This is a genomic window from Pseudomonas sp. GM79 (assembly GCF_000282495.1).
Classification (GTDB): Bacteria; Pseudomonadota; Gammaproteobacteria; order Pseudomonadales; family Pseudomonadaceae; genus Aquipseudomonas.
Genome location: NZ_AKJE01000010.1, coordinates 1 through 54,822 on the forward strand (window position 1 = coordinate 1; position 54,822 = coordinate 54,822).

The following is a 54,822-nucleotide window of genomic DNA, read 5'->3' on the forward strand; positions in this document are numbered from 1 at the left end:
GCCGGAGCCATTGGCGGGTGTTCGGCCAGTTCATGGCCTTCGCCGATTCCATGCTCGACAAACTCGATGTGTGGAATGGCAAGCTGAGCATCGATCAAATCGAAATCATCGACCCGGCGCTGCTGCGCAATAAACTGCGCGGCACACGCGGGCAAATGCTGGTAGGCGCGCACTTGGGCAATCTCGAAGTCTGCCGGGCGCTGGCCGAGATCGGTGAGAAAGTCACCATGAACGTGCTGGTGCACACCAAGCACGCCGAACAATTCAACCGTCTGCTGGGCGAAGCCGGGGCGACCAATCTGCGGCTGATCCAGGTCAGCGAGCTGGACCCGGTGATCATGCTGCAACTGCATGAACGCCTGGAGCGCGGAGAATGGCTGGCGATTGCTGGCGACCGCGTGCCGCTGCATGGCGGACGTAGCGTGAGCGTGGATTTCCTCGGTCATCAAGCCGCGTTTCCTCAGGGCCCATGGTTGCTGGCCGGCCTGCTGAAATGCCCGATCAACCTGATGCTGTGCCTGAAGAAACCCACTGGCGACTATCGACTGACCCTCGAACCGTTCGCCGACGCCATCGTGTGGAAACGCAGCGACCGCGAACAGGTCATTCATCAGTGGGCCTCCCGCTATGCCGAACGCCTGGGTCACTATTGCCTCGAAGCACCCCAACAATGGTTCAACTTTTACCCTTTCTGGAAGACCGATGACGACGCCAACGCTTGAGCCGGTAACCTTCGGCGAACTCCCTTTGCGCATCGAAGACGTGCTGGCCCTGGCCAACCGTCAGGTGCCGACGCAGTTGCAGGGCGACCCCGAGTTTCGCCAGCGCATCGCCAAGGGCCCGCAATTCCTTGATTCCCTGTTGGACAAGGAAGGCGTGATCTATGGCGTGACCACCGGTTATGGCGATTCCTGTGTGGTGGCGGTGCCGCTGCACCACGTCGAAGCCCTGCCCCGTCATCTGTATACCTTCCACGGTTGCGGCCTGGGCAAACTGCTCGACGCCCAAGCCACCCGCGCGGTGCTGGCGGCGCGTTTGCAATCGCTTTGCCAAGGCGTTTCCGGAGTACGCGTGGAACTGCTGGAGCGCCTGCAAGCCTTCCTCGAATACGACATTCTGCCGCTGATTCCGGAAGAAGGTTCGGTGGGCGCCAGCGGTGATCTGACGCCGCTGTCCTACGTTGCCGCGACCTTGTCCGGCGAGCGCGAAGTGATGTTCCGCGGTGAGCGTCGACAAGCCGCCGATGTGCACAGCGAACTCGGCTGGGAACCGCTGGTATTGCGCCCCAAAGAAGCGCTGGCGCTGATGAACGGAACCGCCGTGATGACCGGCCTCGCCTGCCTGGCTTATGCGCGCGCGGATTACCTGCTGCAACTGGCCACGCGCATCACCGCGCTGAACGTAGTCGCGTTGCAGGGCAACCCGGAGCACTTCGACGAGCGTCTGTTCGCCGCCAAACCCCATCCCGGGCAGATGCAAGTTGCCGCGTGGCTGCGCAAGGATCTGGCGATCGATGCGCCGACCGCGCCGCTGCATCGCCTGCAAGACCGCTATTCCCTGCGTTGTGCGCCGCACGTGCTCGGTGTGCTGGCCGACAGCCTGAACTGGCTGCGCTCGTTCATCGAGATCGAACTCAACAGCGCCAACGACAACCCGATCATCGACGCCGAAGCCGAACGCGTGCTGCACGGCGGGCACTTCTACGGCGGCCATATCGCGTTCGCCATGGACAGTCTGAAAACCCTGGTGGCGAACGTCGCCGACTTGCTCGACCGCCAGCTCGCGCTGCTGGTGGACGAGCGTTACAACCATGGCTTGCCGAGCAACCTGTCTGGCGCCACCGCCGATCGCGCGATGCTCAATCACGGCTTCAAGGCGGTGCAGATCGGCACCAGCGCCTGGACCGCCGAAGCCCTGAAAAATACCATGCCGGCCAGCGTCTTCTCGCGCTCCACCGAGTGCCACAACCAGGACAAAGTCAGCATGGGCACCATCTCTGCCCGCGACGCCATCCGCGTGCTGGAACTGACCGAACAGGTCGCCGCCGCCACGCTGCTGGCCGCCAACCAAGGCGTCTGGCTGCGCGGCCAGGCTGAAGACGCGCGGCCACTGCCACCAGCACTGGCCGCGATGCACGAAGAATTGGCCAAGGACTTCCCGCCGGTCATCGAAGACCGTGCGTTGGAAGGCGAATTGCGCCTGTGCCTGCAACGTATCGCCGAACAACACTGGAGGCTGCATGCGTAGCAAGGGAGTGCTGCACACCGACACGGAAATCCTCGTACCGTTCTTTGACGTCGACACCATGAACGTGGTCTGGCACGGCCACTACGTCAAATACCTGGAGGTCGCCCGCTGCGCGCTGCTGGACAGGATCGGCCACAACTACGACGCCATGGTGGCGTCGGGTTACGCGTGGCCAGTGATCGACCTGCAGCTGCGCTATGTACGCGGCGCGGTGTTCGGCCAGAAGCTGAATGTGCGCGCCAGCCTGGTGGAGTGGGAAAACCGCCTGAAGATCAATTACCTGATCAGCGATCTGGCCACCGGCGAACGCCTGACCCGCGCCTGTTCCGTGCAGGTCGCCGTCGACATGAGCAGCCGCGAAATGCAGCTGGCGTCACCGAAGGTGTTCACCGATGCGGTTGAAAGGATGCTGCCATGAACTTGCGATCCCTTTGTAGCAGCTGGCGAAGCCTGCGTTCGACTGCGCAGCAGTCGCCCTGCGATTTCCCTGAAGCACCGCATGCGCAGGTTTTACGACGGCTTCGCCGCCGGACGCAGCCTCGCGGGCTCGGCAGCTGCTACGGCATTGTGTTGGGCATATTGATGGTGAGTTTTTCTTCGCTGGCGCAGGCCTTCGATCTGCAACAGCTCAGCGATCAACTGGCCAAACCCGATGTGATCCACGGCAGCTTCATCCAGGAAAAACACCTGCGCGCCCTGCCACAGCCGCTGACCAGCAAGGGCACCTTCGTACTGGCAAAGAACCATGGTCTGCTCTGGCTGCTGAAAACCCCGCTGCAACAGGACTACCGCATCAGCGACAAAGGCATTGCCCGGCGTGATGCCAGCGGCTGGCAAATGCTGCCGAACAAGAGTGCCGGCGCCGAACAGAACCGTTTGTTCCTCGCGGTGCTACAAGGCGACAGCAGCGGCCTGCAACGGGATTTCGAGCTTTCGCTGAGCGGCGATGCACAGCGCTGGAAGCTGACCCTGACCCCGCGCTCGATGCTGCTCAAGCAGGTGTTCAATCAGATCAACATTGACGGCGGCGAACTGGTGCACAGCATCGAGCTGCTCGAAACCCAGGGTGACCGAACCCTGTTGCGCATGCAGGACAGCACCAGCGCACAACCATTGAGCGATGCGGAGCAACATGACTTTGCCGAGTGAACGGATGCTCCCGCGGCTGTTTCTGGTCCTGCTGCTGGCGGTGCTCGCGCTCGCCGGCTGGCAATGGCGTGACGGTGCACCGCTGTCGGCCAACCTGATGGAACTGGTGCCGGGCACCGCGCCGGACGCGCTGGAACTGCGCGCCGAACAACGCATGCAAGAACCGCTGAACCGGGAAATGCTGGTACTGGTTGGCCATAAGGACCGCCAGCAAGCCATCGCCATGGCGCAAAAACTTGGCGAGCAATGGCAGGCCAGCGGCGTCTTCGAAAAGGTCCAGTGGACCCTGCAAGCCGACTTGCCGGCGCTGCGCACGCAATTGCTGCAAGGCCGCCTGGCGATGCTGTCCGCGGCTGATCGGCAGCAACTCATCGAGCACCCTGACGCCTTTATCCAGCAACGGGTACAAGCCCTGTTCGACCCGTTCACCGGCTTCAGCCTGGTACCGAGTCAGGACGACTGGCTCGGCCTGACCGGGCGCATCCAGAACAGCCAGCCACAACACGGCTCGGTGCAACTGGACATCGGCAGCGGTACGCTGGTTGCCAATGCCGACGGTCAGAGTTGGGTGATGCTGCGGGCGCGAACCGCCGGCAACGCGTTCGACATGAACCTGCCGCTGCAAGTGGCTGACCTGCTGCAACACAGTCGCGAAGAAGCCGCCCAGGCCAATGTGCAACTGCTCGCCGCCAGTGGCTTGCTGTATGCCGCCAGCGGTCAACGGCAAGCCGCGCGCGAAATGACCTGGGTCGGCGGCGGCGCCACGGTCGGGATTCTGTTGCTGCTGTTGCTGGCCTTCCGGCGTTGGCGGGTGTTGTTGGCGTTCGTCCCGGTGCTGGTGGGCATGTTGTTTGGTGCGGTGGCCTGCGTGGCGCTGTTCGGCCACATGCATGTGATGACGCTGGTGCTGGGCTCAAGCCTGATCGGCGTGGCGGTGGATTACCCGCTGCATTACCTGTCCAAAAGCTGGAGCCTGAAACCCTGGCACAGCTGGCCGGCGTTACGCCTGACCCTGCCGGGGCTGACCCTGAGCCTGATCACCAGTTGCATCGGCTACCTGGCCCTGGCCTGGACACCGTTCCCGGCCCTGACCCAAATTGCCGTGTTCTCCGCCGCCGGCCTGCTTGGCGCCTACCTGTCGGCAGTGTGCCTGCTGCCGGCGCTGCTCAAGGGTGTGGTTCTGCGCCCGGCGCAGTGGCCGATGCGCATCGCCGAGAAGTTGCTGGAGCTGCGAGAATCGCTGCTGAAATACTTGCGCACGCCAGTGCTGCTGGCACTGCTGATCGCCTTCTGTGTCGGCGGTCTGTTGCAGTTGCAGAGCAAAAACGACATTCGCCAATGGGTCGGCACACCGCAGCAACTGACCGACGAAGCCCAGACCATCGCACGTATCACCGGCTATCAACCTACCAGCCAGTTTTTCCTGGTGCGCGCGGCCAATCAGCAGGCGTTGCTCGAACGCCTGACGGCACTGAGCGAGCGCCTGGATCAACTGGTCAATCTGGAAAAACTCCAGGGTTATCTGTCGCTCAATCAACTGGTCAGCCAACCGAGCGAACAGCGCAAAGTGCGAGAAGCACTGAGCAAGCTGCCGCAGTTCTGGCAACCGTTGCTCGACCTCGGCGTACCGGCCGCCGCGTTGCAGGCCGAGTTGGCAACGTTGCAGGCGCTGCCCACCGAAGACATAGACACGGCGCTGGCCGGTCCATTGGCCGAGCCCTATCGCACCCTGTGGCTGGGGCCGACTGAGGACGGCGTGGCCGCGATGGTCAGCCTGCAAGGCTTGAACAATCCCACGCTGTTGCGGGTTCAGGCGCTGGACTTGCCGGGTGTGGAACTGGTGGATCGCCTCGGCGAACTGAACCAGGTTTTCGCCGCCACTCAAATCAGCGCCGCTGAATTGAAACTCGCCTCCTGCGTGTTGATCGTGCTGGTGCTGATCCTGCCATTCGGTTTCGGTGGCGCGTTGCGAATCGTCTCTTTGCCGCTGCTGGCGGCCCTGTGCAGTCTGGCAAGCCTCGGTTGGCTCGGTCAGCCGCTGACATTGTTCAGCCTGTTCGGCCTGCTGCTGGTGACGGCCATCAGCGTCGATTACGCGATCCTCATGCGCGAACAGATCGGCGGCGCCGCGGCGAGTCTGCTGGGCACCTTGCTGGCAGCGGTGACCACTTGGCTGTCGTTCGGCCTGCTGGCGGTGTCCAGCACGCCGGCGGTGAGCAATTTCGGCCTGTCGGTGAGCCTTGGCCTGGCGTTCAGTTTCATCCTGGCACCGTGGGCCGGACGCCAAGTCCATGCCGCCCCAGTTACGGAGCCGGCAGCATGATGGTCGCAGTGTTCTGGATGATGGCCCTGGTGTTGTTCGCCGTGGCCACTCGTGTCGGTCGTCATTTCGGTCTGATTCCGATCGTCAGTCAGTTGCTGCTGGCGACCTTCGGCCTGCCGCTGCTGATGTACTTCTGGATCGAACCGGGCTGGCAACTGAGCGGTGCCGACCTGATCTCGCCGGGCTGGCTGAAAAACCTCTACAGCCTGAGCTTTGCCTTGCTGCTGGGGCACATTCTCAGCGACGTGATCGACCTGCGGCTGGAACGCCAGAGCCTGAAAATCGCCCTGCCGAGTTTCTGTATTCCGTTCGCCTGCGGGCTGGCGACAGCGTTCTGGCTGTTGCCGCCACAGCCGTGGATCAGCTCGCTGGCGGTCGGTCTGCTGTTCGCCATCACCGCAATTCCGGTGTTGTATCTGTACCTGCGACACATCAACTACCCGCCCGCCGCCACCCGGCGTCTGGTGCAAACCGCGATCCTGATCGACCTGACCTGCTGGACCTTGTTCGCGTTCGCCCAGGGCAGCCTGCACCTGAGCAGCCTCTTGCTGCCGCTGGCCGGCGCCTGTCTGCCGTTGTTGCTGCGCCTGCTCGGGTTGCGCCAACCGTTGCTGCACAGCGGCTGCTTCTTCGCGCTGCTGGTGGTCGCCGAACACTTCAAACTCAATGCACTGATTTTCGGCATCGGCTATCTGCTGTGCATGGCCGCGCTCAAGGTGCCATTGGTGCTGCCATTGTCGGCGGCGTGGATGAGCCGTTTGCAGACCTGGATCGCCATCCCGCTGATCCTCACGTTCGGTATCGTGCAGATCAACGTGCACAGCGCGATGGCCAGCCTCGGCTGGGTGCAACTGGCCGCGCTCTTGCTGCTGCCAATCGCCAGCAAACTGTTGGGCAACTGGCTGGGCCTCGGCTGGGCCGGCGCCTCGTTTGAAGGTGCCAGCCGCTGGCGGGAAAGCCTTTTACTGAATATTCGCGGCTTGAGCGAGATCGTCTTTCTCAACCTGCTGCTGCAACAACAGCTCATCAGCCCGGCGCTGTATTTCGCGCTGATGTTGATGGGCCTGATCGCAACCCTGCTGCCGGCACTCGCCGGCATGCACCGAATCCCTTTGAACATCGCCGCCCCGGCAAGGAGCACCCGTGCCAACAGTTGAAATGGAACGTCGTCAGGTACTGGTCATCGGCGCCGGCCCCTCGGGCGCCATCGCCGCCGCGCTGCTCAAGCGTAAAGGTCATGATGTGCTGATGATCGAGCGCCAGCATTTCCCACGGTTTTCCATCGGTGAAAGCCTGCTGTCCCACTGCCTGGATTTCGTCGAAGAAGCCGGCATGCTCGAGGCGGTCAATGCGGCTGGTTTCCAGCGCAAAAACGGCGCAGCGTTCGCTTGGGGCGATCAGTACAGCACCTTCGATTTCGGCGACACGTTCACCAACGGCAAGCCGACGACGTTCCAGGTCCAGCGCGCCGACTTCGACAAGCTGCTGGCCGATCAGGCTGAGCTGCAAGGTGTCGATGTCCGTTACGGCGAAGCCATCGTCAGCGCCGATTTCAGCCTGGAGAAACCGCAGCTCGATGTGCTGCGCGAAGACGGTAGCCAGTACCGCGTCGAGGCCGACTTCGTGCTCGATGCCAGCGGCTACGGTCGCGTGCTGCCGCGCTTGCTGGACCTTGAAGCACCGTCGAATTTCCCGGTGCGCCAGGCCGTGTTCACCCACGTCGAAGACTGTATCGACAGCCCGGCTTTCGACCGGGAGAAAATCCTCATCACCACCCATCCGACCCAGCGCGATATCTGGTTCTGGACCATCCCGTTCAGCAACGGCCGTTGCTCGGTGGGCGTTGTGGCGGCCGCCGAACACTTCGCAGGCCGCACCGAGAATCTGGACGACTGCCTGCGCGGCTTCATCGCCGAAACCCCAAGCCTGGCCGCTGTACTGAACAACGCCGTGTGGGATACGCCCGCGCGGACCATCGGTGGCTACTCGGCCAACGTCAAAACCCTGCATGGCCCAGGTTTCGCGCTGCTGGGCAATGCGGCGGAATTTCTCGACCCGGTGTTCTCTTCCGGCGTGACCATCGCCATGCGTTCGGCGAGCATGGCCGCCGGGGTGCTGCACCGCCAACTGCAAGGTGAAAGCGTCAACTGGCAGACCGAATTCGCCGAACCGCTCAAGCGCGGCGTCGACACCTTCCGTTGCTACGTCGAAGGCTGGTACGCCGGGACCTTTCAGGATGTGATTTTCTATCAGGGCGGCGCAGCGGAAATCCGCCGCATGATCAGCTCGATCCTCGCGGGTTACGCCTGGGATGAACGCAACCCGTTCGTCAGCGAACCCAAACGTCGACTGCGGATGATCTCGGACCTTTGCGCAAAGGACGCGACATGAGTTACTTGAGCGACAACTACGTCGAAGAAACCCGTTTCGGTTTCTGGTTCCTGCGCAGTCACACCTGGCAGCACCATGTATTGCGCGTGGCGATCAATGATTTGCGCGACCTGTTCAGCGCGCCATTGCCCGACAACCCGGTATTGCTGGATGCCGGTTGCGGCCAGGGCAAATCGTTCCAGTACCTGCGCCAGACCTTCGCGCCTCAACGCCTGATCGGGCTGGATGCCGACCCTCACAGCCTGAACCTGAGCGGCGCAGAAGCGGCCCGCCAGGGCATGGATGTAGAGCTGGTCGGCAGCGACTGCGCGAGCATCAATGTGCCGGACGCCAGCGTCGATCTGCTGTTCTGTCACCAGACCTTCCATCACCTTGTCGAGCAGGGTCAGGCCCTGGCCGAGTTCTATCGGGTGCTCAAGCCGGGCGGTTATTTGCTGTTCGCCGAGTCCACCGAGGCTTACATTGATACGTGGGTGATTCGCTGGCTGTTCCGCCACCCGATGCACGTGCAAAAGAGCGCCGCCGGCTACCTGGACATGATTCGTCGGCAGGGTTTTGAATTCGGCCCGCAGAACGTGTCTTACCCTTACTTGTGGTGGAGCCGCGCCAAGGATTTCGGCCTGCTCGAACGCTTCGGCTTGCGCCAGCCAAAACCCTTTGGCCAACGGGAAGAAACCCTGGTCAATGTAGTCGCGCGCAAGCCTCTTGAAGGGTATGCCTGATGATCCGTTTCCTGCTTCTGGGTTGTGTCCTGTTGCTGAGCGCTTGCGCCAGCCAGGCACCGTTGCCCGAGCGAACCCCGAACCTGGCGTTGCCGCTGCAACTGCACATCGAACGGCAGATGGCCGAACAGCGTCAGGACTGGCTGCTGGTGATCCAGCGTGAAGGCCCAGGCATTCGCTGGTCGATGATGGACCCTTTGGGGATCCCCGTGGCACGGCAGAAACTGATCGATGGCCAGTGGCAGGCCGACGGTCTGCTGCCGCCCAATCCGGAAGCCCGGGAGCTGTTCGCTGCCTTGTTGTTTGCGTTGACCCCTGCGGGCGAGTTGCATCGCAACTATCCCGTCGCCCGGCAGGACGGCGGGCAACGGTCTTTGTCACCACGCTGGAACATCCGCTATTCACAACCACTGAGCTTTGAATTGAACGTATCCCAAGGCCCGCACTATCGCGTCACTCCGTTAGGCGAGCACACGCCATGACGGCCTATCTGAACGCCCTCGGGGTGATCTGCGCCCTGGGCCGCGACAAGCAGGAAGTTGCCCGCAACCTGTTTGCCGGCGATTGCTCGGGCATGCGCAGCGAGGCCGGCTGGGTGGCGGAACGCTCGCTGCCGGTCGCGGCGGTGCGCGGCGAACTGGCGCCGATTCCGCCTGAGCTGGCGCATCAAAGCAGTCGCAACAATCAATTGCTGCTGGAGGCCGCGCTGCAAATTCGCGAAGACATCGAGCAGGCGATCCAGACCTACGGTCGCGATCGTATCGGCGTCATCCTGGGCACCAGCACCTCGGGCATTCACGAGGCCAGCAGCGGTCTGGCCCATTACATCCGCGAGCATCAGTTCCCTGCCGACTATGACTATCAGCAACAGGAACTCGGCGCACCGGCGACGTTTCTCGCCGACTGGCTGCAATTGAGCGGCCCGGCCTATGTGATTTCCACCGCCTGCACCTCCAGCGCCCGCGCGCTGATGAGCGCCCAACGACTGCTCGACCTGGGCATGTGCGACGCCGTGTTGTGTGGCGGTGTCGACAGTTTGTGCAAGCTGACCCTCAACGGTTTCTCGGCCCTGGAAGCGGTGTCCGAGCAGCGCTGCAATCCGTTTTCAGCCAACCGCAACGGCATCAATATCGGCGAAGCGGCGGTGCTGTTTTTGATGAGCAAAAGCGCCGGCAACAGCCAACCGATTGCCCTGCTGGGCAGTGGCGCCAGCTCCGATGCACATCATATTTCCGCGCCGGAACCGACCGGCCGTGGCGCCCTGCAAGCGATGCGCAAAGCCTTGAGCCGCGCAGGCCTGCAACCGCAGCAGATCGGTTATCTGAACCTGCACGGCACCGCCACCCAACACAACGACGCCATGGAAAGCCTGGCCGTGACGACGCTATTCCCGCAAGGCGTGCCCTGCTCGTCGACCAAACCGATGACCGGCCATACCCTCGGCGCCGCCGGTGCCCTGGAAGCGGCATTCTGCTGGTTGAGCCTGAGTACTGATAACCGCGAGCACGCTCTGCCGCCCCACGTCTGGGACGGCCAGCCCGACCCCGACTTGCCGGCCCTGCATTGGGTGACCCCGACTGACCACCTGACGTCCATTGCACCTCGCTGCCTGATGAGCAATTCCTTTGCCTTCGGTGGCAATAACGTCAGCCTGATTATCGGAGACGCTCCATGATTACCTGGCCGCTCGCCGAACTGCTGCCGCATGCTGGCGACATGATCCTGATCGAGCAGATCCTGTCGTTCGATGACGAACAGATTCACACCCGACTCACCGTCAAACCCGGCGGCCTGTTCAATCGCCCCGACGGCAGCCTGCCGGCCTGGGTCGGCATCGAGCTGATGGCTCAGAGCGTTGCCGCATACGCCGGCTGCCATGCGCGCCAGAAAGGCAATGCGGTGGAGTTGGGTTTCCTGCTCGGCACCCGTAAATTCGAATGCAACGTGGAACACTTCCCCGCCGGTACCGAGTTGACCATCCATGGAATACGCTCGCTGGAAGACGACAACGGCATGGGTGTGTTCGAATGCCACCTCACCGCCCCCGGCATCCACGCCACAGCCCGGCTGAACGTGTTTCGCCCTCCCCAGGCCGCGCAATATCTTCATGAACCCCAAGGAGTCGAGTGATGACTGAATCCGTACTGGTCACCGGCTCCAGCCGTGGTATTGGCCGCGCCATTGCGTTGCGTCTGGCCCGGGCCGGGCATGACATCGTGCTGCACTGCCGCAGCGGTCTGGCAGATGCCGAAGCCGTCAAGGCCGAAGTCGAGGCCCTGGGCCGCAACGCGCGCATCCTGCAATTCGACGTGTCCGACCGTGCCCATTGCAAAGCTGTTCTCGAAGCCGACGTCGAAGCCCATGGCGCCTATTACGGCGTGGTGCTCAACGCCGGCCTGACCCGCGACGGGGCTTTCCCGGCCCTGAGCGAGGAGGATTGGGATCTGGTGATGCGCACCAATCTCGACGGTTTCTACAACGTGCTGCACCCGGTGATGATGCCGATGATCCGTCGTCGCGCCACCGGGCGGATTGTCTGCATCACTTCGGTTTCCGGGTTGATCGGCAATCGCGGGCAGGTCAATTACAGCGCATCCAAGGCCGGGTTGATCGGCGCAGCCAAGGCGCTGGCGATCGAACTGGGCAAGCGCAAAATCACCGTCAACTGTGTCGCACCCGGCCTGATCGACACGGCGATGCTCGATGAAAACGTGCCGGTGGAAGAACTGATGAAAATGATCCCCGCACAACGCATGGGCACCCCGGAAGAGGTGGCTGGTGCAGTGAATTTCCTGATGTCGGCGGAAGCGTCGTACATCACCCGGCAGGTTCTGGCCGTCAATGGAGGCCTGTGCTGATGAAGCGCGTCGTCGTCACCGGCATGGCCGGCATCACCTCACTGGGCAGCGACTGGGACACCATCGCCGCCAACTTCGCGGCCAACCGCAGCGGCATCCGCCGCATGGACGAGTGGGATCGTTTTACCGAACTCAGCACACGCCTGGCCGGGCCGATCGATGACTTCAAAGTGCCGGGCCACTGGACGCGCAAACAACTGCGCAGCATGGGCCGCGTCTCGCGGCTCGCTGTTGGTGCTGCTGAGCAAGCGTTGGCGGACGCCGGGCTGCTGGGTGACGAGTCGATCAAGGACGGGCGCATGGGCGTTTCCTGCGGCTCGTCCACCGGCAGCACCGACGAGATCAAGGCGTTCGGCAATATGCTGCTCAACTCGGTGGCGGAAGGCTTGAACGCCAACTCCTACGTGCGGATGATGCCGCACACCACAGCGGCGAATATCAGCATCTTCTTCGGCCTCACCGGCCGGCTGATCCCGACCTCCAGCGCCTGCACTAGCGGCAGCCAAGGCATCGGTTATGCCTATGAATCGATCAAGTTCGGTCGCCTGCCGCTGATGCTCGCCGGCGGCGCCGAAGAGCTGTGCCCGACCGAAGCCATGGTGTTTGATGCGCTCTACGCCACCAGCCTGAAAAACGACGCCCCGCAAACCAGCCCTCGCCCCTACGACACCGGCCGCGATGGCCTGGTGATCGGTGAAGGCGGCGGCATGCTGGTGCTCGAAGAGCTCGAACACGCCCTGGCGCGCGGCGCCCGCATCCACGCCGAGATCGTCGGTTTCGGCAGCAACGCCGACGGTCAGCACGCCACTCGTCCGGAGCAGCTCACCATGCGCCGGGCCATGGAACTCGCCCTGGAAGACGCCAGGCTGCAGCCTTCGGACATCGGCTATGTGAACGGTCATGGCACCGCTACAGAACAGGGCGACATTGCCGAAACACTGGCCACCAGCGCGTTGTTCGGCGAACACATGCCGATCAGTTCACAGAAGAGTTTCCTCGGCCACACCCTGGGAGCCTGCGGCGCGCTGGAGTCCTGGTTCAGCATCGAAATGATGAACCGCGACCAGTACGTACACACCTTCAACCTCGACGAGGTCGATCCGCAGTGCGGCACGCTCGATTACCTGCGCGGTGAATTCCGGCAGATGAACAACCAGTACGTGATGAACAACAATTTCGCTTTTGGTGGGGTCAACACCTCGTTGATTTTCCGCCGCTGGTCGTAATCGAATAACTCAGGGTCAAGGAGACCTTCATGCACTTCAAGAAACTCGCTGCCGCCGCCACCCTGCTGATCTGCGCATTGCCGAGCATCAGCCAGGCCCGTGACACTGCGGTGTATCTGCCTTTTGACAAAGCCGTCGCCGAAGCAACCCGCGCCGGCAAAATCGATGGCAGCGTGAAGTTCTACCTGGCAGGCAATACACCGACTGGCAACGTCACCGTGCTCAGCACCGGCGCCGTAACCAACAAGAAAACCAACGCCTTCAACAAGTCTGACGAAGTGGCCTGCGAATGGGTCGCGCAATCGGCAATCATCAGCCTGCACCAGGCGGCGAAGAACGCCGGCGCCAACGCTGTGACCAACATCGTCAGCTTCTACAAGAAAAATGAGCGCAAGGATGCCAAGACCTATGAGTGCCACGCCGGGGCGCTCATGGCGGGCGTTGCGCTGAAAGGGGATTTGGCGAAGGTTCAGTAACTCAAGACACGTACCTGTGTGCTGGTGAAGCCTGGTTCAGTCTGGTTCTACCTGAGGTGCACGGGTCTCCCCTTCCAACGCCGTTGCGCCCTCGAACTCTGTCTGCAGTAGCGCCAAGAACGCCTCCCGAGCGGGATGTCGACCTGAGTTTTCATGCCAGTAAAACAGGTTGTCGATACTCGTCAGTTCCGGAAATTCGTATCCTTGCCACCCTGCACTGTGACGGTATTGCTCATAGATCCCGCGAGGTACCAGCGAAACGCCAGCACCCGCACTGACACAGCCAACTATGGCGCCATAGCTTGCGATGCTGACGATCGGCAGCACCTGTCCATGGCGCAATAGCCACTGCTCTAGCGCGAAGCGGTACGGACAGCCCGGTGGCCACATGAATATTTCCTTACCTTGCAGATCTGCCGCCTTGCGTAAAGGCCCATGGGACGCGGACGCGATGAGGATTAAATCTTCACGATAGATCACTGCACGCTTGAGGCCGGGGTGTTCAATGTTCACTGCCACGATCACCCCATCAAGTCGGTGATGCTGAGTATCGTCCAGCAGTTGAGCCCAAGTGCCGGTGCTCAACTCCAGCGATACCTGCGGGTACAGCTCATGGTACTTGGCCAATAACCGGGGCAGCCGTCCCGTAGCACTAGATTCAATGGCGCCAATGCGCAGAGGACCGCCAGGCGTATTGGTGGGCGCTACCGCGCGCCGAGCTTCATCGGCCAAACCCAGGATTTTCGTCGCGTAATCAAGAAATACCTCTCCAGCAGGCGTGATTCGCAACCCTCGGCCGTCGCGGAAAAACAGCGGCGTGCCGAGCTCCCGCTCCAGGGACTTGAGCCGTGCGGTGATATTGGACGGTACACAGTGCAGCAACTCGGCGGCGCGCGCGATGCTGCCAAGATCGTAAACCGTCTTGAACATGCGCAGTTGGGACAATTCCATGGCTCACCCAGAGTGAATGGATGGATCAGTTTAAGTCACTTGTAGTGAGGCCATGTGCTTTTGATACTTCAATCAGCGCGCGTTGCACTGACGCCGTAGCCTTCATATCCCTTGATGAGCAGGAGTTTCTATGGAGTTAGTTGAACGAAAAATCCAGTCCCTCGCCGAAAGCGCGCTCACCCATGAAGCTTTGAATAACGCGTTTTACCAACGATGGATGGGAGGCTCACTCTCCCTCGGCGACGTTGAGGTGTTTGCTCGAAACTACCTGACCCGTATCAGGCAGACCTCACACATGGACGCCCTGTCATTTCTGGGTACTTTCGTCCTGCATGCTCAGGTTGATGTTGTCAAAAATCTGTACACCAAGATGCGCGACGACAACCCGGAAAAAACCTTCGCCCTGCTGGAAAGTTATCTGATCGACCTTCTCAGCCGTCTCGCTGATCGGCCTTACAGCATGGACGAACTCATGGCCCTGCCTGTGCTGGACAGCACCTGCACGTTTAGTCGCGAACAATTGAGTCTTTATACCGACGGTGGCCACAACAACAATCCGCGCCATGTGCTCGGCACGTTGTTGGCTCAGGAGTGGCTGGCCTATTCGATGCTCACCCGTTTATACGAAGGAGCGCGTAACTATCAGCATCTGTATGCCAATAACGACGACTTTCATGAGCACTGCGAGTATTTCTACATCCACATCGGGGATGCGGAAAAAGAACACAAGATCCAGGCCGTGAAAGCCGCGACCCAGGAATGCACCACCGACCAGCACATAGAGGAAGTCAGCGCGTCGTTCAACCGTTTCCTGGTCATCACCGAGCAGTACTGGAACGGTATAGCCCATGCCATGCCCAGCGTGCAAAATCGTGTTGCGTCCAGGATGACGTCTTGATGAATACAAGGCCTGGCGTAAAAATCGCTTTAGCGGCGTTTTTTGTCATCGTTTGCTGGGCCTATTCCCCCATTGGAATCCACATCGGGCTAAAGGCTTACGAGCCCGGTCATCTCGCGCTGGTGCGATTTCTCATCGCCTCAACGTTCATGGCCGGGGTTGCATTGGTGATGCGTATTTCCCTGCCTCGCCTTAAGGACCTGCCACTGCTGGCTGTGCTGGGATTCTTTGCCGTCAGCCTGCATCACATAGCCCTCAACTACGGCCAACAAGGCGTTAGCGCCGGGGCCGCCAGCGTACTGGCACAATCCACGCCGCTGTTCAGCACGTTATTGGCGCATTTCGTGTTCAAGGATCGGGTCAACGGCTGGCAATGGATCTGTGTGCTGTGCGGCCTACTCGGTGCCGCTGTGGTAGTCACCGGTGACCGTGGCTTTGGTGAACTGGACGCGCACGGGCTGCTGATCCTGCTGGCGGCGTTGTCCTGGAGTCTGTATTTCGCCTTGCAAAAACACCACTCCCATCGTTATGACGGGCTGACGATGGTGTGTTACACCATTTGGTCGGGCACGGTACTGCTCCTTGTGTATGTCCCGGGCCTGTGGAGCGAAGCGCAAAACGCCTCAACTTCAGTCAACTTGGCGGTGCTCATTCTGGGCATCTTCCCCAGCGCCCTTGCGTACCTCGCCTGGGCATATGTACTGGCGCACAGCAACGTGAGCCGCGCATCCATTTCGCTTTACCTGATACCGCCCACAGCCATGTTGATGGCCTCGTTGGTTCTGAGTGAACGCCCTTCAACCATGGTCATCGTCGGAACGGTCACGGTGCTGACGAGCGTACTCGCCCTCAATCTGGAACCATCGAAAGTTGCGGTTCCCGCCGACAAAGTTTGAATAGAGGTCGTGACCATCTATGAATGACACAGAAAATCCGACTCTAGCCTATGAACACCATGTGCTGATCTGCACCAACTTGCGCCCCGATGGTCGTCGTAGTTGCTCGGGCTCCGGCGCACATGAACTACTCAGCGCAGCAAAACGCAAGCTCGCCAAAATGGGTGAGCCAGGAACATCGCGCGCCAACGCATCGGGCTGCCTGGGCCGCTGCGACCACGGCCCGATCATGGTGATTTACCCAGCTAATCTGTGGTTCTCGTGCAAGACGCCGCAAGAGGTTGAACGCATTCTCAATCAACACCTCTTCCGTCCCGATAAGCAATTGTGTCCCAAGGGGCTTAAGCGGGAATCCACATCATGACTTGGACAGATGAAGAGATGCGCATCGCCCAATGGATGTTGGCCGAATACCGTAAACAAGACTATCTATCGCAAGCCTTTGCCGCGCGGGAGATCCGTCTGATGTTCGGCGAAGTTCACGTGTACCAAAATCGCCACGGCAACTGGGCCGTGAACAAGCCGATCCTCGAAGCCTTCAAAGCACTGACTGCTGAGTACGTGGTATGGAGCCGAAGTTTTCAACTATGGAGGCAAAGAACCGCACAAGATCCAGCAGGCATACGCGTGAGCCGCTGACAAGAAATCCCGATGGATACCATGCTGCGGGATTCATGACCCTGCCACCACCGCCCCCTGCAGGAGTTGCCGAAGGCTGCGATCTTTTGATCTTGATTGCCAGCCATTCCGACGCAACCATGGCCGGGGTTGCGTCGAAAGGGAATCTGGCGAAGGTTCAGTAAGACCTTGAGTTCAATGCCAACCTATTGAGGAGGACGAGCCGAAGCGCTCGTCCTGTGGCGAGCGAGCTTGCTCGCGCCGGGCTGCGCAGCAGCAGCCCCAAATCCTGACGTCACTGAAGATTTTGTGAGCGCTACGCACTCAAGCGGGAGCAAGCTCCCTCGCCACAATGACGAAGGGCGCCTTTCGAGGCGCCCTTTTTTCAAATATAAATCCACGAAAACGGCCTCTCCACACCTCCACTCCAGCAAAGAAATGAAACAAAGGAAAGCGGAGCACCTCATTTCGGAAACGTCCCACAGCGAGACCATAAGTTTCGCGATAGGGTCGATACCCCAGCGACATGTCAGGGTATTCCAAGGATGAACAACATGAATAGAAAAGCGGTGATCGTTTTTAGTGGTGGCCAAGATTCAGATGGTTGCGATTTGATGGACGTCATTGGTCGACGATTGCAGGTGCAGGTCTCGGTCTAGTGCCTGGTAAAGAAAAACGGGTGACCTCACTGGGGTCGCCCGTTATTACGGCTTCAGAGGTTCAACCTTACGCGTCAGCAACTCCACAAACGCCTTGGCCATCGGTGATTTCTGATCCTTGCGCTGCACCAGCCACACTGCCGACACAGCTTCCGGATCCAGCAACGGACGGTAGACCACGCCATCAATACGCATCCGCTGATACGACGCCGGCAACACCGATACTCCCAAACCTGCCGCCACCAACCCGATAATCGTCATCGCCTCGCCAGCCTCTTGCGCGAAGTGCGGGCTGAAACCGGCATCCCGCGCCAGGCTGAGCAGCTGTGCGTACAAACCACTGCCATAGCTGCGCGGGAAAAATACGAATGGTTCGAGGGCTAGCGCCGAGAGGAATAAACCTTCTTCGCTGCCATTCACCAGCGGATGCTTGGAGCTGAGCACCGCCACCAGTGGCTCACGCATCAATTCCACTACGCTGAGCGAGTCCGGCAGCCCAAGCGGCCGCATGATGCCAACTTCGATTGATTCGTCCACCAATGCATCGGCCACTTGGGTACTGCTCATTTCCCGCAGGTTCAGGTGCACCGCCGGGAAGCGCTGGCGAAACGAGAAAATCGCTTGGGGAATGGTCGAGTTGAACGGCGCCGACGAGGTGAAGCCGATCTTCAGTTCACCCAACTCGCCGAGTTGTGCCCGCCGTGCAACATCGGCCGCTTTGTCGACCTGAGCCAGCACCAGCCGCGCCTCTTCCAGGAACAACCGCCCCGCCTCACTGAGTTCGACCCGACGATTGGTACGCTCGAAAAGCCGCGCGCCGACCTCCTGCTCCAACGCCTGAATCTGCTGGCTCAGCGGTGGTTGCGAGATGCCCAACAGCTGAGCGGCGCGGCCGAAATGCAGTTCTTCGGCGACGGCAATGAAGTAGCGCAGGTGGCGTAATTCCATGTGAACTCCATTAGGTCGTTAAACCTATCAAACAGGTCGAACAATATATTGGATAGAAACATTAGCCAGCTATATGATTTTTCCATTGCCTGACCGGGCTGCGCCCTCCGAGGTTCGAAGTGAAAACTGCTGTCGCCCCACTCGCCCATGAAATTCCGCCCACTGCGCTGGATGATGTCGTCGCCGAGCGAAGCGAGATCTACATCGAAAAAGGCACGCCGATGTTCATGCGCACGGTGCTGGCGCTGTTCTCGGGCGGTTTTGCGACCTTCGCCCTGCTGTATTGCGTGCAGCCGATGATGCCGCTGCTATCCCACGAGTTTTCCATCAACGCAGCCCAGAGCAGCCTGATCCTGTCGGTCGCCACCGGCATGCTCGCCATCGGCTTGCTGATCACCGGCCCCATCTCTGATCGCATCGGGCGTAAACCGGTGATGGTCGCCGCGCTGTTCGCCGCCGCTCTCTGCACCATGGCCAGCGCGATGATCCCGAGCTGGCAAGGCGTGCTGGTGATGCGGGCGCTGGTGGGGTTGTCGTTGAGCGGTCTGGCGGCGGTGGCGATGACTTACCTGAGCGAAGAGATCCACCCGCAGCACCTTGGCCTGGCCATGGGTTTGTACATCGGTGGCAACGCTATTGGCGGCATGTGTGGGCGGTTGATCGTCGGGGTATTGATCGACTTCGTCAGCTGGCACACGGCGATGCTGGTCATCGGTGGCCTGGCGCTGATTGCCGCAGCGGTGTTCTGGAAGATTCTTCCCGAGTCGCGCAACTTCCGCGCCCGCTCGTTGCATCCGCGCAGCCTGCTCGACGGCTTCACCATGCACTTTCGCGATGCAGGTCTACCACTGCTGTTCCTTGAGGCGTTTGTGCTGATGGGTGCGTTCGTCACGCTGTTCAATTACATCGGTTATCGCCTGCTGGCCGAGCCGTACTACATGGACCAGGCCTTCGTCGGGTTGCTCTCGGTGGTGTACCTGTCGGGCATCTACAGCTCGGCGAAAATCGGTGCCCTGGCCGACCAGCTCGGCCGGCGCAAAGTGCTCTGGGCAACCATCGTGCTGATGATCGCTGGCCTCGCCATGACCATGCTCACGCCGTTGCCGGTGGTGATCATCGGCATGCTGATCTTCACCTTTGGATTCTTCGGCGCGCATTCAGTGGCCAGTAGCTGGATCGGCCGTCGTGCGATCAAGGCCAGAGGACAGGCGTCGTCGCTGTACCTGTTCAGCTATTACGCCGGGTCGAGTATCGCGGGTACGGCGGGCGGTGTGGCCTGGCATTTGGGTGGATGGAATGGGATCGGGCTGTTTATTGGCGGATTGTTGGTGATTGCGTTGTTGGTGGCGTTGAAGCTGGCGAAGTTGCCGCCGTTGGGCGATGTGAAGGCTTGACGCAAAACCATGTGGGAGCGGGCTTGCTCGCGAAAGCGGTGGATCAGTCGACATCGATGTTGAATGTTCAACCGCTTTCGCGAGCAAGCCCGCTCCCACATTGACCGAGTACTACCTGATGTCTCAAACAAAAACGCCCGGCATAAGCCGGGCGTTTTTTATTGGGCGACGATCACTCGTGATACTGCGCCGACAACTCATGCACCGCTCGCAGGAACGCACCGGCATGTTCTGGATCAACTTCCGGGGTGATGCCATGACCGAGGTTAAACACGTGGCCGCTGCCCTTGCCGTAGCTGGCGAGAATGCGACCAACTTCGGCGCGGATGGCTTCTGGCTTGGCGTAAAGGACGGTCGGGTCCATGTTGCCTTGCAGGGCGACTTTGTTGCCGACGCGCTGGCGGGCTTCGCCGATGTCGCAGGTCCAGTCCAGACCCAGCGCATCCGCGCCAGCGTCAGCGATGCTTTCCAGCCACAGGCCGCCGTTCTTGGTGAACAGGATGACCGGCACTTTGCGGCCTTCGTGCTCGCGGATCAGGCCGCTGACGATTTTGCGCATGTAGGCCAGGGAGAATTCCTGGTAGGCCGCTGCGGAGAGGTTGCCGCCCCAAGTGTCGAAGATCTGCACCGCTTGCGCGCCGGCCATGATCTGGCCGTTGAGGTACGAAGTGACCGACTGTGCGAGCTTGTCCAGCAGCAGGTGCATGGCTTGCGGGTTGTCGTAGAGCATGGCTTTGGTCTTGCGGAAGTCTTTCGACGAGCCGCCTTCGACCATGTAGGTCGCCAACGTCCATGGGCTACCGGAGAAGCCGATCAGCGGCACGCGGCCGTTCAGTTCGCGACGGATGGTGCTGACCGCATCCATGACGTAGCCGAGATCTTTGTGCGGATCAGGAATCGGCAGGGCTTCGATGTCGGCCAGGGTGCTGATGACTTTCTTGAAGCGCGGACCTTCACCGGTTTCGAAGTACAGGCCTTGGCCCATGGCATCGGGGATGGTCAGGATGTCGGAGAACAGGATCGCCGCGTCCAGTTGCGGATAGCGGTCGAGCGGCTGCATCGTGACTTCGCAAGCGAACGCCGGGTTCATGCACAAGCTCATGAAATCACCTGCCTTGGCACGGCTGGCGCGGTATTCAGGCAGGTAGCGACCGGCCTGACGCATCATCCACACAGGGGTGACGTCTACGGGTTGCTTGAGCAGGGCGCGAAGGAAACGGTCGTTCTTCAGGGCAGTCATGTCGGCATCCGGAAAAAAAGTGCGGGCATTTTCTCAGAGCCGGGCGCAAAAGGCACGGCAAGAGCCGTTCCTTTTGTCTATCGGGTCAATTGGTCGCAGGGGAGCAGCTGCAAGTTTCAAGCTACAAGCCGCAAGCGCCGTGGCTTGTAGCTTGCAACTTGTAGCTTGAAGCTGGGGTCTTCAGACCCCCAGGTAATCCAGGATCCCTTCAGCCGCATTGCGGCCTTCGAAGATCGCCGTTACCACCAGGTCGGAACCGCGCACCATGTCGCCACCGGCGAAGATTTTCGGGTTGCTGGTCTGGTGTTTGTACTGGCCTTGTTCCGGTGCCACGACGCGGCCTTGGCTGTCGGTCTGGATGCTGAACTGCTCGAACCACGGCGCCGGGCTTGGACGGAAGCCGAAGGCGATGACCACGGCGTCGGCCGGGATGATCTCTTCGGAACCCGGAATCGGCTCGGGGCTGCGACGGCCACGGGCGTCCGGCTCGCCGAGACGGGTCTCGACCACTTTCACACCTTCGACGCGGTCTTCACCGACGATCGCAATCGGCTGGCGGTTGTAGAGGAATTTCACGCCTTCTTCCTTGGCGTTCTTCACCTCTTTACGCGAGCCCGGCATGTTCGCTTCGTCGCGACGATAGGCACAGGTCACCGCTTTGGCGCCCTGGCGGATCGAAGTACGGTTGCAGTCCATCGCCGTGTCGCCGCCACCCAGTACCACGACCTTCTTGCCTTTCATGTCGACGAAATCTTCCGGCGACTTTTCAAAGCCCAGGTTGCGGTTGACGTTGGCGATCAGGAAATCCAGCGCGTCATGCACACCCGGCAGATCCTCACCGGCAAAGCCGCCCTTCATGTAGGTGTAGGTGCCCATGCCCATGAACACGGCATCGTATTCTTCGAGCAGTTGCTCGATGGTCACGTCCTTGCCCACTTCGGTATTCAGGCGGAACTCGATGCCCATGCCGGTGAAGACTTCGCGGCGATTGCTCAGCACGGTCTTTTCCAGCTTGAACTCGGGGATGCCGAAGGTCAGCAGACCGCCGATTTCCGGGTTCTTGTCGAACACCACCGGGGTCACGCCGCCACGTACCAGCACGTCGGCACAGCCCAGGCCCGCAGGGCCCGCGCCGATCACCGCAACACGCTTGCCGGTCGGTTTGACCTTGGACATGTCCGGGCGCCAGCCCATGGCGAACGCGGTATCGGTGATGTACTTCTCGACCGAGCCGATGGTCACCGCACCAAAACCGTCGTTGAGGGTGCAGGCACCCTCACACAGACGATCCTGAGGACACACCCGGCCACAGACTTCCGGCAGGGTGTTGGTCTGGTGCGACAGCTCGGCGGCCTGCAGGATGTTGCCCTCGGCCACCAGTTTCAGCCAGTTGGGAATGAAGTTGTGCACCGGGCACTTCCATTCGCAATACGGGTTACCGCAACCCAGGCAGCGGTGGGCCTGGTCGGCCGACTGCTGGGGTTTGAACGGTTCGTAGATTTCCACGAACTCTTTCTTGCGTTGACGCAACAGTTTCTTCTTCGGATCTTTGCGCCCGACATCGATGAACTGGAAGTCGTTATTCAGACGTTCAGCCATTGTTAAAACCTCTCAACAGCAGCTCGAAGCTGAAAGCTTCAAGCTGCAAGACAATCACGGTGGCAGGCACATCGCGCACTGCTGTTAACTGGCGGCTTAAAGCTTGCCGCTTGCAGCTGCGTCGTTACTGCGGACTGGCACGAGTACTGGAGAGCAACGTTTTCAGGCTCGCCGCCTTAGGTTTGACGAGCCAGAAACGACGCAGATAGTCATCGAGGTTTTCAGCGAGGTTACGACCCCACTCGCTGTCGGTTTCCTCGACGTATTCGTTCAGCACGCGTTGCAAGTGGCTGCGATAGGCTTCCATCGCCTCACCGCTGATCCGCTGGATTTCCACCAGTTCGTGGTTGACCCGGTCAACGAAGGTGTTGTCCTGGTCGAGCACGTAGGCGAAACCGCCGGTCATGCCTGAGCCGAAGTTGTAGCCAGTCTTGCCCAATACGCAGACAAAACCACCGGTCATGTACTCGCAGCAGTGATCGCCAGTGCCTTCCACAACAGTGTGAGCACCGGAGTTACGCACCGCGAAACGCTCGCCCGCGGTACCGGCGGCGAACAGCTTGCCCCCGGTGGCGCCATACAGGCAGGTGTTGCCGATAATGGCGCTGTCCTGAGTCTTGTAGATACTGCCCTTCGGCGGAACGATGACCAGCTTGCCGCCGGTCATGCCCTTGCCGACGTAGTCGTTGGCGTCGCCTTCCAGGTACATGTTCAGGCCGCCGGCGTTCCACACACCGAAGCTCTGACCCGCCGTGCCTTTGAAGCGGAAGGTGATCGGCGCGTTGGCCATGCCCTGGTTGCCGTGCTTGCGAGCAATTTCACCGGAGATTCGCGCGCCGATGGAACGGTCGCAGTTGCAGATATCCAGGGCGAAATCAGCGCCGCTCATGTCGTTGATGGCCGAGGTGGCCAGGTCGACCATTTTCTCGGCCAGCAGGCCTTTGTCGAACGGCGGGTTGCGGTCGACCTGGCAGAACTGAGGCTTGTCTGCCGGGATGTGATCGCTGCCCAGCAACGGGGTCAGGTCCAGGTGGTTTTGCTTGGCGGTCTGGCCTTCGAGGATTTCCAGCAGATCGGTACGACCGATCAGCTCTTCGAGGGAGCGCACGCCCAGCTTGGCCAGCCACTCACGGGTTTCTTCGGCGACGTAGGTGAAGAAATTCACCACCATGTCGACGGTACCGATGTAGTGATCCTTGCGCAGCTTCTCGTTCTGAGTCGCGACGCCGGTGGCGCAGTTGTTCAGGTGGCAGATGCGCAGGTATTTGCAGCCCAGGGCGATCATTGGCGCGGTGCCGAAGCCGAAGCTTTCAGCGCCGAGAATCGCCGCCTTGATCACGTCGAGGCCGGTTTTCAGGCCACCGTCGGTCTGCACCCGGACTTTGCCGCGCAGGTCGTTGCCACGCAGGGTCTGGTGGGTTTCGGCCAGGCCGAGTTCCCACGGAGCGCCCGCGTATTTGATCGAGGTCAGCGGCGATGCACCGGTGCCACCGTCGTAGCCGGAGATGGTGATCAAGTCCGCGTAGGCCTTGGCCACACCGGCAGCGATGGTGCCGACGCCGGCTTCTGCAACCAGCTTCACCGAGACCAAAGCCTTCGGGTTGACTTGTTTCAGGTCGAAAATCAGCTGCGACAAGTCTTCGATCGAATAGATGTCGTGGTGCGGCGGAGGCGAGATCAGGGTCACGCCCGGCACTGCATAACGCAGCTTGGCGATCAGGCCGTTGACCTTGCCGCCTGGCAACTGACCACCTTCGCCCGGCTTGGCGCCCTGAGCGACCTTGATCTGCAGCACTTCAGCGTTGACTAGGTATTCCGGGGTTACACCGAAACGACCGGTCGCCACTTGCTTGATTTTCGAGCTCTTGATGGTGCCGTAACGCGCCGGGTCTTCGCCGCCTTCGCCGGAGTTGGAACGCGCACCGAGGCGGTTCATGGCTTCGGCCAGGGCTTCGTGAGCTTCCGGCGACAGCGCGCCGAGGGAGATGCCCGCGGAGTCAAAGCGCTTGAGCACCGATTCCAACGGCTCGATCTCGCTGATGTCCAGCGGCGTATCCAGGGTCTTGACCTTGAACAGATCGCGGATCATCGACACCGGACGGTTGTCCACCAGCGACGTGTATTCCTTGAACTTGCTGTAGTCGCCCTGCTGCACAGCCGCTTGCAGGGTGCTGACCACGTCCGGGTTGTAGGCGTGATATTCGCCACCGTGGACGAACTTCAGCAGGCCGCCTTGCTGGATCGGCTTGCGCGGGCTCCAGGCTTCGGCCGCGAGGGCTTTCTGCTCGGCTTCGATGTCGACGAAACGCGCGCCCTTGATGCGGCTTGGCACACCACGGAAGCTCAGGTCGCAGACTTCCTCGGACAGGCCGATCGCCTCGAACAGTTGCGCGCCGCGGTACGAGGCGATGGTGGAGATGCCCATCTTCGACAGGATCTTCAGCAGGCCTTTGGTGATGCCTTTACGGTAGTTCTTGAACACCTCATAGAGGTCGCCCAGCACTTCACCGGTGCGGATCAGGTCGCCCAGCACTTCGTAAGCCAGGAACGGATAGACCGCCGAGGCGCCGAAACCGATCAGCACCGCGAAGTGATGCGGGTCGCGAGCAGTCGCTGTCTCTACCAGGATGTTGGAGTCGCAACGCAGGCCTTTTTCGGTCAGGCGGTGGTGCACCGCACCGGTCGCCAGCGAAGCGTGGATCGGCAACTTGCCCGGGGCGATGTGACGGTCACTCAGCACGATCTGGGTGCGACCGGCGCGAACGGCTTCTTCAGCCTGATCGGCAACATTGCGCACTGCGGCTTCGAGGCCGACGCTCTCGTCGTAGTTGAGGTCGATGATCTGGCGTTCGAAGCCCGGACGATCGAGGTTCATCAGCGAACGCCACTTGGCCGGGGAAATGACCGGCGAGCTGAGGATCACGCGCGAGGCGTGTTCCGGCGACTCCTGGAAAATATTGCGCTCGGCACCGAGGCAGATTTCCAGCGACATGACGATGGCTTCACGCAGCGGGTCGATCGGCGGGTTGGTGACCTGCGCGAACTGCTGGCGGAAATAGTCGTACGGCGTGCGCACGCGCTGGGACAGCACGGCCATCGGCGTATCGTCGCCCATCGAGCCAACGGCTTCATAGCCTTGTTCGCCGAGCGGACGCAGCACCTGGTCGCGCTCTTCGAACGTGACCTGATACATCTTCATGTATTGCTTGAGCTGATCGACGTCGTAGAACGCCGAACCATGGTCGTTGTCTTCCATGGTCGCCTGGATGCGCAGGGCATTCTTGCGCAGCCATTGCTTGTACGGATGACGGGACTTCAAACGGTTGTCGATGGCGTCGGTGTCGAGGATCTGACCGGTTTCGGTGTCCACGGCAAAGATCTGGCCAGGGCCAACGCGGCCCTTGGCGATCACGTCTTCAGGCTGGTAGTTCCAGACACCGATTTCCGAGGCCAGGGTAATGAAGCCGTTCTTGGTGGTGACCCAACGCGCAGGACGCAGACCGTTACGGTCGAGCAGGCACACCGCGTAACGACCATCGGTCATTACCACGCCGGCCGGGCCGTCCCACGGTTCCATGTGCATCGAGTTGTATTCGTAGAACGCGCGCAGATCCGGGTCCATGGTTTCGACGTTCTGCCACGCAGGCGGAATGATCATCCGCACGCCACGGAACAGGTCGATACCACCGGTGACCATCAACTCGAGCATGTTGTCCATGCTGGAGGAGTCGGAACCTACGCGGTTCACCAGCGGGCCGAGCTCTTCCAGATCCATCAGATCGTTGGTGAACTTGGTGCGACGGGCCTGAGCCCAGTTGCGGTTGCCGGTGATGGTGTTGATCTCGCCGTTGTGGGCGAGGAAGCGGAATGGCTGAGCCAGCGGCCATTTCGGCAAGGTGTTGGTGGAGAAGCGCTGGTGGAACACGCAGATTGCGGTTTGCAGGCGCTGGTCGCTCAGGTCTGGATAGAAGGCGGTCAGGTCCGCCGGCATCATCAGGCCTTTATAAATGATGGTCTTGTGGGAAAAGCTGCAGATGTAGTGATCGACGTCGGCGGCGTTGGCCACGGACGAACGACGACGGGCGCTGAACAGCTTGATCGCCATGTCCTGATCGCTCAGGCCTTCCCCACCGATGAACACTTGTTCGATCTGCGGCAGGCGCTCGAGAGCCAGGCGGCCGAGGACGCTGGTGTCGATCGGCACTTTGCGCCAGCCGACCAGTTGCAGGCCTTCGGCCAGGATCTCGCGGTTCATGTGCTCGCGAGCGGCTTCGGCTTTCACCGGGTCCTGGTTGAAGAAGACCATGCCCACGGCATATTGCTTGGGCAGTTCGACGCCGTAGGTTTCCTGGGCAATCGCACGCAGGAATACATCCGGCTTTTGAATCAGCAGACCGCAACCGTCACCGGTCTTGCCGTCGGCGTTGATCCCACCGCGGTGGGTCATGCAGGTCAGGGCCTCAATGGCCGTTTGCAAAAGGGTATGACTGGGCTCGCCCTGCATATGGGCTATCAGGCCGAAACCGCAGTTATCCTTGAATTCATCTGGTTGGTACAGACCTGCTTTCATAGACACTTTCTCACCAGGCTGCCTCTTATCGAGGCAAATTTCTTTTCAATTCAACCAGTTACCATCCACGCCGAACGTACGCCAGCTTTGCGGGGGCAAAAGGGAGGTCATTGTACACACCGACACAGAGGCTCACAAATTTGACGACGAAATGTCGCAAATCTATGTCGCATTTGTGAAAGGTTTAAAGCGATATGCTGTGCTAGTCAAAACTTTTTTAATTTTGACCGCAACGACTCAAAGACCACTGTGACGCAGACACCACAAGGCACGCGGCCTGTAGAGGCGGCATGCACTTGCAGAAATTTTGAGGTGCCGGGAGAGGCGGCCTGGGTAAGGCCGCCGAATCTTCAGCGAGTTGTTGCCAGTTCCTGTTGGACGCTGGCGACAGTGCGAGGCCAAGGTTTACCAGCCTGAACCTTCGCTGGCAAGGCCTTGATGGCGGTAACGGCTGCATCGCGGTTGGCGAAGCTACCGTAGGTGATGACGTAAAGCGGCTTACCGTTGAGTACTTTCTTGAAATAACGGTACTCGCCGCCCTGCTCTTTGACGAAGCTTTGCGCGGCCGATTCGGAGCTGGTACCAAGGATTTGCACCACGTAGTTACCCGGCGCCTGGCCTGCGTACCAGCTGCCACCAGCGGCTTTGGCCACGGCGACTGGTTTCTCGGCAGGTTTGACGGCGGCGACCGGCTTGGCGGGCGCTGGAGCCGGTTTGGCAACAGGTGCAGGCGCTGGCGCTGGCTTGGCGGTCGCGACCTGAGTCGGCGCTGGAACCGGTTTGGCGGCAGGTGTTGGCGCCGGGCCCGGCTGGATGCCCGCAGGCGGCGCAGTCGTGGTCACGGTTGGTGGTGTAGCGCTGGAACCTTCGAGCGGCACGCCGTCGTCGCCTTCGGTGATACCACCGGCCGCTTCGGCCAGCGGACCACGCATCACCGGCTGCGAGTTGCCGACCAACGGCAATGGCATCGGTTGTGAATTACCGGCGAACTCTACGGCGGGAGCGCCACTGCTGTCAGTTTGTGGCGCGCCCTGGCCCAATGGCAGTTGTGCCTGTTCGTTGGCAGGCGCGCCGGTGGTCGGTGCTTTGCTGCGACCCGGCATCAACCAGGCGGCGGCTACCGCGACCACGACTACGGCGGAAATCGCCAATACGTGTTTCTTCGGCATGTTGAACCCCATACTTGGACGCTTCACCGCTGAGCGGCTGGCAATCATGGCTTCGATCATTGCATCGCGGGCGACCTGGTTGATGTTGCCAGGCCAACCGTCGGAGCTTTCGTGAATATCAGAGATCTGATCCGCGGTGAAAAGTTCGATACCCCGGCCAGCACCTTCAAGACGCTGATCCAGATATTCGCGGGTTTCTTCTTCGGTGTAAGGCTGCAATTCGATGACGTGGAAACGCTCTTCCTCAAGGCTCAGCGCGTCAAGTTGAGCAATCAGCGAGGACTCGCCGAACAGGAACACGTGGGGGCGACCTTCCGGCGCGCCCGCGGCTAAAGCCAGCAAGGCTTCCAGCGCGGATTCGTCGAGTTGCTCGGCATCATCCACCAGCAAATAGACTTCCTGCCCCGTGAGGGCAAGCTGTACCACTTGGGCCAGGATGGCGCCGATTTCGGCCTGTTCGACATTCAGCGCCTGAGCCACCTGACGCAGCACACCAGCCGCATCGCCGGCGCCACGGGCGGAAACCACCACGCTCTGCACTGACTGTTTGTTGGTGCTGGCCACCAGGGCCTGACGCAACAGGGTTTTGCCGCTGCCTTGAGGGCCAGTGACCACCAGCAACAACTGGCTGTAACGGGCCAGATGATGCAGTTGCCCCAGCACCGGTTTGCGCTGGGCCGGGAAAAATTTGAAGCCAGGCACCCGTGGAGCGAAAGGGTCATGACTTAACTGGTAATGGCCGAGGAAAGCCTCGTCGGCATGCAAACTAGTCATCGGGATCTTATTAACCTTTAAGCTGAGCCAGGGCGCGGTAATCCGCTCCCAGCGTGGCCTGTAAAACCTCTTTCGGATAATCGTCGGTCACCACTGCTTCGCCCATGTGGCGCAGCAGCACCAGGCGCAAACGACCGTCGATCACTTTCTTGTCAATTGCCATGTGCTCGAGAAAATCGGCTTCGGTCATCTCTTGCGGCGGGATGACCGGCAGGCCGGCCCGCTGGAACAGGCGAATACCGCGATCACGCTCCTGCTCGCTGATCCAGCCCAGGCGCGCGGACATCTCCAAAGCCATTACGGTGCCAGCAGCGACTGCTTCACCATGAAGCCAGACACCATAGCCCATGTGGGTTTCGATCGCGTGGCCAAAGGTGTGGCCCAGGTTCAACGTGGCACGTACGCCCGTCTCTTTCTCGTCGGCACCCACCACCGCAGCCTTGGCCGCGCAGGAGCGTTCGATGGCGTAAGTCAGGGCGGTCTGGTCCAGCGCTCGCAGGCGATCGACGTTTTCTTCGAGCCAGGTCAGGAATGGCTCGTCGCAGATCAGCCCGTATTTGATGACTTCCGCCAGCCCGGCGGACAGTTCGCGGGGCGGCAGGGTGTTGAGGGTGGCGGTATCGATCAGCACCACGTTGGGCTGATAGAAGGCGCCGACCATGTTCTTGCCCAGCGGGTGATTGATCCCGGTCTTGCCGCCCACCGAAGAGTCGACTTGCGACAACAACGTGGTTGGTATCTGGATGAAATCGACGCCTCGCTGGTAGCAGGCGGCCGCAAAACCGGCCATGTCACCGATTACACCGCCACCGAGGGCGATCACCGTGGTACGGCGATCGTGCCGTGCAGTCAGCAGGCCGTCGAAAATCAGTTGCAGGGTTTCCCAGGTCTTGAAGGCTTCGCCGTCGGGCAGCACCACGGAAATCACCGAGAACTGCGCGAGGCTGCGGGTCAGACGCTCCAGGTAGAGCGGCGCGACGGTCTCGTTGGAGATGATCGCTACCTGCCGCCCGCGGATATGCGGGGCCAGCAGCTCAGGCTGATCCAACAAACCTTCGCCAATATGAATCGGGTAGCTGCGCTCGCCTAGATCGACCTTGAGTGTCTGCATGTGTCCCCACAGTGAAGATGGAATCAGGCGTCCTGCCTTGAGTTTACGAATTCCATGGCGTCTGCTGGTGTGACGCCATTCGGTAGCCAGCCGCCACAACCTTGAGCGGCTGCGACAGGACGCCGAGGATAGCGCATTTCGCGCCGCGCATTAACGGGGCGGTAGCTGCTGCAAGCGTTCGAGGATGTCGAGCACCACCATCCGCGGCGGCCGCTCATCGGTTTCAACCACCAGATCGGCGATTTCCCGATACAGCGGATCACGGATCGCCAGCAAGTCGCGCAGGGTTTTCGCCGGGTCGGCGGTGCGCAGCAGTGGCCGATTGCGATCGCGAGCTGTTCGGCCGACCTGCTGCTCGACCGACGCATGCAGATAGACCACCCGCCCACCGGCGTGCAGCGCCCGGCGATTGGCTTCGCGCATCACTGCGCCGCCACCGGTCGCCAATACCACACCGTCGCACGCGCACAGCTCAGCGATCATCGCCTGCTCGCGGTCACGAAAGCCCGGTTCGCCTTCCTTATCGAAAATCCACGGGATATTGGCGCCCGTGCGCAATTCAATTTCCTTATCGGAATCTTTGAATGGCAGGCGCAGCTCTTTGGCCAGCAACCGGCCGATGGTGCTTTTTCCAGCCCCCATCGGTCCAACAAGAATCAAATTTCGCACAGAATCAATGACTCACAGCAATCGCCTGATTGTTCATGATACGCGGAGTGAGAAATACCAGCAGCTCGGATTTTTTCTCCGAAACCACGTCACGCCGGAAAAGGCGGCCAAGATACGGCACATCACCGAGAAATGGCACCTTATCTACAACCTTGCTCTGAGTATTTGAGAAAACCCCACCAATGACGATGGTCTCGCCATCGTTAACCAACACCTTGGCGTTGACCTCGTTTTTCTTGATCGGCGGTACATCCTGCACTTTGTTCAGGTAATCCGGTTCATCCTTGGTGACCTTGACCTCCATGATGATGCGGTTGTCCGGCGTGATCTGCGGGGTCACTTCCAGGGACAGTGAAGCTTCCTTGAACGACACCGAGGTGGCGCCGCTGGAGCTGGCTTCCTGATAGGGAATCTCGGTGCCTTTGAGGATTTTCGCGGTTTCCTTGTCGGACGTGACTACCTTGGGCTGCGAGACGATTTCCCCGTTGCCGGTTTTCTCCATGGCCGAAAGCTCAAGGTCCAGCAGCACATTGTCGGTAATGAAGGCGATGCCGATCCCCGAGGTATTGGCAGAGGTCCCCAAGTCGACGAACGGCGAGTTGGTACTGGTGCTGCCCGGCGTCCCTATGGTGGTCGAAGAGCCGTTGACCCCGGAGGTGTTCCAGTTACCCTTCTGCACCGAACCGCCCCAGCGCACGCCAAGGCTTTTGTCGTAATCGACGTTGGCCTCGACGATGCGCGCCTCGATCATCACCTGACGCACCGGAATATCCAGTTGCGCAACGATGCGACGCAGCTCGTCGAGTCGATCCTGGGTCTGGTAAGCAATGATGTTGTTGGTTCGCTCATCGACAGTGATTGACCCTCGCTCGTCGATTTTCGCCTCGGCGCTGGTCACCGACTGGAACAGCTTGGCGATATCGGCGGCTTTGGCGTAGTTGACCTGTAACAGCTCGCGACGTAGAGGCGCCAGTTCGGAAATCTGCTTCTGCGACTCCAGCTCCTGGCGTTCTCTGGCAGCGATTTCATCAGCCGGCGCCACCAGCAGCACATTGCCGATCTTGCGTTTATCCAGGCCTTTGGTTTTCAACACCAGGTCCAGTGCCTGATCCCATGGCACGTTCTGCAGGCGCAACGTGATGCCGCCTTGCACCGTGTCGCTTGCCACCAGATTGAGGTTGGTGAAATCGGCGATCAGTTGCAGCACCGAGCGCACATCGATGTCCTGAAAATTCAGCGAGAGTTTTTCGCCGGTATAGGCAAAGCGTTCGGTGTTGCGCTTCTGCAGGTCATCGACAGTCATCGGCCGGATGCTGACGGTCAGCTTGTTGTCGGTCTGATAGGTCGAATAATCGAAGGCGCCACTGGGCTCGATACTGATAATGGCCCGGTCGCCCGTGGCGCTGGCGTTGACGAACTGCACCGGCGTGGCGAAATCCTTGACGTCGAGGCGTACACGCAACCGTTCAGGCAGTTGGGTCTTGGTGAAACCGACGATGATTTTGCCATCGCGTTCCTGGATGTCCGGGGCGATGGACGGATCCGACAGATCGATGACCACATTGCCCTCACCCTGGGTGCCGCGCTGAAAATCCACGCCCCGGATGGCTTTGCCCACGGGTGCATTGACCCTGGCGGGCGCTGGCGTCGCAATGGCTGCACGCGGTGCGCTGGCGGCAGGTTTGGGCGCCTTGCTACCGGCGCCTTGCCCGACAACCACGAACAAATTGTTGCCTTCGACGCGAGCGTTGTATGGCGTCAATTGAGTCAGGCTGATGATCAGACGCGTACGGTCCTTGGCCTCAACAACCGTGGCGCTGCGGGCGTTGCCACCGCCCAGATCCCGATTCTTGTTCGCCAGCTGACTGGTGACCCCAGGCAGGTCCAGCGCAATCCGCGCAGGCTGCTCTGTCGTGTAACCGTGGGGCTGCGGTGGTGGTCCATCGAACGATAACTTCAACTCGACACGGTCACCGGGCAGCGCGGCGACATCCAGCGCTTTGAGGTTGGCCGCCAGTACCATCGGCGACAGAAACGCTATCCATAGCGAAATACCGAAGGTTGATAAAATCCTGTTCATTATTCGAGTTCCACTATGAGTGCTCTTTCAAAGGGATGGTCCGCGGCCGTTCCAGCCAGGCGCCTTCGCCGTCAGGAACGATTTCGACCACGTCGACTTGCGAACCGCTGATGGCGACGATCCGCCCATCGTTACGCCCCAGGTAATCGCCGACTTTCAGCCGATGCACGCCGCCTGCCCCACGCAGCAGCGCAAAGGAGCCGGTTGCATTGGAGAGGGTGCCGACCATTTCAAACTGTTCGATGTTGAAACCTTCGAGATACTGCTTGACCCGGTTGGGGTCGGGTTTGACGTTACGCGAGCCGTGCTTCTGACCGGCCAGATCGACTCTGACCTGCCGGGAGAACGGGCTGCGCAGGTTGGCAGCGTTATAGGTGAATGTCGGGTAAGACCGGAATGTCGGCGTTGGTTCAATTTTGCCGGGGGCACGCAGGCGCACTTCGTTCAGGTAGGCGTCCAGATCGCTGAAATCAGCGTCGCCGCCACAACCGGCCAGGATGACCAGACACATAACCATCGACAGGCAACGAATCGGGCTCATTTCTGCAACCCCTTGTCGTTGTAGCGATAGGTCTTGGCAAGGATGCTCATGCGCAACTTCGGACCGCCATCGGGATTAGCCGGCGCCAGGTCGAAGTCATGCAGGGTGACAATCCGTGGCAGCCCGGCCACGCCGCTGACAAAAGTGGCCAGGTCGTGATAAGCGCCGGTGACGGTGATCTGGATAGGGAGCTCGATGTAGAACTGCTGGGTAGCCTCCGGGAGCAGCTTGATTTCTTCGAACTCCAGGCCGCTGCCCAAGCCGGTGCGGGTGATGTCCTCCAGCAGGCCGGGCACTTCGGTGTCGCTGGGCAATTGCCGCAAAAGCATGCCGAAGGAGTTTTCCATTTCCTTCATCTGCTGGGTATACAGCTCCAGATTCGCCGCCATATGGGCTTTGGTCGCGAATTGCTCCCTGAGCGTCGATTCTTCCTCGCGCCTGAGTTCCAGGTGGTTTTGCAGGTCACTGATCAAGAAGCTGTAGCCCAGGGTTAGCACCAGGACCATCAGCAGCACACTCGCCAGGACCTTGATCGCCGGTGGCCAGGAACCCATGTTGTTGGTGTCCAGATCGTTGATGTCGATCTGGCGCAACCCTTCGAACCATTCGGATGGTTTCATTTAGCGCCCCCCACAATCGCGGGCTGGGTCTGACGGACGGTCAACTGAAAAACATTGGCCTGATCCAGCTGACCGGCGGTGGTCGCCTTGACTTCCGTGAGGTTGGGCGCATCGAACCAATCGGAGGCATCAAGATTGCGCATCAGATCCGAAACCCGGTTGTTGGATTCCGCCGCGCCGGTGATGGACACGGTTTTGCCGACCATTTTCACTTCGGTGAAATAAACTCCGTCCGGCAAGGTACGCGCCAATTGATCGAAAATCCTCCCGCTGATCGGCCGGTTGCCTTGCAGGTCCTGAATAATGCGCATGCGTTCAACGAGTTGCTGTCGGCGGGCCTTCAGATCGCTGATCTGTTTGATCCGCTCGTCGACCACGGCAATCTGCTTGCCGATGTAATCGTTACGGGCGACTTGCCGATTAATGGCGCTGTTAATGACCTGGTCCGCAATCAGCAGCGCTCCCACCGAGCCCACCAACACACCGACCAACGCCAGTAAAAAGCGTTTGCGACGCCCTTCGCGCAACTCTTCACGCCAGGGTAAAAGATTGATCCGCGCCATCAGTCGAAACTCCTGAGGGCCAGCCCGCAAGCGATCATCAGTGCCGGAGCGTCGCTCGCCAGGGCACCGGCGTTAACCTTGCTGCTCAGGGTCATGTCGGAGAAAGGGTTGGCGACGTGGGTCGGCGTACCCAGTCGCTGCTTGATCAATCGCTCCAGCCCGGGGACCGAGGCGGTGCCGCCGGCCAGAAGGATGTGATCGACCGAGTTGTACTGGCCAGAGGCAAAGAAAAACTGCAATGAACGCGACACCTGTTGCACCAACGCATCACGAAACGGCTGCAAGACCTCGCTGACGTAATCGTCCGGCAAACCGCCCTGCTTCTTCGCCAACCCCGCCTGTTCGACCGTCAAGCCATAACGACGCTGGATCTCTTCCGTCAGTTGACGCCCGCCGAACAATTGTTCGCGGGTGTAGATGATCCGCCCGTTGTGCAGCACGCTCAGGGTGGTCATGGTGGCGCCGATATCGACCACCGCCACGGTCAGACGCTCCTGAGAGGCGGCCAGCTGGGTTGCCAGCAGGCCGAACGATCGCTCCAGGGCATAAGCTTCGACGTCGACCACGCGCGCGGTCAGCCCGGCCAGAGCCAGGGCCGCTTCACGGACCTCGACGTTTTCCTTGCGACACGCCGCCAGCAGTACATTGACCCGCTCGGGGTTGCGCGCCGACACGCCTTGCACTTCGAAATCGATCGCCACTTCATCCAGTGGATAAGGGATGTACTGATCGGCCTCGATCTTCAGTTGGTTTTCCATCTCGTCGTCGGAAAGACCGGCGTCCATCTCGATGGTCTTGGTGATGACCGCTGAACCGGCCACAGCGACAGCCACGTTCCTGACGCTGGTTTTGGCCTTGGATAGCACCCGCGCAAGCGCCTGCCCCACCCCTTCGAGCTCGGCGATATTTTTCTCGACCACGGCGCTGGCAGGCAGCGGCTCGACCGCATAGGCCTCGACCCGGTACCGGTCGCCTTGACGACTTAGCTCCAGTAGCTTCACCGACGTGGAGCTGATGTCGATCCCCAGAAGCGTATTGGCTTTTTTATTGAAGAGTCCTAGCACTACCAATTCCCTATGACTATCCGTGAGTTACGGACTCTGTAATATCCATTGCGTTCAATACCCTCCGTCTTGACAGAAGCGCAAATGACGCCCCCGACGGAAAAATGCTTATAATGCTGAGCGTTTTTTCCGCTTTCACTGCAAGCGCGGGTCATTCTCTGTATAGCCTGAACCCTGATGCCTAATTCATTTTTTACCCTGGATATCCAAAAGCCTTGATTCGTCTGCTGAAATTTCTCGGTTGGTCCATCGTCGCCGTTTTCTGCGGACTGCTCCTGAGTCTGAGCGGCGCTTTTCTTTACCTTAGCCCCGGATTGCCATCTGTGGAGGCGCTGAGAAGTATTCAGTTGCAGATTCCTTTGCGGGTGTACAGCAGCGACAACAAGTTGATCGCAGAATTTGGCGAAATGCGCCGTACGCCAATCCGTTTCGCCGACATTCCCCCCAATTTCATTAATGCGTTACTAAGTGCTGAAGACGACAATTTCGCCAACCACTACGGCGTCGATCCCAGCAGCCTGATGCGTGCCGCCACCCAGCTGGTAAAGAGCGGACATATTCAGTCCGGCGGCAGCACCATCACCATGCAGGTAGCGAAGAACTTCTTCCTGACCAGCGAACGCAGCTTCTCGCGCAAAACCACCGAAATCCTCCTGGCCCTGCAGATCGAACGACAGTTGACCAAGGACGAGATCCTCGAGCTGTACGTCAACAAGATCTATCTGGGCAACCGCGCCTACGGCATCGAAGCAGCGGCGCAGGTTTATTACGGCAAGTCGATTCGTGACGTGAGCCTGGCGCAGATGGCGATGATCGCCGGTCTGCCAAAAGCTCCGTCGCGCTTCAACCCGCTGGCCAACCCGACCCGCAGCAAAGAGCGTCGCGACTGGATCCTGGGACGCATGTATAAGCTCGGCAAAATCACCGAAGCCGACTACACCACTGCGATCAATGAGCCGCTGAACGCCAGCTACCATGTGCCGACCCCGGAAGTGAACGCGCCATACGTCGCCGAAATGGCCCGTGCCGAAATGGTCGGCCGCTATGGCAGCGATGCGTACACCGAAGGTTTTCGTGTCACCACCACGGTGCCGAGCAATTTGCAGGAGATGGCCAACACCGCGGTTCATGAAGGCTTGATGACCTACGACCAACGGCACGGTTATCGCGGCCCCGAGTCACGCCTGCCGGGTAAAACCCGAGAGGCCTGGACTCAGGAGTTGACCAAACAGCGAATCATCAGCGGCCTGGAACCGGCGATCGTGACCCAGGTCGACAAGAACGGCGTGCAGGTGTTGACCCGCACGGGTACCGGCGAAGAGCACGTCGCCTGGGAAACCATGAAGTGGGCTCGTCCGTTCCTGAACACCAACAGCATGGGCGCCAATCCGAAGCAGCCGTCGGATGTCGCACAGGTCGGTGATCTGATTCGCGTACAGCGTCAGCCAGATGGTTCGCTCAAATTCAGCCAGATTCCGCAGGCTCAAGGCGCGCTGGTTTCCCTCGACCCGCAGAACGGCGCCATTCGTTCGCTGGTCGGCGGTTTCGCCTTCGAGCAGAGCAACTACAACCGCGCCATGCAGGCCAAACGTCAGCCAGGTTCGAGCTTCAAGCCGTTCGTCTACAGCGCCGCCCTGGACAACGGCTATACCGCCGCCAGCCTGGTGAACGACGCACCTATCGTGTTCGTCGACGAGTACCTGGACAAAGTCTGGCGTCCGAAGAACGATACCAACACCTTCCTCGGCCCGATCCGCATGCGTGAAGCGCTCTACAAGTCGCGCAACCTGGTATCGATCCGCCTGCTGCAAGCGCTGGGTGTCGACCGCACCATCGACTACATCAGCAAGTTCGGCTTCAACAAGCAGGACCTGCCGCGCAACCTGTCCCTGGCCCTGGGTACCGCGACCCTGACGCCAATGGAAATCGCCACCGGCTGGGCCACCTTCGCCAATGGCGGCTACAAGATCACCCCGTACATCATCGACAAGATCGAAAGCCGCAACGGCGACACGCTATTTGTCGCCAACCCGCCGAGCGTTCCGAAAGGCACCGTAGCCAGCGATGGCATCGCCATGCCGGCCTCTGACACCTTCACGGTCAACGCTACTCCAGGCGAAGCACCGAGCGCCCAGCCAATGCCACAAACGCCGGCCGTGGCCGAGCGCATCATCGATGGGCGCACCACTTACATCCTCAACAGCATGCTCGAGGATGTGATCAAACTCGGCACCGGCCGCCGTGCGCTGGCGCTGGGTCGCAGCGACATCGCGGGCAAGACCGGTACCACCAACGAATCCAAGGACGCCTGGTTCTCCGGCTACAACGCCGATTACGTGACCACCGTCTGGACCGGCTTCGACCAACCGGAAAGCCTGGGCAAACGCGAGTTCGGCGGCACCGTTGCCTTGCCGATCTGGATGAACTACATGGCGGCGGCCCTCAAAGACAAACCGCCCCACACCCAAGCGGAACCCGAAGGCATTCTCAGCCTGCGCGTCGACCCGATCAGCGGCCGCGCGGCCACCCCAAGTACGCCAGGCGCCTACTTCGAACTGTTCAAGGCCGAAGACACACCACCGTCGGTTAACGAGCTGAGCAACGGCAATGTACCAGGCAGCCCGCTGCCAGCCGATGAGGCAGCGCCGATCGATTTGTTCTGATCGTGTAGCACCACCTAAAAGCCCCGTCCTCGAAAGATGTGCGGGGCTTTTTATTGCCTGCCGGTTATGCGCTGAATAACCCGCCCCCTTCGCGGGCAAGCCCGCTCCCACAAGGCTCTGTGGTGCTATCAGGGGTTGTGAACCACCGCGATTCCTGTGGGAGCGGGCTTGCCCGCGAAGAGGCCCTTACAAACGATGCAAACCTCCCAGATACAAAAAAGCCCCGACTCGCGAGAGCCGGGGCTTTTGGTTGATGCGCTACAACGGCTTAGCCGTTGAACACGTCATCCACGCTTTTCAGCGGGTAGTTCTTCGGATACGGCAGGGTCGCCACACCGGTCTCGATCGCAGCCTTGGCTACAGCATCAGAGATCAGGGTGATCAGACGGGCATCCATTGGTTTCGGAATGATGTACTCACGACCGAATTCCAGTTTGATGCCGCCGTAGGCGTCGCACACTTCCTGAGGTACTGGCAGCTTGGCCAGTTCACGCAGGGCATTGGCGGCAGCCACTTTCATTTCTTCGTTGATGCGCTTGGCGCGAACGTCCAGGGCACCACGGAAGATGAACGGGAAGCCCAGTACGTTGTTGACCTGGTTCGGGTAGTCCGAACGGCCGGTGGCCATGATCACGTCGTTACGGGTGGCGTGCGCCAGTTCCGGGGAGATTTCCGGATCCGGGTTAGAGCACGCGAACACGATCGGGTTGGCCGCCATGGATTTCAGGCCTTCAGCACTCAGCAGGTTCGGGCCGGACAGGCCAACGAACACGTCAGCGCCTTCCAGCGCGTCAGCCAGGGTGCGCTTCTCGGTCGCGTGAGCGAACACAGCCTTGTACTGGTTCAGGTCGTCACGGCCGGAGTGGATCACGCCGGTACGGTCAACCATGTAGATGTTTTCGATGTTGGCGCCCATGCTCACCAGCAATTTCATGCAGGAGATGGCGGCAGCACCGGCGCCCAGGCAAACGATCTTGGCGTCAGCCAGGGTTTTGCCAGCGATTTCCAGGGCGTTGATCATGCCGGCCGCAGTAACGATTGCGGTGCCGTGCTGGTCATCGTGGAATACCGGAATGTCGCACTGCTCGATCAGAGCGCGTTCGATCTCAAAGCACTCAGGTGCCTTGATGTCTTCCAGGTTGATGCCACCGAAGGTAATGGAGATACGCTTGACGGTGTCGATGAAGGCTTGCGGGCTTTCAGAGTCGACTTCGATGTCGAACACGTCGATGCCGGCGAAGCGCTTGAACAGCACGCCTTTACCTTCCATAACTGGCTTGGAAGCCAATGGGCCAAGGTTACCCAGGCCGAGAATCGCGGTGCCATCGGAAATGACTGCAACCAGGTTGCCCTTGCCGGTGTATTTGTAGGCCAGTTCAGGATCGCGGGCGATTTCGCGTACTGGTTCGGCTACGCCGGGGCTATAGGCCAGCGACAGATCGCGGGCGGTAGCGGTGGCCTTGGTGAGCTCGACACTCAGCTTCCCTGGACGGGGATGGGCGTGATATTCGAGAGCGGCAGTTTTCAGATCAGACATAGGGGCATTCCGCTTTTTACTGTTGGACAGACGGACCGCCGAGGATACTCGCCTCGCAAAGTCCTCACAAGACTGACCAGTCACCCCTGTCAAGCGCCCGGTCCTACGACTTTGGGCCAAGAGCCACGGAACACAAGGGATAGACTGTTCACAATCAACAGAAAAAATGTCTACAACTTTTTCTTACGGCGCCGCCTGCAACATCGCCGGATCGGTCAGCGGCAGAAGCCAGCGCGCCTGCCCCGGTTGCAACCCACCGCGGCGCGAACGATCCACCACCCAGCCACGAGCCTCGATTTGCTTGCCTTTGAGCTTTTCAAGCGATGCGACATCGAATTGCTCCAGCACATTGGGTGCAACCCGCAATACAACCGAATCCTGCAACTCGATCCAAACCCCGCCGCGATTGCGCTGAACCTTGCTCACACGACCACTGAGCATGGCGAAACCGGACGCGCTGATCTGCTCCGCTTTCAATACAGGTGATTGTCGCCACAGCCCGAGACCGGCCCGACGAGCACTGCGTTCAGCCGCTTGCTGGCAGGCGACCAAATCGACATTCGGTGCCACCGCCACCTGAAAACCGAGGCCCTCGGCGAGCATCTGCGCTTCGAGGTTGGCCCCATCGACACTGTAGACATGAGCCAGGGTGCGGCCGTAATGGTCCTTGCTTTCCTTACCCGGCAACAAACCGACCCGCCCGTCGCTGGCGGCCACCAGAGCCTCAAGGCGTTTGCGCGCGGCCACCGCGAACGGCTCGTCGGAGCGACCCTGCTTGCCCAGCTCCGGCGTATTCAAACCAATCATGCGCACACTGCGGCCATCGCTCAGACGCAAAGTGTCGCCATCCACCACGCGCTGCACCGTGACCGACGTGAGCCCGCTCGGCGCCGGGCAGAAGGCCTGGGCACCGGAAAGCCAAATCGCGGACACAAAAAAGGCGCCCGCGAGGGACGCCTTTTTCATCAGCAAGGAAAAGCCCACGGGGCTTTCGACCTTACTCTGCAGCAGCAGGAGCTTTCTTGCCGAAAGCGCCGAAACGGTCTGCGAAGCGCTGTACACGACCGCCAGTATCCAGAGTCTTCTGCTTACCGGTGTAGAACGGGTGGCACTCGTTGCATACGTCGATCGCCAGAGGCTTGGCCAGGTTCGAACGAGTTTCGAACTTGTTGCCACAGCTGCAGGTAACTGCGGTGATTTCGTATGTTGGATGGATATCGGCTTTCATGATGTATTCCCCAGGCTAGCGTGCCGCCACTCAACACCATTGTTGAATACCGCACGTAATTAGGCCGCGGATTCTACCAGACAATGCCATTCACGCAAGCTGTCGCTTAAACCAGTCGTCTGCTAGGCTCGCGCCCCAGATGCTGATCATCAGCACGCAAACCTGTGGGAGCGGGCTTGCCCGCGAAAGCGTCCTGACAGCCAATGAAGATGCCGACTGCATGGGCCTCTTCGCGAGCAAGCCCGCTCCCACAGGGATTGCGCTCAGCCTTTCTTACTGCCCGCCCAGAGAGATCCCCCCGCGTGCCCAACGCCATTCTGCGCCTCGCCCTGCCTTCGCCTCTGCGCCGCCTGTTCGATTATCGTGCCCCGGCCGGTATCTTGCGTGCCCAGTTGCACCCTGGCATGCGCTTGCGGGTGCCGTTCGGCCGGCGGGAGATGATCGGGATTCTGGTGGAGGTCACCGACACCAGCGAAGTGCCGGTAGAAAAGCTCAAACCGGCCCTGGCGCTGCTCGACGCCACGCCGCCGCTGCCGCCCGCGCTGTTCAAGCTGTGCCTGTGGACCTCTCAGTATTACCAGCACAGCCTCGGCGACACGTTGAGTTGGGCGCTGCCAGTGTTGTTGCGTCAGGGTGAACTGGCCGAGGCTCGTCAGGAACGCTTTTGGTCCGCCGCACCCGGCGCCAGCCTCGATGATCCGCGCATCGCCCGCGCACCACGCCAGCGTGAAGCCTTGGCAACCCTGTCCCAGCATCCCCATGGCGTCGCTCATCAGTTGCTGAGCAAACTGATGCTGAGCAAGGACAGCCTCGATCTGTTGCTGGCCAAGGATCTGGTGCAAGTCGAAATCCGCAAGCACGCCCCCGGCGCCCGCCACGAACACTGGCTAGCGCAACCGGAATTGCCGCTCAACCCGGAGCAGCGCGCCGCTTATGAAGCGATTCGCGCCGGATTCGACAGTTATCACGCGTTCCTGCTGGCTGGCGTCACCGGCAGCGGCAAGACCGAAGTCTATTTGCAGCTGATCCGCGAAACCCTCGAGGCCGGTAAGCAAGCCATGGTGCTGATCCCGGAGATCAACCTCGGCCCGCAAACCCTGGCGCGCTTCGAGCAGCGCTTCAATGCGCGCATCGCGCTGATCCACTCCGCAGTCAATGACCGCGAACGCCTGGAAGCCTGGCTGGCGGCACGGGATGGTGAGGCCGACATTATTATCGGTACCCGTTCGGCACTGTTCACGCCGATGAAAAACCCCGGCCTGATCATCATCGATGAAGAGCACGACGGCTCTTATAAACAGCAGGAAGGCCTGCGCTACCACGCCCGCGACCTGGCACTGGTCCGCGCCCGGCAGGAAAACATCCCGATTGTCCTCGGATCCGCCACACCTTCGCTGGAAAGCCTGCAAAACGCCTACACCGGTCGTTACGGTCTCTTACGCCTGAATGAGCGGGCCGGTGGCGCCAAGCAACCACGGTTCCTGCGCCTGGACGTGAAAAGTCGTCCGCTGGACAGCGGCATTTCCGGGCCAATGCAGCAAGCCATCGGTCAGACCCTGGCCGCCGGCCAGCAAGTGCTGGTTTTCCTCAACCGCCGAGGGTTCGCCCCGACGCTGCTCTGCCACGACTGCGGCTGGATGTCTGAATGCCAGCGCTGCGACGCGCGAATGACCGTGCATCAGCGCTCCGGCGAACTGCGTTGCCACCATTGTGGCTACGTCGAACGAGTGCCCCGCCATTGCCCGAAGTGCGGCAAGGTCGATCTGCGGCCTGTGGGCGCCGGTACCGAGCGCGCCGAAGAACGCCTGGGGATTTTGTTTCCGCACGTCCCGGTGCTGCGGGTCGACCGCGACAGCACTTCACGCAAAGACGCGATGAATCAACTGTTCGCCACCATTCAAAAAGGCCAGCCGTGCATTCTGGTCGGCACACAAATGCTTGCCAAAGGGCACCACTTTCCACGGGTGACCCTGGTGTCGATTCTGGATGCCGACGGCGGACTGTTCTCCGGCGATTTCCGCGCCAGCGAACGCATGGCGCAGTTGATCGTCCAGGTCGCCGGGCGCGCGGGGCGGGCCGAAGAGCCTGGCAAAGTGATTATCCAGACGCACCTGGCGGACCATCCGCTGCTGGTGCAACTGACCGAACAGGGCTATTTCGCCTTTGCCGAACAGGCGTTGAGCGAACGCCGCTCCGCAGGGCTTCCGCCGTTTGCGCATCTCGCACTGCTGCGGGCCGAAGCGCATAAACCGGGGCAGGCCGAAGGCTTCCTCGATGAAGCGTGCAGCGAGGCTGAGCGTTTGCTGGCCGAGCAGAATCTGACCGGGATTGAGTTGCTGGGGCCGGTGCCGGCACCGATGGAGCGCCGGGCCGGGCGTTATCGCGCGCAGTTGTTGCTGCAAGCCACGGCCAGGGCGCCGCTGCATCGATTGCTGAGCAGTTGGTTGCTGGTTTTGGAGCAGATGCCGAGTGGGCGGGCGGTGCGCTGGTCCTTGGATGTCGATCCTGTGGATTTGTACTGATTTTAGAGATCGCCTTCGCGAGCAAGCCCGCTCCCACACGGGTTTTGTGCCAGACACATAATGCATGAACACTGCAGATTAACTGTGGGAGCGGGCTTGCTCGCGAAGAGGCTCTAATAGTCACCACATATCCATAACCTGCCCGCTATAGTTGGCAAGCCCGTCTTCGCAACGGATAATGCCCAGTTTTTCCACCAGCGCATCGAAGCGCCGCCGCGCTAGCGGTCGAAAGAGAAGACCATGAAAGACACCATTCGCCAGCTGATCCAACAAGCCATCACCCAACTCGTCAACGAAGGTGTGTTGCCTGAAGGCCTGTCGCCGGCGATCCAGGTGGAAAACTCCCGAGACAAGAAAAACGGCGACTTCGCCAGCAACATCGCCATGATGCTGGCCAAGCCTGCCGGTATGAAACCCCGTGACCTAGCCGAGAAAATCATCGCCGCGCTGCCGGCTGACGAGAACGTCTCCAAAGCCGAAATCGCCGGCCCTGGCTTCCTGAACTTCTTCCAGAACACTCAAGCCCTGGCGACCCGCCTGGACGCGGCGCTGGCCGACGACCACATCGGCGTGCGCAAAGCCGGTCCGGTGCAGCGCACCGTGGTCGACCTGTCGGCCCCGAACCTGGCCAAAGAAATGCACGTCGGCCACTTGCGTTCGACCATCATCGGCGACGGCGTGGCTCGGGTTCTGGAGTTCCTCGGTGACGAAGTGATCCGCCAGAACCACGTTGGCGACTGGGGCACCCAGTTCGGCATGCTGATGGCTTACCTGCAGGAAAACCCGATCACCAGCGATGAGCTGTCAGACCTGGAAAACTTCTACCGCGCCGCCAAGCAACGCTTCGACGAATCCGCAGAGTTCGCCGATCGCGCCCGCGGCCTGGTGGTCAAGCTGCAAGCCGGCGACCCGGACTGCCTGGCGCTGTGGACCAAGTTCAAAGACATCTCGCTGTCGCACTGCCAGAAAATCTACGAATTGCTGAACGTCAAACTGACCATGGCCGACGTAATGGGCGAAAGCGCCTACAACGACGACCTGATCAACGTGGTCAACGACCTCAAGGCCGCTGGCCTGCTGGTCGAGAGCAACGGCGCTCAATGCGTGTTCCTCGACGAATTCAAGAACGCCGACGGCGACCCGCTGCCGGTGATCATCGTCAAGGCCGACGGCGGCTACCTCTACGCCACCACCGACCTGGCAGCCGTGCGTTATCGCAGCGGCGTGCTGAAGGCCGATCGTGCGCTGTATTTCGTCGACCAGCGCCAGGCCCTGCACTTCCAGCAAGTGTTCCAGGTCGCGCGCCTGGCCGGTTTCGTGACGCACCCGATGGAAATGGAACACATGGGCTTCGGCACCATGAACGGCGCCGACGGCCGTCCGTTCAAGACCCGTGATGGCGGCACCGTGAAGCTGATCGACCTGCTGACCGAAGCCCAGGAACGCGCCTACACACTGGTGAAAGAGAAGAACCCGGAGCTTGCCGAAGACGAGTTGCGCAACATCGCCAAGGTCGTGGGCATTGGCGCCGTGAAATACGCCGACCTGTCCAAGCACCGCACCAGCGACTACAGCTTCAACTTCGACCTGATGCTGAACTTCGAAGGCAACACCGCGCCATACCTGCTGTACGCCTACACCCGGGTGGCCGGCGTGTTCCGCAAACTCGGCAAGGACTTCAGCGAAGTCGAAGGGCAGATCGCCCTCGAAGCGCCGCACGAACATGAGTTGGCCGCGAAACTGGCACAGTTCGGCGAAATACTGAACAACGTGTCCGACAAAGGCACGCCGCACATTCTCTGCACCTACCTGTACGATGTTGCCGGCCTGTTCTCCAGCTTCTACGAGAACTGCCCGATCCTCGGCGCCGACACCCCGGCGCAAATGCAGAGCCGTCTGCGCCTCGCCGCGCTGACCGGCCGCACTCTCAAGCAAGGCCTGGAACTCTTGGGTCTGGAAACTCTGGAGCGCATGTAAGTTGGCTGCCAAGAAAAAACCTGCCCCCAAGCGTGGCGCCAGCCGTTACCAAGCTCCTGCAAAGCAACCGATCCCGGGCTGGCTGTGGATGGCCATCGGCCTGACGGTCGGTGCATTCATTGTGTTCCTGATGAAGCTGGAGCCGGGCAAGGGCAGCGATACCGTCAAGCGCGAGAAGATCGAGCAGCAGAAAGCCACCAAGATCGCCGAGGCCAACAAGACTCCGCCGAGCCCGACGCAACCGGTGAAGCCGAAGTACGATTTCTACACCTTGCTGCCGGAATCGGAAGTCATCGTGCCGCCGGACGCGGTGCCGGAGAAAACCCTGCCGACACCACAAGTGCCGGCCATTCCGACCACGCCGGTGACACCGGAGCAAGCAGCGAAGATCGACACGGCCCGGGCTCAAGCGGCATTGGCCGGCATCACCCCGCCGCCAGCGCCGCCCGTGGCGAAAGCTGCACCGGTGACCAAGTTCTTCCTGCAGGCCGGTTCGTTCCGCAAGGAAGCCGATGCCGACAAGGTGCGTGCGCAGATCATCCTGCTGGGTCAGGCCGTGGCGGTTGAATCCGGCACGGTGAAGGACGAGACCTGGTATCGGGTGCTGGTTGGCCCGTTCAGCAACCGCGAACAGCTGACCACCGCTCAGAAGCAACTGGCGGGCAGCGGCTTCAGCAACCTGTTGTTACAACAACGCCAAAGCCGCTGACCCTTCATGATCGTTCCCACGCTCCGCGTGGGAATGCAGCCCGGGACGCTCCGCGCCCCTTTCTAGAGCTGGAACGCGGAGCGTCCCTTGAGGCATTCCCACGCAGAGCGTGGGAACGATCAAGCCTTCGGCAGCTCCTACGCGCCTCGCACCGCTCGTCCCCCGCCGCGTCCTACAGTTGAAAAACGCTCCACCACCCCCATATGAGTTGGCATAAGGCATTTTCGCCCCGCTGCGTGGAGACTCTCCCTTGACCACCATCGTTTCAGTTCGCCGCCACGGCAAAGTCGTCATGGGCGGCGACGGCCAGGTTTCGCTCGGTAATACCGTGATGAAAGGCAACGCGAAGAAAGTTCGCCGCCTCTACCACGGCCAGGTTATCGCCGGTTTTGCCGGGGCCACCGCTGACGCCTTCACCCTCTTCGAGCGTTTCGAAGGCCAGTTGGAGAAACATCAGGGCCACCTGGTTCGCGCTGCCGTCGAACTCGCCAAAGAATGGCGCACCGACCGCTCCCTAAGCCGCCTCGAAGCCATGCTCGCGGTCGCCAACAAAGATGCCTCCCTGATCATCACCGGCAACGGTGACGTGGTTGAGCCCGAAGAAGGCCTGATCGCCATGGGTTCCGGCGGCGGTTACGCCCAGGCTGCCGCGAGTGCCCTGTTGAAGAAAACCGATTTGTCGGCTCGGGAAATCGTCGAAACAGCGCTCGGCATCGCCGGCGACATCTGCGTGTTCACCAACCACACCTTCACCATCGAGGAGCAGGATCTCGCTGAGTAAGCCTGTGCAGGCCATTGCGCCACGGCTCACTTTTGCTTGAGGACCGCCAATTACTATGCCCATGACCCCCCGTGAAATCGTCCACGAACTCAATCGCCATATCATCGGCCAGGACGATGCCAAACGCGCCGTCGCCATCGCCTTGCGTAACCGCTGGCGCCGGATGCAGCTACCTGAAGAGCTGCGCGTCGAAGTCACCCCCAAGAACATCCTGATGATCGGCCCGACCGGTGTCGGTAAAACCGAGATCGCCCGTCGCCTGGCCAAACTGGCCAACGCGCCGTTCATCAAGGTCGAAGCGACCAAGTTCACCGAAGTGGGCTACGTCGGCCGCGACGTCGAATCGATCATTCGTGATCTGGCCGACGCCGCGATCAAACTGCTGCGCGAACAGGAAATGACCAAGGTTCGCCACCGCGCCGAAGACGCTGCCGAAGAACGCATCCTCGACGCCTTGCTGCCACCGGCACGCATGGGCTTCAGCAACGAGGACGCTGCACCGTCGGCCGATTCCAACACCCGTCAGCTGTTCCGCAAGCGCCTGCGTGAAGGTCAGCTGGATGACAAGGAGATCGAAATCGAAGTGGCCGAAGTGTCCGGCGTCGATATCTCCGCGCCACCGGGCATGGAAGAAATGACCAACCAGCTGCAGAGCCTGTTCGCCAACATGGGCAAGGGCAAGCGCAAAAACCGCAAGCTCAAGGTCAAGGAAGCGCTGAAACTGGTTCGCGACGAAGAAGCCGGTCGCCTCGTCAACGAAGAAGAATTGAAGGCCAAGGCCCTGGAAGCCGTCGAGCAGCACGGCATCGTGTTCATCGACGAAATCGACAAGGTTGCCAAGCGAGGCAACTCCGGGGGCGTCGACGTGTCCCGTGAGGGCGTACAGCGCGACTTGCTGCCGCTGATTGAAGGCTGCACCGTCAACACCAAACTGGGCATGGTCAAGACTGACCACATCCTGTTCATCGCTTCCGGTGCGTTCCACCTGAGCAAGCCGAGCGATCTGGTGCCGGAGCTGCAAGGTCGCCTGCCGATTCGGGTCGAACTCAAGGCCCTGAGCCCGGAAGATTTCGAGCGCATCCTCAGCGAGCCGCATGCATCGCTCACCGAGCAATATTGTGCACTGCTGAAAACCGAAGGTCTGCTCATCGAATTCCTCCCGGACGGCATCAAGCGTCTCGCCGAGATCGCCTGGCAGGTCAACGAGAAAACCGAAAACATCGGTGCCCGTCGCCTGCATACCCTGCTCGAGCGCCTGCTCGAAGAGGTGTCGTTCAGCGCCGGTGATCTGGCCAGCACCCACGAGGACAAGCCGATCCTGATCGATGCCGATTACGTCAACAGCCACTTGGGCGAATTGGCGCAGAACGAAGACCTGTCTCGTTATATCCTGTAAGCCATACTTACAGCGGTAGCGGACCCTGTGGGAGCGGGCTTGCTCGCGAAGAGGCCGTAACATTCAACATCTGTGTTGACTGTTACAGCGCTTTCGCGAGCAAGCCCGCTCCCACATTTGAACTGTGGTGTTTTGCAGATCAGGTTCCACCAGGTCTCCCACACAGACGGACTGCCAGCCATGACCCAACTCCCCACCGACATCAAACTCCACAAAGCCTCAAAAACCCTGTCGCTCAAATACGCGTCCGGCGAGGAATATCACCTGCCCGCCGAGTTCCTTCGCGTGCATTCTCCTTCCGCCGAAGTCCAGGGCCACGGCAAACCTATCCTGCAATTTGGCAAGATCGGCGTCGGCCTGAGCAAGGTCGAACCGGCCGGTCAGTACGCACTGAAATTGACCTTCGACGACGGCCATGACAGCGGCCTGTTCACTTGGGAATATCTGTACCAGCTGGCAGTGCGCCAAGAAGATCTTTGGAACGATTATCTTGCTGAACTCAAAGCGGCTGGAAAGACCCGCGATCCGAATGAATCGGTCGTCAAGCTGATGCTCTAATACAGGCCTCTGGCTGTTTAGAGGGCATTTTCTAATTCCATCTGTTTGAATGCTCCGCTGCGGTGTCAACGATTGGCCCGCTTGCGAAAAAAATTAAACTCGGGTAACCAATGGAGCTGGCAAGTTCCGTGCATTTGTAGCTATTCGCAATTAACGGTCACCCGAGCAGTAGTACCTGGCGTTTGCTGTGTGACTACACAGCTGGGCTCAGGTACTCGTCTCAGGACAATGGAGCGTCGTAGATGAGTAACAAGCTTAACGATGACTTGAAATTTCAGGCTTCGGAAAATACCTTGGGGCTGAATCCTGTTGTTGGACTACGTAGAAAGGATCTCTTGGGCTCTGCCCGAATGGTGCTGACCCAGGCCATCAGACAACCCATCCACAGTGCCAGGCATGTCGCTCATTTCGGCATCGAACTGAAGAACGTGCTGTTTGGAAAATCCGAGCTTCAACCGCAAAGTGATGACCGTCGCTTCCTTGATCCGGCCTGGAGTCAGAACCCGCTCTATAAACGTTATTTGCAAACCTATCTGGCGTGGCGCAAGGAGCTTCACGCGTGGATCGATGACAGCAATCTTTCGCCCAAGGACGTCGCTCGCGGGCATTTCGTGATTAACCTCATGACCGAAGCCATGGCCCCGACCAACACGGCGGCCAACCCGGCGGCGGTCAAACGCTTCTTCGAAACCGGCGGCAAAAGCCTGCTCGACGGTCTCTCCCACCTGGCCAAGGATCTGGTGCACAACGGTGGCATGCCGAGCCAGGTCAACATGGGTGCATTCGAAGTCGGCAAGAGCCTGGGCGTGACCGAAGGCGCAGTGGTGTTTCGCAACGATGTGCTGGAGTTGATCCAGTACCGACCGATCACTGAGCAGGTGCATGAACGCCCACTGCTGGTGGTGCCGCCACAGATCAACAAGTTCTATGTTTTCGACCTGAGCCCGGACAAGAGTCTGGCGCGCTTCTGCCTGCGCAACAATGTGCAGACGTTCATCGTCAGCTGGCGCAACCCGACCAAGGAGCAGCGCGAGTGGGGTCTGTCGACCTACATCGAAGCGCTCAAGGAAGCGGTCGACGTGGTCACCGCAATCACCGGCAGCAAAGACGTGAACATGCTTGGCGCCTGCTCTGGCGGCATCACTTGCACCGCCCTGCTGGGCCACTACGCGGCGATCGGCGAGAAGAAGGTCAACGCCCTGACGCTGATGGTCAGCGTGCTGGACACCACCCTCGATAGCGACGTGGCTCTGTTCGTCGACGAGCAGACCCTTGAAGCCGCCAAGCGCCATTCTTACCAGGCCGGTGTGCTGGAAGGCCGTGACATGGCGAAAGTCTTCGCGTGGATGCGCCCCAACGACCTGATCTGGAACTACTGGGTCAACAACTACCTGCTGGGCAACGAGCCTCCGGTTTTCGACATTCTGTTCTGGAACAACGACACCACTCGCTTGCCGGCCGCGTTCCACGGCGACCTGATCGAGATGTTCAAAAACAACCCACTGATCCGCTCCAACGCACTGGAAGTGTGCGGCACACCGATCGACCTGAAGCAGGTCACTGCCGACATCTTTTCCCTGGCCGGTACCAACGATCACATCACTCCGTGGAAGTCCTGCTACAAATCCGCGCAGCTGTTCGGCGGCAAGGTCGAGTTCGTGCTGTCCAGCAGCGGGCATATCCAGAGCATCCTGAACCCTCCGGGCAATCCGAAAGCGCGCTACATGACCAGCACCGACATGCCGGTCAATGCCGAAGAATGGATGGAAAACTCCACCAAGCACACCGATTCCTGGTGGTTGCATTGGCAGGCGTGGCAGGCCGAGCGTTCGGGCAAGCTGAAAAAGTCCCCCGCCAACCTTGGCAACAAGGCCTATCCAGCGGGTGAAGCGGCGCCAGGCACTTATGTACACGAGCGTTGAGTTTCAGGTAACACGCAGTCCGCGGCACTGGGAGGTGCCGCGATCTCTATCAATCACTCTCGAGGCCAGCCTCGAACATTCTGCGACGGCCCGGGACGGCCCGATCAGCGTTTAAAACCTACAGGGCTTCGTGCATGCCGCAACCGTTCGTATTCCGTACCGTCAACCTGGATGGCCAGACCCTCCGCACAGCGGTACGCCCCGGCAAGCCTCACTTGACGCCCTTGCTGATTTTCAACGGCATCGGCGCCAACCTGGAGCTGATATTCCCGTTCGTCCAGGCTCTGGATCCGGACCTGGAAGTCATTGCCTTCGACGTGCCCGGTGTCGGCGGCTCATCGACTCCCAATCGACCCTATCGCTTCTCGGGCCTGGCAAAACTCACGGCGCGAATGCTCGACTATCTCGATTACGGACAAGTCAACGTGATTGGCGTTTCGTGGGGCGGCGCTCTGGCGCAGCAGTTCGCCCATGACTATCCCGAGCGCTGCAAGAAGCTGGTGCTGGCGGCCACGGCGGCAGGCACCGTGATGGTTCCGGGCAAGCCTAAAGTGCTGATGATGATGGCCAGCCCGCGACGCTACATCCAGCCCTCCCATGTGATCCGCATTGCACCGATGATCTACGGCGGCTCGTTCCGTCGCGATCCGACCCTGGCAGCCAGTCACGCCGCCAGGGTTCGTTCGGCAGGCAAACTCGGTTATTACTGGCAGCTGTTCGCCGGTCTCGGCTGGACCAGCATTCACTGGCTGCACAAAATCCATCAACCGACCCTGGTACTGGCCGGCGACGACGACCCACTGATCCCGCTGATCAACATGCGCATGCTGGCTTGGCGAATTCCCAACGCCCAACTGCACATCATCGACGACGGCCATCTGTTCTTGATTACCCGCGCCGAAGCGGTGGCACCGATCATCATGAAGTTTCTTGAGGAAGAACGTCAGCGCGCAGTAATGCATCCACATCCGGCGCCATCGGGCGGTTAACCGACCCCGACTTTTGTTTATGAAAAGGAGTCGGCAGGAGGCCGTGCCGCGCAACAACCCGCAACAACGTCTATGGTGTTTTGTTCGGGTGTGTTTGTTTTTGGCCTGATGACGAAGGAGTGTTAACTCATGCGCGACAAACCAGCGAAGGGCTCTTTGCCCACTCCCGCTGCATTCATCAATGCTCAGAGTGCGGTTACCGGTCTGCGCGGCCGGGACCTGCTTTCGACCTTGCGCAGCCTGGCCACCCACGGCCTGCGCAACCCGGTGTATACGGCCCGGCATGCCTTGAAGCTGGGCGGCCAGTTGGGCCGCGTATTGTTGGGTGAAACCCTGCATCCGACCAACCCGCAAGACAGTCGCTTTGCCGACCCGACGTGGAGCCTCAATCCCTTTTATCGCCGCAGTCTGCAGGCCTATCTGAGCTGGCAGAAAGAAGTCAAAAGCTGGATCGACGAAAGCAACATGAGCCCGGACGATCGTGCCCGCGCCCACTTTGCCTTTGCCTTGATCAATGACGCCGTGGCGCCGTCCAACACCCTGCTCAATCCGCTGGCGATCAAGGAATTTTTCAACTCCGGCGGCAATAGTCTGGTGCGGGGTATCGGCCATCTGGTCGACGATGTCCTGCACAACAACGGCCTGCCAAGACAAGTCACCAAACAAGCATTCGAGGTGGGCAAAACGGTCGCCACCACTACCGGCTCGGTGGTGTTTCGCAATGAGCTGCTGGAGCTGATCCAGTACAAGCCGATGAGCGAAAAGCAGTATTCCAAGCCATTGCTGATCGTGCCGCCACAGATCAACAAGTACTACATTTTCGATTTGAGCCCCAACAACAGCTTCGTTCAGTTCGCCCTTAAAAACGGTTTGCAGACCTTCATTATCAGCTGGCGCAATCCCGATGTGCGTCATCGCGAATGGGGGCTGTCGTCTTATGTCGAAGCCGTCGAAGAAGCGATGAATGTGTGCCGGGCAATCACCGGCGCTCGCGAGGTCAACCTGATGGGGGCTTGTGCCGGTGGGCTGACCATCGCCGCGCTGCAAGGGCATTTGCAGGCCAAGCGGCAGCTACGACGGGTGTCCAGCGCGACCTACCTGGTCAGCATGCTCGACAGCCAGATAGACAGCCCGGCTACCCTCTTCGCCGATGAACAGACGCTGGAAGCGGCCAAGCGCCGCTCGTATCAGAGGGGCGTTCTGGAAGGTAGTGACATGGCCAGGGTGTTTGCCTGGATGCGTCCCAACGACTTGATCTGGAATTACTTCGTCAATAACTACCTGATGGGCAAGGAGCCGCCGGCGTTCGACATCCTCTACTGGAACAATGACAACACGCGTCTGCCAGCAGCGTTTCATGGCGACCTGCTGGATTTCTTCAAGCACAACCCGCTGAGTCATCCTGGCGGGCTGGAAGTGTGCGGCACGCCGATCGACCTGCAGAAAGTCACCGTCGACAGCTTCAGCGTGGCAGGCATGAATGATCACATCACCCCATGGGATGCGGTGTATCGCTCGACATTACTGCTGGGGGGCGAGCGGCGCTTCGTGCTGTCCAACAGCGGTCATGTACAGAGCATTCTCAACCCGCCGAACAATCCGAAAGCCAACTACGTCGAGAATCCGAAACTGAGCAGCGACCCGCGGGCCTGGTATTACGACGCCAAGCGCGTCGACGGTAGTTGGTGGACGCAATGGCTGGACTGGATTCAGGAACGCTCCGGCGCACAACACGAAACCCGGATGGCCCTCGGCAACCAGAACTATCCACCGATGGAGGCGGCACCCGGTACTTACGTGCGCGTGCGCTGACGTTTAACGAACCACGGCCGCCAATGGCCGTGGCATGACTCGACCATTAAGAAGACTGGATGAAAACCCGCGACCGGATTCTCGAATGTGCCCTGCAGTTGTTCAATCAGAAGGGCGAACCGAATGTGTCCACCATGGAAGTGGCCAACGAAATGGGCATCAGCCCGGGCAACCTCTACTACCATTTCCACGGCAAGGAACCGCTGATCCTCGGGCTGTTCGAGCGCTTCCAGGCCGAGTTGACGCCCTTGCTCGACCCACCGTCCGATGTGGAATTGGGGCCCGAGGATTACTGGCTGTTCCTGCACCTGATCATCGAACGCCTGGCCCATTACCGGTTTCTGTTCCAGGACCTGTCGAACCTTGCCGGCCGCCTGCCGAAACTGGCCAAGGGAATACGCAATCTGCTCAATGCGTTGAAGCGCACACTGGCTTCATTGCTGGCGCAATTGAAAGCTCAAGGTCAGTTGGTCAGTGACACCCAGGCACTGGGGCAGCTGGTGGAACAAATCACCATGACGTTGCTGTTCTCACTGGACTATCAGCGAATTCTCGACCGTGAAGGTGAAGTGCGACTGGTGGTATATCAGATCATGATGCTGGTGGCGCCGCACTTGCTGCCGCCTGTCAAGGTTGCGACCGAGCGGTTGGCATTGCAGTACCTCGAAGAGCACGACTAACCCTGTGGGAGCGGGCTTGCTCGCGAAAGCTATTCATCATTCAACATTGATATCGATTGACCCACCGCTTTCGCGAGCAAGCCCGCTCCCACATTGGATTTGTGGTGCTTTCTAGAATCCATGCACAAACAAAAACGCCCGACCTTCGCAGGCCGGGCGTTTTTTTAGTCCTGAAATCAGGACTGACTGGTTGGCGTCGATGGAGCCGGCGCAGCAGTCGGGGTTACAGCAGGTGTCGGAGCAGTGGAGGAGTTCGCCGTGCTGACCGGAGTTACCGGCTTGGCGGCAGCCA

47 protein-coding genes are annotated in these 54,822 nt (G+C 60.3%); 30 read left to right on the top strand and 17 right to left on the bottom strand.

The annotated features are described in order from the left end of the window. The 14 genes from PMI36_RS27225 to PMI36_RS27165 form a co-directional block, all read left to right on the top strand. The coding region (locus PMI36_RS27225) for an LpxL/LpxP family acyltransferase (RefSeq protein WP_008067604.1) at nucleotides 1-722 on the top strand (722 nt) is incomplete at its 5' end. Further along, complete coding sequence (locus PMI36_RS27220; protein ID WP_008067605.1) at nucleotides 703-2,247, top strand: HAL/PAL/TAL family ammonia-lyase; 1,545 nt, start codon at nucleotides 703-705, stop codon at nucleotides 2,245-2,247. The genes PMI36_RS27225 and PMI36_RS27220, both read left to right, overlap by 20 nt. Then, a complete protein-coding gene (locus PMI36_RS27215) occupies nucleotides 2,240-2,665 on the top strand; it encodes an acyl-CoA thioesterase (protein ID WP_007903171.1) in 426 nt (141 codons plus the stop codon). The genes PMI36_RS27220 and PMI36_RS27215 overlap by 8 nt, the downstream gene beginning before the upstream one ends. A 164-nt stretch (nucleotides 2,666-2,829) precedes the next feature. Beyond that, nucleotides 2,830-3,396 carry an outer membrane lipoprotein carrier protein LolA gene (locus PMI36_RS0129325; RefSeq protein ID WP_050549248.1) on the top strand — a complete coding sequence of 189 codons (567 nt, stop codon included), beginning with the start codon at nucleotides 2,830-2,832 and terminating at the stop codon, nucleotides 3,394-3,396. Beyond that, nucleotides 3,380-5,719 carry an MMPL family transporter gene (locus PMI36_RS27210; protein WP_008067607.1) on the top strand — a complete coding sequence of 780 codons (2,340 nt, stop codon included), beginning with the start codon at nucleotides 3,380-3,382 and terminating at the stop codon, nucleotides 5,717-5,719. Before PMI36_RS0129325 ends, PMI36_RS27210 begins: the two co-directional genes overlap by 17 nt. Further along, nucleotides 5,716-6,876 carry a hypothetical protein gene (locus PMI36_RS27205; protein WP_008067608.1) on the top strand — a complete coding sequence of 387 codons (1,161 nt, stop codon included), beginning with the start codon at nucleotides 5,716-5,718 and terminating at the stop codon, nucleotides 6,874-6,876. The genes PMI36_RS27210 and PMI36_RS27205 overlap by 4 nt, the downstream gene beginning before the upstream one ends. After that, nucleotides 6,863-8,110 (top strand): NAD(P)/FAD-dependent oxidoreductase, encoded by a 1,248-nt coding sequence (locus tag PMI36_RS27200; RefSeq protein ID WP_008067610.1) that lies wholly within the window; start codon nucleotides 6,863-6,865, stop codon nucleotides 8,108-8,110. Before PMI36_RS27205 ends, PMI36_RS27200 begins: the two co-directional genes overlap by 14 nt. Next, nucleotides 8,107-8,832: a class I SAM-dependent methyltransferase gene (locus PMI36_RS27195; protein WP_008067612.1), complete on the top strand. Its 726-nt coding sequence runs from the start codon at nucleotides 8,107-8,109 to the stop codon at nucleotides 8,830-8,832. Before PMI36_RS27200 ends, PMI36_RS27195 begins: the two co-directional genes overlap by 4 nt. Further along, on the top strand, nucleotides 8,832-9,314 hold the full coding sequence (locus PMI36_RS27190) for a DUF3261 domain-containing protein (RefSeq protein WP_008067614.1): 483 nt from the start codon (nucleotides 8,832-8,834) through the stop codon (nucleotides 9,312-9,314). The genes PMI36_RS27195 and PMI36_RS27190 overlap by 1 nt, the downstream gene beginning before the upstream one ends. Continuing rightward, complete coding sequence (locus tag PMI36_RS27185) at nucleotides 9,311-10,507, top strand: beta-ketoacyl-[acyl-carrier-protein] synthase family protein (protein ID WP_008067616.1); 1,197 nt, start codon at nucleotides 9,311-9,313, stop codon at nucleotides 10,505-10,507. The genes PMI36_RS27190 and PMI36_RS27185 overlap by 4 nt, the downstream gene beginning before the upstream one ends. Beyond that, on the top strand, nucleotides 10,504-10,962 hold the full coding sequence (locus tag PMI36_RS27180; RefSeq protein ID WP_007899158.1) for a hotdog family protein: 459 nt from the start codon (nucleotides 10,504-10,506) through the stop codon (nucleotides 10,960-10,962). The genes PMI36_RS27185 and PMI36_RS27180 overlap by 4 nt, the downstream gene beginning before the upstream one ends. Beyond that, nucleotides 10,962-11,690 carry a 3-oxoacyl-ACP reductase FabG gene (gene fabG, locus PMI36_RS27175; protein ID WP_008067618.1) on the top strand — a complete coding sequence of 243 codons (729 nt, stop codon included), beginning with the start codon at nucleotides 10,962-10,964 and terminating at the stop codon, nucleotides 11,688-11,690. The genes PMI36_RS27180 and fabG overlap by 1 nt, the downstream gene beginning before the upstream one ends. Further along, a complete protein-coding gene (locus tag PMI36_RS27170) occupies nucleotides 11,690-12,916 on the top strand; it encodes a beta-ketoacyl-ACP synthase (RefSeq protein WP_008067620.1) in 1,227 nt (408 codons plus the stop codon). The genes fabG and PMI36_RS27170 overlap by 1 nt, the downstream gene beginning before the upstream one ends. Nucleotides 12,917-12,945: 29 nt before the next feature. Further along, on the top strand, nucleotides 12,946-13,392 hold the full coding sequence (locus tag PMI36_RS27165) for a hypothetical protein (RefSeq protein WP_008067623.1): 447 nt from the start codon (nucleotides 12,946-12,948) through the stop codon (nucleotides 13,390-13,392). A 36-nt stretch (nucleotides 13,393-13,428) separates the two neighbouring features. Here PMI36_RS27165 and PMI36_RS27160 read toward each other — a convergent pair whose 3' ends face one another. Next, the gene (locus PMI36_RS27160) at nucleotides 13,429-14,343 is read right to left on the bottom strand and encodes a LysR family transcriptional regulator (protein WP_008067628.1); all 915 of its coding nucleotides are present in this window, start codon (nucleotides 14,341-14,343) and stop codon (nucleotides 13,429-13,431) included. Between the two features lie 130 nt (nucleotides 14,344-14,473). Here PMI36_RS27160 and PMI36_RS27155 point away from each other — a divergent pair, with 130 nt between their 5' ends. Genes PMI36_RS27155 through PMI36_RS27145 form a run of 4 tightly spaced genes read left to right on the top strand, consistent with a single transcriptional unit; the run spans nucleotide 14,474 to nucleotide 16,776 of the window. After that, on the top strand, nucleotides 14,474-15,241 hold the full coding sequence (locus tag PMI36_RS27155; protein WP_008067629.1) for a hypothetical protein: 768 nt from the start codon (nucleotides 14,474-14,476) through the stop codon (nucleotides 15,239-15,241). After that, nucleotides 15,241-16,137: a DMT family transporter gene (locus tag PMI36_RS27150; RefSeq protein WP_008067632.1), complete on the top strand. Its 897-nt coding sequence runs from the start codon at nucleotides 15,241-15,243 to the stop codon at nucleotides 16,135-16,137. Before PMI36_RS27155 ends, PMI36_RS27150 begins: the two co-directional genes overlap by 1 nt. Nucleotides 16,138-16,156: 19 nt before the next feature. Next, nucleotides 16,157-16,501, top strand: a complete 345-nt coding sequence (locus tag PMI36_RS30175) for a (2Fe-2S) ferredoxin domain-containing protein (RefSeq protein ID WP_008067633.1) — start codon at nucleotides 16,157-16,159, stop codon at nucleotides 16,499-16,501. Continuing rightward, the gene (locus PMI36_RS27145; RefSeq protein ID WP_008067635.1) at nucleotides 16,498-16,776 is read left to right on the top strand and encodes a DUF6953 family protein; all 279 of its coding nucleotides are present in this window, start codon (nucleotides 16,498-16,500) and stop codon (nucleotides 16,774-16,776) included. Before PMI36_RS30175 ends, PMI36_RS27145 begins: the two co-directional genes overlap by 4 nt. Before the next feature lie 683 nt (nucleotides 16,777-17,459). On the opposite strand, the gene PMI36_RS27140 is transcribed toward PMI36_RS27145, so the two are convergent. Further along, on the bottom strand, nucleotides 17,460-18,362 hold the full coding sequence (locus PMI36_RS27140) for a LysR family transcriptional regulator (RefSeq protein ID WP_008067637.1): 903 nt from the start codon (nucleotides 18,360-18,362) through the stop codon (nucleotides 17,460-17,462). Nucleotides 18,363-18,514: 152 nt separating this feature from the next. Between PMI36_RS27140 and PMI36_RS27135 the strand changes: the two genes are divergently transcribed. Continuing rightward, the gene (locus PMI36_RS27135; protein ID WP_443216676.1) at nucleotides 18,515-19,756 is read left to right on the top strand and encodes an MFS transporter; all 1,242 of its coding nucleotides are present in this window, start codon (nucleotides 18,515-18,517) and stop codon (nucleotides 19,754-19,756) included. Between the two features lie 172 nt (nucleotides 19,757-19,928). On the opposite strand, the gene hemE is transcribed toward PMI36_RS27135, so the two are convergent. The 11 genes from hemE to PMI36_RS27080 all read right to left on the bottom strand — a co-directional run bounded on the left by hemE (nucleotide 19,929) and on the right by PMI36_RS27080 (nucleotide 35,756). After that, nucleotides 19,929-20,996, bottom strand: a complete 1,068-nt coding sequence (gene hemE / locus PMI36_RS27130; protein ID WP_008067641.1) for a uroporphyrinogen decarboxylase — start codon at nucleotides 20,994-20,996, stop codon at nucleotides 19,929-19,931. Nucleotides 20,997-21,176: 180 nt separating this feature from the next. After that, nucleotides 21,177-22,595, bottom strand: coding sequence for an FAD-dependent oxidoreductase (locus PMI36_RS27125; RefSeq protein WP_008067643.1), 1,419 nt, complete (start codon nucleotides 22,593-22,595; stop codon nucleotides 21,177-21,179). A gap of 124 nt (nucleotides 22,596-22,719) precedes the next feature. After that, entirely contained in the window at nucleotides 22,720-27,165 is a 4,446-nt protein-coding gene (gltB, locus tag PMI36_RS27120) for a glutamate synthase large subunit (protein ID WP_008067645.1), read from the bottom strand. A 350-nt stretch (nucleotides 27,166-27,515) separates the two neighbouring features. Beyond that, nucleotides 27,516-29,108: an AAA family ATPase gene (locus PMI36_RS27115; RefSeq protein ID WP_008067646.1), complete on the bottom strand. Its 1,593-nt coding sequence runs from the start codon at nucleotides 29,106-29,108 to the stop codon at nucleotides 27,516-27,518. A gap of 10 nt (nucleotides 29,109-29,118) precedes the next feature. Continuing rightward, entirely contained in the window at nucleotides 29,119-30,219 is a 1,101-nt protein-coding gene (gene aroB / locus PMI36_RS27110) for a 3-dehydroquinate synthase (RefSeq protein WP_008009204.1), read from the bottom strand. A 150-nt stretch (nucleotides 30,220-30,369) separates the two neighbouring features. Next, nucleotides 30,370-30,888, bottom strand: coding sequence for a shikimate kinase AroK (gene aroK / locus PMI36_RS27105; RefSeq protein ID WP_032830073.1), 519 nt, complete (start codon nucleotides 30,886-30,888; stop codon nucleotides 30,370-30,372). Nucleotides 30,889-30,892: 4 nt separating this feature from the next. Beyond that, nucleotides 30,893-32,968, bottom strand: coding sequence for a type IV pilus secretin PilQ (gene pilQ, locus PMI36_RS27100; protein WP_008067648.1), 2,076 nt, complete (start codon nucleotides 32,966-32,968; stop codon nucleotides 30,893-30,895). 13 nt (nucleotides 32,969-32,981) lie between these two features. Then, on the bottom strand, nucleotides 32,982-33,509 hold the full coding sequence (locus PMI36_RS27095) for a pilus assembly protein PilP (protein WP_008067649.1): 528 nt from the start codon (nucleotides 33,507-33,509) through the stop codon (nucleotides 32,982-32,984). Further along, a complete protein-coding gene (pilO, locus tag PMI36_RS27090; RefSeq protein ID WP_008067650.1) occupies nucleotides 33,506-34,129 on the bottom strand; it encodes a type 4a pilus biogenesis protein PilO in 624 nt (207 codons plus the stop codon). Before pilO ends, PMI36_RS27095 begins: the two co-directional genes overlap by 4 nt. After that, a complete protein-coding gene (locus tag PMI36_RS27085) occupies nucleotides 34,126-34,692 on the bottom strand; it encodes a PilN domain-containing protein (RefSeq protein WP_008067651.1) in 567 nt (188 codons plus the stop codon). The genes pilO and PMI36_RS27085 overlap by 4 nt, the downstream gene beginning before the upstream one ends. Then, nucleotides 34,692-35,756 (bottom strand): pilus assembly protein PilM, encoded by a 1,065-nt coding sequence (locus PMI36_RS27080; RefSeq protein WP_008067652.1) that lies wholly within the window; start codon nucleotides 35,754-35,756, stop codon nucleotides 34,692-34,694. Before PMI36_RS27080 ends, PMI36_RS27085 begins: the two co-directional genes overlap by 1 nt. A gap of 218 nt (nucleotides 35,757-35,974) precedes the next feature. Here PMI36_RS27080 and PMI36_RS27075 point away from each other — a divergent pair, with 218 nt between their 5' ends. Then, nucleotides 35,975-38,419, top strand: coding sequence for a penicillin-binding protein 1A (locus tag PMI36_RS27075; RefSeq protein ID WP_443216677.1), 2,445 nt, complete (start codon nucleotides 35,975-35,977; stop codon nucleotides 38,417-38,419). Between the two features lie 268 nt (nucleotides 38,420-38,687). Here PMI36_RS27075 and PMI36_RS27070 read toward each other — a convergent pair whose 3' ends face one another. The 3 genes from PMI36_RS27070 to rpmE all read right to left on the bottom strand — a co-directional run bounded on the left by PMI36_RS27070 (nucleotide 38,688) and on the right by rpmE (nucleotide 41,184). After that, on the bottom strand, nucleotides 38,688-39,956 hold the full coding sequence (locus PMI36_RS27070; RefSeq protein WP_007899225.1) for a malic enzyme-like NAD(P)-binding protein: 1,269 nt from the start codon (nucleotides 39,954-39,956) through the stop codon (nucleotides 38,688-38,690). Between the two features lie 183 nt (nucleotides 39,957-40,139). Next, entirely contained in the window at nucleotides 40,140-40,928 is a 789-nt protein-coding gene (locus PMI36_RS27065; RefSeq protein WP_032830075.1) for a thermonuclease family protein, read from the bottom strand. 25 nt (nucleotides 40,929-40,953) lie between these two features. Continuing rightward, nucleotides 40,954-41,184 carry a 50S ribosomal protein L31 gene (rpmE, locus tag PMI36_RS27060; RefSeq protein ID WP_007899231.1) on the bottom strand — a complete coding sequence of 77 codons (231 nt, stop codon included), beginning with the start codon at nucleotides 41,182-41,184 and terminating at the stop codon, nucleotides 40,954-40,956. A 302-nt stretch (nucleotides 41,185-41,486) separates the two neighbouring features. Between rpmE and PMI36_RS27055 the strand changes: the two genes are divergently transcribed. From PMI36_RS27055 to PMI36_RS27010, 10 genes are all read left to right on the top strand, one after another. Next, nucleotides 41,487-43,706, top strand: a complete 2,220-nt coding sequence (locus PMI36_RS27055; protein ID WP_008067655.1) for a primosomal protein N' — start codon at nucleotides 41,487-41,489, stop codon at nucleotides 43,704-43,706. Nucleotides 43,707-43,946: 240 nt separating this feature from the next. Further along, complete coding sequence (gene argS, locus PMI36_RS27050; protein ID WP_008067656.1) at nucleotides 43,947-45,683, top strand: arginine--tRNA ligase; 1,737 nt, start codon at nucleotides 43,947-43,949, stop codon at nucleotides 45,681-45,683. Nucleotide 45,684: 1 nt separating this feature from the next. Continuing rightward, on the top strand, nucleotides 45,685-46,392 hold the full coding sequence (locus PMI36_RS27045; protein WP_008009226.1) for an SPOR domain-containing protein: 708 nt from the start codon (nucleotides 45,685-45,687) through the stop codon (nucleotides 46,390-46,392). 250 nt (nucleotides 46,393-46,642) lie between these two features. Next, nucleotides 46,643-47,173, top strand: a complete 531-nt coding sequence (hslV, locus tag PMI36_RS27040) for an ATP-dependent protease subunit HslV (protein WP_007899242.1) — start codon at nucleotides 46,643-46,645, stop codon at nucleotides 47,171-47,173. A 55-nt stretch (nucleotides 47,174-47,228) separates the two neighbouring features. Continuing rightward, on the top strand, nucleotides 47,229-48,569 hold the full coding sequence (hslU, locus tag PMI36_RS27035; protein ID WP_007899245.1) for an ATP-dependent protease ATPase subunit HslU: 1,341 nt from the start codon (nucleotides 47,229-47,231) through the stop codon (nucleotides 48,567-48,569). Nucleotides 48,570-48,749: 180 nt separating this feature from the next. Next, the gene (locus tag PMI36_RS27030) at nucleotides 48,750-49,127 is read left to right on the top strand and encodes a gamma-butyrobetaine hydroxylase-like domain-containing protein (RefSeq protein ID WP_008009230.1); all 378 of its coding nucleotides are present in this window, start codon (nucleotides 48,750-48,752) and stop codon (nucleotides 49,125-49,127) included. 242 nt (nucleotides 49,128-49,369) lie between these two features. Next, the gene (gene phaC / locus PMI36_RS27025; protein ID WP_008067657.1) at nucleotides 49,370-51,049 is read left to right on the top strand and encodes a class II poly(R)-hydroxyalkanoic acid synthase; all 1,680 of its coding nucleotides are present in this window, start codon (nucleotides 49,370-49,372) and stop codon (nucleotides 51,047-51,049) included. A 134-nt stretch (nucleotides 51,050-51,183) separates the two neighbouring features. Further along, entirely contained in the window at nucleotides 51,184-52,038 is an 855-nt protein-coding gene (gene phaZ / locus PMI36_RS27020; RefSeq protein ID WP_008067658.1) for a poly(3-hydroxyalkanoate) depolymerase, read from the top strand. 129 nt (nucleotides 52,039-52,167) lie between these two features. After that, on the top strand, nucleotides 52,168-53,850 hold the full coding sequence (gene phaC / locus PMI36_RS27015; RefSeq protein WP_008067661.1) for a class II poly(R)-hydroxyalkanoic acid synthase: 1,683 nt from the start codon (nucleotides 52,168-52,170) through the stop codon (nucleotides 53,848-53,850). 59 nt (nucleotides 53,851-53,909) lie between these two features. Next, complete coding sequence (locus tag PMI36_RS27010; RefSeq protein WP_008067663.1) at nucleotides 53,910-54,530, top strand: TetR/AcrR family transcriptional regulator; 621 nt, start codon at nucleotides 53,910-53,912, stop codon at nucleotides 54,528-54,530. Nucleotides 54,531-54,641: 111 nt separating this feature from the next. Here PMI36_RS27010 and PMI36_RS32225 read toward each other — a convergent pair. Beyond that, on the bottom strand, nucleotides 54,642-54,822 hold a 181-nt coding region (locus PMI36_RS32225; protein ID WP_274517741.1), incomplete at its 5' end, for a hypothetical protein.

Excerpts from the sequence above, each read along its gene's own strand:
- PMI36_RS27220 (WP_008067605.1), top strand. The coding sequence starts at position 703 with ATGACGACGCCAACGCTTGAGCCGGTAACCTTCGGCGAACTCCCTTTG.
- PMI36_RS27215 (WP_007903171.1), top strand. The coding sequence starts at position 2,240 with ATGCGTAGCAAGGGAGTGCTGCACACCGACACGGAAATCCTCGTACCG.
- PMI36_RS0129325 (WP_050549248.1), top strand. The coding sequence starts at position 2,830 with ATGGTGAGTTTTTCTTCGCTGGCGCAGGCCTTCGATCTGCAACAGCTC.
- PMI36_RS27210 (WP_008067607.1), top strand. The coding sequence starts at position 3,380 with ATGACTTTGCCGAGTGAACGGATGCTCCCGCGGCTGTTTCTGGTCCTG.
- PMI36_RS27205 (WP_008067608.1), top strand. The coding sequence starts at position 5,716 with ATGATGGTCGCAGTGTTCTGGATGATGGCCCTGGTGTTGTTCGCCGTG.
- PMI36_RS27195 (WP_008067612.1), top strand. The coding sequence starts at position 8,107 with ATGAGTTACTTGAGCGACAACTACGTCGAAGAAACCCGTTTCGGTTTC.
- PMI36_RS27190 (WP_008067614.1), top strand. The coding sequence starts at position 8,832 with ATGATCCGTTTCCTGCTTCTGGGTTGTGTCCTGTTGCTGAGCGCTTGC.
- PMI36_RS27185 (WP_008067616.1), top strand. The coding sequence starts at position 9,311 with ATGACGGCCTATCTGAACGCCCTCGGGGTGATCTGCGCCCTGGGCCGC.
- PMI36_RS27180 (WP_007899158.1), top strand. The coding sequence starts at position 10,504 with ATGATTACCTGGCCGCTCGCCGAACTGCTGCCGCATGCTGGCGACATG.
- fabG (WP_008067618.1), top strand. The coding sequence starts at position 10,962 with ATGACTGAATCCGTACTGGTCACCGGCTCCAGCCGTGGTATTGGCCGC.
- PMI36_RS27170 (WP_008067620.1), top strand. The coding sequence starts at position 11,690 with ATGAAGCGCGTCGTCGTCACCGGCATGGCCGGCATCACCTCACTGGGC.
- PMI36_RS27165 (WP_008067623.1), top strand. The coding sequence starts at position 12,946 with ATGCACTTCAAGAAACTCGCTGCCGCCGCCACCCTGCTGATCTGCGCA.
- PMI36_RS27160 (WP_008067628.1), bottom strand. The coding sequence starts at position 14,343 with ATGGAATTGTCCCAACTGCGCATGTTCAAGACGGTTTACGATCTTGGC.
- PMI36_RS27155 (WP_008067629.1), top strand. The coding sequence starts at position 14,474 with ATGGAGTTAGTTGAACGAAAAATCCAGTCCCTCGCCGAAAGCGCGCTC.
- PMI36_RS27150 (WP_008067632.1), top strand. The coding sequence starts at position 15,241 with ATGAATACAAGGCCTGGCGTAAAAATCGCTTTAGCGGCGTTTTTTGTC.
- PMI36_RS30175 (WP_008067633.1), top strand. The coding sequence starts at position 16,157 with ATGAATGACACAGAAAATCCGACTCTAGCCTATGAACACCATGTGCTG.
- PMI36_RS27145 (WP_008067635.1), top strand. The coding sequence starts at position 16,498 with ATGACTTGGACAGATGAAGAGATGCGCATCGCCCAATGGATGTTGGCC.
- PMI36_RS27140 (WP_008067637.1), bottom strand. The coding sequence starts at position 18,362 with ATGGAATTACGCCACCTGCGCTACTTCATTGCCGTCGCCGAAGAACTG.
- hemE (WP_008067641.1), bottom strand. The coding sequence starts at position 20,996 with ATGACTGCCCTGAAGAACGACCGTTTCCTTCGCGCCCTGCTCAAGCAA.
- PMI36_RS27125 (WP_008067643.1), bottom strand. The coding sequence starts at position 22,595 with ATGGCTGAACGTCTGAATAACGACTTCCAGTTCATCGATGTCGGGCGC.
- gltB (WP_008067645.1), bottom strand. The coding sequence starts at position 27,165 with ATGAAAGCAGGTCTGTACCAACCAGATGAATTCAAGGATAACTGCGGT.
- PMI36_RS27115 (WP_008067646.1), bottom strand. The coding sequence starts at position 29,108 with ATGACTAGTTTGCATGCCGACGAGGCTTTCCTCGGCCATTACCAGTTA.
- aroB (WP_008009204.1), bottom strand. The coding sequence starts at position 30,219 with ATGCAGACACTCAAGGTCGATCTAGGCGAGCGCAGCTACCCGATTCAT.
- pilQ (WP_008067648.1), bottom strand. The coding sequence starts at position 32,968 with ATGAACAGGATTTTATCAACCTTCGGTATTTCGCTATGGATAGCGTTT.
- PMI36_RS27095 (WP_008067649.1), bottom strand. The coding sequence starts at position 33,509 with ATGAGCCCGATTCGTTGCCTGTCGATGGTTATGTGTCTGGTCATCCTG.
- pilO (WP_008067650.1), bottom strand. The coding sequence starts at position 34,129 with ATGAAACCATCCGAATGGTTCGAAGGGTTGCGCCAGATCGACATCAAC.
- PMI36_RS27085 (WP_008067651.1), bottom strand. The coding sequence starts at position 34,692 with ATGGCGCGGATCAATCTTTTACCCTGGCGTGAAGAGTTGCGCGAAGGG.
- PMI36_RS27070 (WP_007899225.1), bottom strand. The coding sequence starts at position 39,956 with ATGTCTGATCTGAAAACTGCCGCTCTCGAATATCACGCCCATCCCCGT.
- rpmE (WP_007899231.1), bottom strand. The coding sequence starts at position 41,184 with ATGAAAGCCGATATCCATCCAACATACGAAATCACCGCAGTTACCTGC.
- argS (WP_008067656.1), top strand. The coding sequence starts at position 43,947 with ATGAAAGACACCATTCGCCAGCTGATCCAACAAGCCATCACCCAACTC.
- hslU (WP_007899245.1), top strand. The coding sequence starts at position 47,229 with ATGCCCATGACCCCCCGTGAAATCGTCCACGAACTCAATCGCCATATC.
- PMI36_RS27030 (WP_008009230.1), top strand. The coding sequence starts at position 48,750 with ATGACCCAACTCCCCACCGACATCAAACTCCACAAAGCCTCAAAAACC.
- phaC (WP_008067657.1), top strand. The coding sequence starts at position 49,370 with ATGAGTAACAAGCTTAACGATGACTTGAAATTTCAGGCTTCGGAAAAT.
- phaZ (WP_008067658.1), top strand. The coding sequence starts at position 51,184 with ATGCCGCAACCGTTCGTATTCCGTACCGTCAACCTGGATGGCCAGACC.
- phaC (WP_008067661.1), top strand. The coding sequence starts at position 52,168 with ATGCGCGACAAACCAGCGAAGGGCTCTTTGCCCACTCCCGCTGCATTC.
- PMI36_RS27010 (WP_008067663.1), top strand. The coding sequence starts at position 53,910 with ATGAAAACCCGCGACCGGATTCTCGAATGTGCCCTGCAGTTGTTCAAT.